This is a genomic window from Candidatus Eisenbacteria bacterium (genome assembly GCA_035577985.1).
Classification (GTDB): domain Bacteria; phylum Desulfobacterota; class Binatia; order DP-6; family DP-6; genus DATJZY01.
This window is the reverse complement of the sequence record DATJZY010000054.1, coordinates 1-43,909: the sequence shown is the minus strand read 5'-3', so window position 1 is coordinate 43,909 and position 43,909 is coordinate 1. Positions and strand designations below refer to the sequence as shown.

At 68.6% G+C, this 43,909-nt stretch carries 38 protein-coding genes and 1 pseudogene; 12 read left to right on the top strand and 27 right to left on the bottom strand.

The features are described from left to right. Window positions 1-307 precede the first annotated feature (307 nt). The 5 genes from VMS22_08755 to VMS22_08735 all read right to left on the bottom strand — a co-directional run bounded on the left by VMS22_08755 (window position 308) and on the right by VMS22_08735 (window position 5,112). The gene (locus tag VMS22_08755) at window positions 308-1,972 is read right to left on the bottom strand and encodes a hypothetical protein (protein ID HXJ34118.1); all 1,665 of its coding nucleotides are present in this window, start codon (window positions 1,970-1,972) and stop codon (window positions 308-310) included. Further along, entirely contained in the window at window positions 1,969-3,078 is a 1,110-nt protein-coding gene (locus tag VMS22_08750; GenBank protein ID HXJ34117.1) for a cytochrome b N-terminal domain-containing protein, read from the bottom strand. Before VMS22_08750 ends, VMS22_08755 begins: the two co-directional genes overlap by 4 nt. A 63-nt stretch (window positions 3,079-3,141) precedes the next feature. After that, window positions 3,142-3,621, bottom strand: a complete 480-nt coding sequence (locus VMS22_08745; protein ID HXJ34116.1) for a Rieske 2Fe-2S domain-containing protein — start codon at window positions 3,619-3,621, stop codon at window positions 3,142-3,144. A gap of 34 nt (window positions 3,622-3,655) precedes the next feature. Then, window positions 3,656-3,964 (bottom strand): c-type cytochrome, encoded by a 309-nt coding sequence (locus tag VMS22_08740; protein ID HXJ34115.1) that lies wholly within the window; start codon window positions 3,962-3,964, stop codon window positions 3,656-3,658. Window positions 3,965-4,215: 251 nt separating this feature from the next. Beyond that, a complete protein-coding gene (locus VMS22_08735) occupies window positions 4,216-5,112 on the bottom strand; it encodes a TauD/TfdA family dioxygenase (GenBank protein ID HXJ34114.1) in 897 nt (298 codons plus the stop codon). A 137-nt stretch (window positions 5,113-5,249) separates the two neighbouring features. On the opposite strand from VMS22_08735, the gene VMS22_08730 reads away from it, so the two are divergent. Then, window positions 5,250-5,765, top strand: coding sequence for a L,D-transpeptidase (locus VMS22_08730; protein ID HXJ34113.1), 516 nt, complete (start codon window positions 5,250-5,252; stop codon window positions 5,763-5,765). Between the two features lie 47 nt (window positions 5,766-5,812). Here the strand turns inward: VMS22_08730 and VMS22_08725 are convergent, their stop codons facing one another. Continuing rightward, a complete protein-coding gene (locus tag VMS22_08725) occupies window positions 5,813-6,430 on the bottom strand; it encodes a type VI secretion system tube protein Hcp (GenBank protein HXJ34112.1) in 618 nt (205 codons plus the stop codon). Between the two features lie 181 nt (window positions 6,431-6,611). On the opposite strand from VMS22_08725, the gene VMS22_08720 reads away from it, so the two are divergent. From VMS22_08720 to VMS22_08710, 3 genes are all read left to right on the top strand, one after another. Further along, on the top strand, window positions 6,612-7,964 hold the full coding sequence (locus VMS22_08720; GenBank protein HXJ34111.1) for an adenylate/guanylate cyclase domain-containing protein: 1,353 nt from the start codon (window positions 6,612-6,614) through the stop codon (window positions 7,962-7,964). Window positions 7,965-8,492: 528 nt separating this feature from the next. Then, window positions 8,493-9,122: a hypothetical protein gene (locus tag VMS22_08715; GenBank protein HXJ34110.1), complete on the top strand. Its 630-nt coding sequence runs from the start codon at window positions 8,493-8,495 to the stop codon at window positions 9,120-9,122. 25 nt (window positions 9,123-9,147) lie between these two features. Further along, complete coding sequence (locus tag VMS22_08710) at window positions 9,148-10,266, top strand: hypothetical protein (protein ID HXJ34109.1); 1,119 nt, start codon at window positions 9,148-9,150, stop codon at window positions 10,264-10,266. A 74-nt stretch (window positions 10,267-10,340) separates the two neighbouring features. On the opposite strand, the gene VMS22_08705 is transcribed toward VMS22_08710, so the two are convergent. From VMS22_08705 to VMS22_08695, 3 genes are all read right to left on the bottom strand, one after another. Further along, a complete protein-coding gene (locus VMS22_08705; protein HXJ34108.1) occupies window positions 10,341-11,114 on the bottom strand; it encodes a retropepsin-like aspartic protease in 774 nt (257 codons plus the stop codon). Further along, a complete protein-coding gene (locus VMS22_08700) occupies window positions 11,111-12,652 on the bottom strand; it encodes a tannase/feruloyl esterase family alpha/beta hydrolase (GenBank protein ID HXJ34107.1) in 1,542 nt (513 codons plus the stop codon). Before VMS22_08700 ends, VMS22_08705 begins: the two co-directional genes overlap by 4 nt. 154 nt (window positions 12,653-12,806) lie before the next feature. Further along, entirely contained in the window at window positions 12,807-14,639 is a 1,833-nt protein-coding gene (locus VMS22_08695; protein ID HXJ34106.1) for an NAD(P)/FAD-dependent oxidoreductase, read from the bottom strand. Between the two features lie 296 nt (window positions 14,640-14,935). Here VMS22_08695 and VMS22_08690 point away from each other — a divergent pair, with 296 nt between their 5' ends. Further along, entirely contained in the window at window positions 14,936-16,303 is a 1,368-nt protein-coding gene (locus VMS22_08690) for a serine hydrolase domain-containing protein (GenBank protein HXJ34105.1), read from the top strand. Window positions 16,304-16,472: 169 nt separating this feature from the next. Here VMS22_08690 and VMS22_08685 read toward each other — a convergent pair whose 3' ends face one another. The 3 genes from VMS22_08685 to VMS22_08675 form a co-directional block, all read right to left on the bottom strand. Continuing rightward, window positions 16,473-17,453 carry an HAD family hydrolase gene (locus tag VMS22_08685; protein HXJ34104.1) on the bottom strand — a complete coding sequence of 327 codons (981 nt, stop codon included), beginning with the start codon at window positions 17,451-17,453 and terminating at the stop codon, window positions 16,473-16,475. A 108-nt stretch (window positions 17,454-17,561) separates the two neighbouring features. Beyond that, complete coding sequence (locus VMS22_08680) at window positions 17,562-19,235, bottom strand: arylsulfatase (protein ID HXJ34103.1); 1,674 nt, start codon at window positions 19,233-19,235, stop codon at window positions 17,562-17,564. Window positions 19,236-19,631: 396 nt separating this feature from the next. After that, window positions 19,632-21,887, bottom strand: coding sequence for a hypothetical protein (locus VMS22_08675; protein HXJ34102.1), 2,256 nt, complete (start codon window positions 21,885-21,887; stop codon window positions 19,632-19,634). 279 nt (window positions 21,888-22,166) lie between these two features. On the opposite strand from VMS22_08675, the gene VMS22_08670 reads away from it, so the two are divergent. Next, window positions 22,167-23,378 (top strand): NADH:flavin oxidoreductase, encoded by a 1,212-nt coding sequence (locus tag VMS22_08670; GenBank protein HXJ34101.1) that lies wholly within the window; start codon window positions 22,167-22,169, stop codon window positions 23,376-23,378. Between the two features lie 28 nt (window positions 23,379-23,406). Here VMS22_08670 and VMS22_08665 read toward each other — a convergent pair whose 3' ends face one another. The 6 genes and pseudogenes from VMS22_08665 to VMS22_08640 form a co-directional block, all read right to left on the bottom strand. Further along, window positions 23,407-24,222, bottom strand: a complete 816-nt coding sequence (locus VMS22_08665; GenBank protein ID HXJ34100.1) for a DUF2182 domain-containing protein — start codon at window positions 24,220-24,222, stop codon at window positions 23,407-23,409. 7 nt (window positions 24,223-24,229) lie between these two features. Then, the gene (locus VMS22_08660; GenBank protein ID HXJ34099.1) at window positions 24,230-24,943 is read right to left on the bottom strand and encodes a DUF899 domain-containing protein; all 714 of its coding nucleotides are present in this window, start codon (window positions 24,941-24,943) and stop codon (window positions 24,230-24,232) included. Continuing rightward, a complete protein-coding gene (locus VMS22_08655; GenBank protein HXJ34098.1) occupies window positions 24,940-25,383 on the bottom strand; it encodes an SRPBCC domain-containing protein in 444 nt (147 codons plus the stop codon). Before VMS22_08655 ends, VMS22_08660 begins: the two co-directional genes overlap by 4 nt. 3 nt (window positions 25,384-25,386) lie before the next feature. After that, on the bottom strand, window positions 25,387-25,734 hold the full coding sequence (locus VMS22_08650; GenBank protein HXJ34097.1) for a metalloregulator ArsR/SmtB family transcription factor: 348 nt from the start codon (window positions 25,732-25,734) through the stop codon (window positions 25,387-25,389). 110 nt (window positions 25,735-25,844) lie between these two features. After that, a complete protein-coding gene (locus VMS22_08645) occupies window positions 25,845-25,982 on the bottom strand; it encodes a hypothetical protein (GenBank protein HXJ34096.1) in 138 nt (45 codons plus the stop codon). Between the two features lie 21 nt (window positions 25,983-26,003). Beyond that, a pseudogene (locus VMS22_08640) lies at window positions 26,004-26,807 on the bottom strand (crotonase/enoyl-CoA hydratase family protein). A 41-nt stretch (window positions 26,808-26,848) separates the two neighbouring features. Between VMS22_08640 and VMS22_08635 the strand changes: the two are divergent. The 3 genes from VMS22_08635 (at window position 26,849) to VMS22_08625 (ending at window position 30,800) form a co-directional block, all read left to right on the top strand. After that, entirely contained in the window at window positions 26,849-28,552 is a 1,704-nt protein-coding gene (locus VMS22_08635) for an amidohydrolase family protein (GenBank protein HXJ34095.1), read from the top strand. Then, window positions 28,549-29,772: a cytochrome P450 gene (locus VMS22_08630; protein ID HXJ34094.1), complete on the top strand. Its 1,224-nt coding sequence runs from the start codon at window positions 28,549-28,551 to the stop codon at window positions 29,770-29,772. The genes VMS22_08635 and VMS22_08630 overlap by 4 nt, the downstream gene beginning before the upstream one ends. Window positions 29,773-29,933: 161 nt before the next feature. After that, window positions 29,934-30,800 carry a hypothetical protein gene (locus VMS22_08625; protein ID HXJ34093.1) on the top strand — a complete coding sequence of 289 codons (867 nt, stop codon included), beginning with the start codon at window positions 29,934-29,936 and terminating at the stop codon, window positions 30,798-30,800. Window positions 30,801-30,826: 26 nt separating this feature from the next. Here VMS22_08625 and VMS22_08620 read toward each other — a convergent pair whose 3' ends face one another. After that, window positions 30,827-32,281: an NAD(P)/FAD-dependent oxidoreductase gene (locus VMS22_08620; GenBank protein HXJ34092.1), complete on the bottom strand. Its 1,455-nt coding sequence runs from the start codon at window positions 32,279-32,281 to the stop codon at window positions 30,827-30,829. Between the two features lie 167 nt (window positions 32,282-32,448). Here VMS22_08620 and VMS22_08615 point away from each other — a divergent pair, with 167 nt between their 5' ends. After that, complete coding sequence (locus VMS22_08615) at window positions 32,449-35,004, top strand: cation-translocating P-type ATPase (protein HXJ34091.1); 2,556 nt, start codon at window positions 32,449-32,451, stop codon at window positions 35,002-35,004. A gap of 4 nt (window positions 35,005-35,008) precedes the next feature. Here the strand turns inward: VMS22_08615 and VMS22_08610 are convergent, their stop codons facing one another. The 5 genes from VMS22_08610 to VMS22_08590 all read right to left on the bottom strand — a co-directional run bounded on the left by VMS22_08610 (window position 35,009) and on the right by VMS22_08590 (window position 40,781). Further along, window positions 35,009-35,593 carry a HupE/UreJ family protein gene (locus VMS22_08610; GenBank protein HXJ34090.1) on the bottom strand — a complete coding sequence of 195 codons (585 nt, stop codon included), beginning with the start codon at window positions 35,591-35,593 and terminating at the stop codon, window positions 35,009-35,011. Next, the gene (locus tag VMS22_08605; protein HXJ34089.1) at window positions 35,590-36,186 is read right to left on the bottom strand and encodes a HupE/UreJ family protein; all 597 of its coding nucleotides are present in this window, start codon (window positions 36,184-36,186) and stop codon (window positions 35,590-35,592) included. The genes VMS22_08610 and VMS22_08605 overlap by 4 nt, the downstream gene beginning before the upstream one ends. Next, window positions 36,183-37,202 carry a HupE/UreJ family protein gene (locus VMS22_08600; GenBank protein ID HXJ34088.1) on the bottom strand — a complete coding sequence of 340 codons (1,020 nt, stop codon included), beginning with the start codon at window positions 37,200-37,202 and terminating at the stop codon, window positions 36,183-36,185. Before VMS22_08600 ends, VMS22_08605 begins: the two co-directional genes overlap by 4 nt. Further along, a complete protein-coding gene (locus tag VMS22_08595) occupies window positions 37,199-38,116 on the bottom strand; it encodes a peptidylprolyl isomerase (GenBank protein ID HXJ34087.1) in 918 nt (305 codons plus the stop codon). Before VMS22_08595 ends, VMS22_08600 begins: the two co-directional genes overlap by 4 nt. An 82-nt stretch (window positions 38,117-38,198) precedes the next feature. Beyond that, on the bottom strand, window positions 38,199-40,781 hold the full coding sequence (locus VMS22_08590) for a DUF3604 domain-containing protein (protein ID HXJ34086.1): 2,583 nt from the start codon (window positions 40,779-40,781) through the stop codon (window positions 38,199-38,201). Window positions 40,782-41,094: 313 nt separating this feature from the next. Here VMS22_08590 and VMS22_08585 point away from each other — a divergent pair, with 313 nt between their 5' ends. Beyond that, window positions 41,095-41,610, top strand: coding sequence for a hypothetical protein (locus tag VMS22_08585; protein ID HXJ34085.1), 516 nt, complete (start codon window positions 41,095-41,097; stop codon window positions 41,608-41,610). A gap of 36 nt (window positions 41,611-41,646) precedes the next feature. After that, on the top strand, window positions 41,647-42,453 hold the full coding sequence (locus tag VMS22_08580; protein HXJ34084.1) for a DUF4239 domain-containing protein: 807 nt from the start codon (window positions 41,647-41,649) through the stop codon (window positions 42,451-42,453). Here VMS22_08580 and VMS22_08575 read toward each other — a convergent pair. The 3 genes from VMS22_08575 to VMS22_08565 all read right to left on the bottom strand — a co-directional run. Then, complete coding sequence (locus VMS22_08575) at window positions 42,450-43,163, bottom strand: hypothetical protein (protein HXJ34083.1); 714 nt, start codon at window positions 43,161-43,163, stop codon at window positions 42,450-42,452. The two genes, VMS22_08580 and VMS22_08575, sit on opposite strands and share 4 nt — an antisense overlap. A gap of 97 nt (window positions 43,164-43,260) precedes the next feature. Next, window positions 43,261-43,521, bottom strand: a complete 261-nt coding sequence (locus VMS22_08570) for a hypothetical protein (GenBank protein ID HXJ34082.1) — start codon at window positions 43,519-43,521, stop codon at window positions 43,261-43,263. A gap of 64 nt (window positions 43,522-43,585) precedes the next feature. Beyond that, on the bottom strand, window positions 43,586-43,909 hold a 324-nt coding region (locus tag VMS22_08565; protein HXJ34081.1), incomplete at its 5' end, for an adenylate/guanylate cyclase domain-containing protein.

The window sequence follows — 43,909 nt, the reverse complement described above, 5'->3', positions numbered from 1 at the left end:
GCACGGCGACGGGTGGGAGACGGGCATCCACGGGACGCCGCACCCGGAGCTGCTCGGCAAACCCGTCAGCGGCGGATGCGTCCGCATGCGGAACGCCGACGTCGTTCGCGTCTACGAGCACGTCCGGATCGGGACACCGGTCGTCATCGAGCCGTAGCGCGTCCGCGCGCTGGCCGATCGTCAGTCGTTCTTCTCGATGTCGCGGCTCGCGCATCGCCTTGCCGTCGAACGGCGACCCCGGGAGCACCGTCAGATCGATCAGCCGGGGAGCGTCGGCGCCGGCACGACGCGGCGGCGCGTGCGCAGCTCAGTCTCCCGACAGCTGGCGGATCTTCAAGATCAACGCGATCAGCGCGAGCGCCAGGATGCCCAGGAACACGAGCAGCCCGCGGCGGCGGGTGCCGAGCTCGTCGAGGCCTGCGCGCGCTCCGACGAGCGCGCTCTGCGCGTGCTTGATCCCATCATCGTACTTGGCGAGGAACGGACCGTCGGGGGCGCTCGAGAAGGTGTGGACCAGCACCTCGAGCTCGATCTGCGCGGCCACGGCCGCATCCACGTGCGGCTCGACCTGCCGCACCTCGACCCCCCCACGCCGGGCCACGAGCAGCAGGCGCTGGGCGCGTGCCGTCGCACTCGTGAGCAAGCGCATGTGATCCACGAATGCCTTGCCCGTCGCGACCGCAGCGCCCTCGTCGGGCGGATGGCAGCTCGCGCAGCTCAGCGCGGTGCTCGTGGCGGCCGCGGCGGTGTTCTCCGCCGTCCCGATGCGGAACTTCGTGAACAGGCGTTCGAACTCGGGGCGGAGGCTGGGGCTGGCCCCCGTCGCCGATGGTGCCGTCGTGTGGGTCGGGAGCGTGCGCGCCTGCGCGACCAGCCACTCGAAGAGCGCGGGTCCGCGGAGGCCCGTGGCGGCTGCCTGTTGGAGGAGAGCGCTGCGCAACGACTCATACCGGCTTTGCGCTCTCGCGCCCTCGTCGCCGGGCTCCTGCTCGTGACAGAACTCGCAGGGCGTCTCCGGCAGGGGCGACAGCATCTCGATCGTCGCGCGCGTGATGCCGTGGTTGCCGTGGCAGGTCGCGCACTGCGTGAACGAGACCGTCCGCCGGAGCGTGGCCTGCGGGGAGTCGTGGCAGTCCGCGCATCCGGCCTCGCCCGCGCCTGCCATCAGCGCCTCGTGCTGCTCGAAGGCGACGGCCTTCGGGCTGGCGCGGAAGAGCTCGGCCTCGCGCGCGTGACACTGGCCGCACACGAAGGCGACGGATTCGAGTCCCGGGGGCTGGGCGCCGTGATTCCCGTGGCAATCGTTGCAGGTGGGTGCCGACAGATCCTCGCGCACGAGCAGGAACTCGGCGTGGATGCTGCGCCGCCATCGCGCGTACTGGTCGGTCGGCAGCGGCCGGCCGTCAGGGAGCCGGTAGCGCGCCATCCGCGCGGCGTCGGAATGGCACGTGCTGCACGTCTCCGCCACGTGCCGCGGGTGGACCGGGGACGCGACGTCGGCGGGAGACAGGATGCCGTGCGTGCCGTGGCAGTCGACGCAGGTCGCGACGTTCGCGTCGCCCTGCTTCAGGAGCTCACCGTGGCGGCTCGTCCAGTACTCCCGCTCCTGATCGACCCGGGCCCCGGGCTTGAAGCGCTTCATGAACGCGGGATCCGAATGGCAGCGGCCGCAGAACGCCGGGACGTCGGCGCGCTTCGGCGCGCCGCGGAACGGGTTGGCCGCGTATGCCTCGTCCATCGCCTCGAGGGAGTCGGCGAGCGCGGGGTCGGGATTACCGCCGTGGCAGTCGTGGCACGACAGACCGGCGGCGGCATGCACGCCGCCCTTCTCGTGCTCCACGATCGCGGGCGACGCCTCGCCCGCCACGTCGGCGTTCGCGTGGCAGATCGTGCACGAGGTGGCTCGCGGCTCGGCCTGCGCAGCCACCCGAACCGCCATGAGCACCGCCACGACGAGTCCTGCGGTCCTCATCCACCTCCACCGTTCTCGTGCCGCTCGATCGCCCACGCGAAGAGCCACACCAGGATGCCGGCTCCGAGCACGGCGTAGACCGGGGCGAGCGAGCGATAGCCCCACGCCGTGAGCGCCACCATGTAGACGACCGCCACCACGCCGACGGCCGTGAACACGGGGCTCCGTCCGCGCCGCACGACCCCCCGGTCCAGGAAGGGGACGAGCAGCAGCAGCAGCGCGGCCAGGCCGAAGCCCAGAATCGGGATCGCCTCGTATTCGAGCCCGCCGATCGAGCCACCGGGCATGACCTTCAGCGTCTCGAACATGAACATGAAGTACCACTCGGGTCGGATGTCCGGGGGCGCGGGCGCGAAGGCGTCGGCCTTCTCGCCGAGCTCCCAGGGGAACAGCGCCGCGAGCGCGGCGAGCACGCCGAGCGCGACCAGCCAGCCGAGGAAGTCCCGCAGCGCGTAGTGCGGAAAGAACGGCATGGGCCGGCGTCGCCTCGCCTCGTCTGCCGCCGGCGGCGGTACGCTCATGCCGAGGAGCTGGACCAAGAGCAGGTGAAGCCCCAGCACGACGACCATGAGCGCCGGCAGGATCGCGACGTGCCAGCCGTAGAAGCGCGACACGGTGGCCGTCGTCACGCGCTCGCCGCCCCGGAGAAACCGCATGATCCACTCGCCGACGACCGGGATCGTGGACGGGATCTGCGTGCCGACGCGGGTCGCGAAGAAGGCGAGCTCGTTCCAGGGCAGCAGATAACCGGAGAAGCCGAAACCGAGCGCCAGGAAGAACGCGACGCAGCCGGTGACCCAGGTGAGCTCGCGGGGCGGGCGGTACGCCTTCGTGAAGTACACCGAGGCGAGGTGCAGGAAGGCGAAGAAGATCATGAGGTTCGCCGACCAGGAGTGCAGCGACCGGATGAGCCAGCCGAACGACACGTTGGTCATGATGAGCTCGACCGACTCGAACGCCTCGGTGGCGGTCGGGCGGTAGTACAGCATCAACAGGATGCCGGTCAGGACCTGGACGACGAAGAAGAAGAGCGTCATGCCGCCGAAGTAGTAGATGGCGGCGTAGCGGTGGACCGGTACCGTCTTGTGGCGCGCGAACTCGAGCAGCGCGCCCAGGGAGAGGCGCTCCTCGAACCATTCGTAGATCCTCGTGCGCGCGGGCTTCAGGGCTCAGCTCCGTGAGACGATTACGCGTGCCGAGCCTTCGGCCCCGGCCACGACGTGGACGCCGAAGGGCGGCAGCGGCTTCGGAGGCGGCCCACCCACGACCTGGCCCTGCAGATTGAACTGCGCGTTGTGGCAGTTGCAGTGGATGATCTGGTTGGCCTTCAGATACTCCACGATGCAGGCGAGGTGGGTGCAGACCGCGGAGAAGGCGCGGAAGTCCGTCTCGCCGACGCGCACGACGATGACGGGCTCGCTGCCGAAGCGGACGATCTTGTATCCCTTGGCGACGAACTCGGGGTCGTTGGCTGCGCCGGCGTCAACCTCGTTGGTCGCGGCCGTCTCGACCTCCGGTGGATTCAGGAAACGCGCAACCGGATACACGATGGAGGCGAGCAGCGCTCCGAACGACGTGCCGAGGAACCAGTTGAGCAGCCGGCGACGATCCGGATCGGGGATCGTGCCCGGGGTCACGTCCGCCGGCACCGCATCACCCGAACGCTCCTGCCGCCCGCTCGCCTCACTTCAGGCTGAGCAGGTAGTCGACTAGCGCCTTCAGCTCCTCGTCGGTGTACTTGAACTTCGGCATCTTCGTGTCCGGCTTCACCGCCTTGGGGTCCTGCAGGTACTTCTCGAACCAGGCGCGATCGTGCTTGCCGCCGACACCGTCGAGCGGGCCGCCCTTGTCGGCCTGCTTGCCGCCCTCGCCCTTGATGCTGTGACACAGCTTGCACTTCTTGTCGTAGGCCTCGGGCGCGCCGCTTTGGGCGTACGCGAGGGAGGTTCCGGCGAGCACGATGACACCGAGCCAGCGTAATCCGAGACCCATGAGCGATCTCCTTCTCGTCGTTGCGATCGGTTGGTCGAACGCGACGTCTTCGCGTCGTCGATCGAGCGCTGCTCGACACCTCGGCGGTGTCGTGCGGGCGCGCGGACCTGAAAAGCACTTCTCGCTTCCGGGGACAAGAGGAGACGCTCACAGCCTCCGCCGGTAGAGGCGACGCGCGGGTGATCAGGGCCCGACGTCGGCTCGAGGGCGTCGCGGTCGAATTGGCGTGGGTGGTACTCCTCCTCGCCCGCTCAGTAGGGCCGGTCGCCGACCACCGTCACGCGCTCCATCACGCGCACTTGGGGCCAGTAGTCCGAGCTCGCATAGTGCTGGGTCGAGCGGTTGTCCCAGAAGGCGATCGAGTTCTTCCGCCAGCGGAAGCGCACCTGGTACTCGGGATAGCTCGCCTGTTGATAGAGGTATGCGAGCAGGCGGCGGCTCTCATCGGGCTCGAATCCCTCGACGTGGCTCGTGAAGCCGCGATTCACGTACAGCATCTTCTCACCGGTCGCCGGATGCGTGCGCACGATCGGGTGCGACACCGCAGGATACTCCTTCTGCTTCGTGGCGAGCTCCTCGGGCGAGAGCATGCGCCCGAAGGTGATCGTGAAGTCGTGCACGGCGCGCAGGCCGTCGATCTGCTCGCGCACCTGCCCGGGCAGGCCCTGGTAGGCGGCGGCCATGTCGGCGAAGAGCGTGTCGCCTCCCACCGGCGGACATTCGCGGCAGCGCAGGATCGAGCCCAGCGACGGCGCGACCCGCCACGTGACGTCGGAGTGCCAGGCGTTCTCGTAGCCGCCGATGCTCTCGTTCTTCGCCAGCAGGACGACCTCGGGGCAGCCCTCGGGCGACGGCAGGAAGGGATGGATCTCGAGCTCGCCGAAGCGCCGTCCGAAGGCCGCATGCTCGGCGGGCGAGAGGTCCTGATCGCGGAAGAAGAGCACCTTGAAGGCGAGCAGCGCGCGCTCGACCTCGGCGAAGGTCTCGTCGTCGAGCGGCCGTCGCAGATCGACGCCCGAGATCTCGGCGCCCAGCGTCGCGCCGAGCTGCTCGACGCCGATGCGCCCGAAGCGCATGGCCGCCAGCTCGTCCCGCCGCGCGCGCAGGAACTTCTTCGGACCGACCGGAGCCGTGAAGTCGATCTTCATGGGCGCCAGCATGGCAAAGTCGGCCGGGTGCCGGAAAGTCCCGACCGGCCTCGTCACTTTGAAGAGGCCGAAAATTCTGGCAATGCGGGTCCATGCCGTGGAATGGACCCAGCCCTCGAGCGCACGGACACCGCAGGGTGCCGGCCCCGCATGGCCTAGTTGCCCTTCTCCTGGCGTTCGCCGCAGGCTGTGGGGTCGCCGGGCCGCGTCCCGAGCCGACGCCGACGACCGCGAAAAAGGACCTCTACCTTCTGCTGCGCCTCGACGAGCGGCGGCTCTACGTCGTGGAGAACGACGTCAAGAAGCCGCCGCAGGGGTATCCAGTCGCCATCGGGCAGCCGCGGTGGCCGACGCCAGCGGGACGGTTTCAGGTCACGGAACTGGTCGAGAATCCCGACTTCCTGGCGTTCGACTTCAACAACCCCAACTTGCCCGATCGCGGACGCGTTCCGCCGGGTCTCAACAACCCGCTCGGTCTTCGCTGGATAGGCTTCGCGAATGCGCACGGCTGGCAGGTCGGCTTCCACGGTACCACCAAGACCTCGGCGCTGGGACGAGCCGTGAGCCACGGCTGCGTGCGCATGTCGAACCACGATGTCGTCGAGGTCTACGACCGCGTCAAGCTCGGGACCGAAGTGGTCGTCGAGCAGTAGCGGCGATCGGCTCGCTCGTCCGCGCACCGCGATGGCGCGAGAACGCTCTACGAGATCACGATCGTCGCGAAGCTGAGCGACACGTTCTCGGTCGGAATCTCGATCGAGCACGAAGCCGGCGCACCCGATGCGAAGCTCGAGATCAAGACCGTTCCCAGGGTGTACGTCGTCGCGACCGTGACGCCGTCGGCGGCGAAGATCTCGAGCGTGCCGGTCGCAATCGGCGTTCCCAGCACCGCGTCCATGGCGATCGCGGGCGAGGCCTTGTCGACCGGTTTCGTCACCGTGAAGTCGATCACGTTCGGCGGCCCTCCGACGGGAGCCGGCTCGAGCGCAACGTGATAGGCGTCGACGACCATGCTGCCGCCGGCTCCGTCGCCGACGATTCCCGCGAGCGTGAGCCGACCGATCGCGTGACAGGGCGGCGGCCCGTTCGACCCGGGCGTCCCGGGCGGTCCTTGCGGCCCGGTCTCGCCGGGCGTGCCCGCCGCGGCCCACGAGAGCGACTGCTCCTTCTTCTTGCAGCCCCCCGCCCCATCCACGATGCGTACGCGGCCGGTCGCCGTCATGACGCAGGCGTTGATCTGCGACCCGGTCTGCGCGGCGGCCGAGCCGGCGAGCCCCAGGAGCATGGCGCTCGCGACCGTGCGGTGCAGGGCCCTCACTCCGCTCCTCGTCCGCTTCCGCATGCCTGCCTCCTCGTCGCGCCAATACGCCCGGGCGATCCGGCTGGCAACCACCCTCCGTAGGACTCAGAGCGCGTTCAGGCCTTCCGGCGGCTGGTCAGCTACATTGCCAGCGTGGCGCCGGTCCTTGTAGAAGCGTCTGGCGACACGCAGGGGTCCGATGGACATCTCCGACGTCAAATACGCGCGCAGCGGCGATCTCAACATCGCCTACCAGAGATGGGGCTCGGGTCCGGACCTGATCATCATTCCTGGGCTGCTCTGCAACGTCGAGCTCACCTGGGAGCACGAGACCTACCGCCGGAGCCGCGAGTACATGGGCAAGTACGTCCGGGTGATCGAGTTCGACAAGCGGGGCATGGGCAGCTCCGATCGCTTCGAGGCGACGCCGACCCTCGAGCAGCGGATCGACGACATCAAAGCCGTCATGGACGCCGAACAGATCGAGCGCGCGCACGTCCTCGGTCTCTCCGAAGGCGGGATCATGGCGCAGTTCTTCGCCGCCATGTTCCCGGAGCGAGTCGATCGCCTCGTTCTCGCGAACTCCATGGTCGGCCTCTCGGCGCGCGGCGACCTCCGGCGTCACGATGACGATCCGCCGATGCGCCAGCGGGAGGTGCTCGACCGCTTCAATCGTATGATCGACGGATGGGGGCGCGCGCCCGAGCACATGGTCGATCTCTTCGCCCCGAGCCGGAACGACGACCCGGACTTCATCCGGTGGGTCGGGCGCTTCCAGCGCCAGACGTGCAGCCGGGGGGACCTGCGACGTCAGTTCGACAGCATCCTCGGTCTCGACGCCAACGCCCGGCTCGGGGACATCCGGGCACCGACGCTGGTCTTGAACGTGGTCGGCGACCGGTGCATCCCCCCGGCGTTCGGCCGTTACCTGGCCGAGCACATCGCCGGGGCGCGGTATGTGCAGTGGCCGGGCGAGGATCACCTCTGCTGGATCATGCCGAGCTGGCGTGAGCTGAACGACGTCTGGCTCGAGTTCGTGACCGGCCGCGCCCCGGTGGCGCAGAGCGAGCGGCGGTTCGCGACCGTGCTCTTCACCGACATCGTGGACTCGACCGCGCGCTCGGCCGGGGTGGGCGACGCCGCCTGGCGCGAGATGCTCGACCGCCACGACCGCATCGCCTGGCAGATGGCGGGCCGTCACGCGGGGAAGCTGGTCAAGAACACGGGCGACGGGCTTCTCATGACCTTCACGACACCTTCGGACGCCGTGGCGTGCGCGACGGAGCTCGTGAGCGAGCTGAAGCGCATCGGCCTCGGGATACGAGCCGGCCTGCACGCGGGGGAGATCGTCGTGCGCGAGGACGGCGACGTGACCGGTCTCGCGGTGAACCTCGCGGCGCGCGTGCAGCAGACGGCCCCCGGTGGCGTGACCTGGGTCTCGTCGACCGTGCGCGATCTCCTCCTCGGCGGGAACTGGTCGTTCACCGAGCGGGGCGAGCACGCACTCAAGGGCATCGACGGTGCGTGGCGGCTCTACGAGCTGGCCGGGTAGCGCGACGGGCGCCTACGTCCTCGGCCCAGGCGGTCGAATGACGCCGACGGGCTAGTGGGTGGCAGCGCTGCGCGGGCGGGTCACCCAATACGCCGCCCCGGAACGCCCGGAGCGAGTCGCGGAGGCGCGGCTCACGGTGATCGGAACGGAGACGTCCGGGCCATCCGATCGTGATGGTGGACGACGAAGCCCCGGTTGAAGGCGGCTCGCGCTCCATTTCGTCGCGCAGCGAACACCGCTGCGCCCCGGCAGGTGTCCGTGGCGAGGAACTTGCTCAGCTCTCGCGACGCGGGGTCGTGATCTCCGACATCGAACCGGACACACGACACGACGTCGGCTCGATGCGGATGCGGCCCCGCCAGAAGGAGCCGGGTACCGCATGGTCACGCGGACAGGGACTGTTCGTCCTCTCGGGGATGGTGTCGGCGACGAGCGCTCGGGCGCACGCGCGCCGCCGCGCGCGCCGCGCGGACGGCGTCCACAACGATCGCATGTTCCATCGCCAAGCAACCAGGGAGAGAGCACATCATGACTTTTCTGAAGGGGATGCTGCGCGTCGCGCCTGCGCTCGCCGTCGCGCTCTTGTCCGCCACGAGCTGGGCGCAGCAGACCGACGTCTTCGCGATCAACTACTTCGACAACGCGTCCTGGGAGTCTTCCACCGACGGCACCGTGCGGATCACGAATCCCGGGACGACGGGCGCACCGACGCTCGCCGATCCGACCGCGGGCGACCTGTGCGCGATGGTCTACGTGTTCCGTCCCGATCAGCAGCTCGCCGAGTGCTGCGGCTGTCCCGTGTCGCCGAACGGCCTCGTCACGCTCTCGGTCCGCTCCGATCTCACCAACAACCCGCTGACGTCCGACAGCTTCCCCAGCGGTGTGATCAAGATCGTCTCGTCGACCGGAACCGTCGAGACGAGCGACCGGGGGCACTCGCGTCTCAAGTGCGACGCCACCGCGCCCGTTCCGACCCCGAGCCTCATCGCGTGGGGAACCCACGTGCAGGACTCGGGAGCGGTGACCGAGACCGCCTTCGAGAAGGCGCCGCTCGGCACCGACGAGCTGACGACGCTCACCGACAAATGCGGCGACATCCGCGACAACGGCAGCGGACATGGGGTCTGCTCATGTGGGGTCGACGGGGAGAAGCCATGAGCGCGCGTGAACGGAGGACATGGCCATGCTGCACATCCTACGAAGGCTGACGAACCTCTCGGTCGTCCCGGGTGCGATCGCGCTCGCGACCCTCGCGGGCGCGGGACACGTCCGCGCCCAGACCCTTCCCACCGACGTCTTCAAGATGGACCGCTTCACGCGCAGCACGACGTCCGCGGCGAAAGACCTCGACGGCTCGGTCCGGATCTCGAATCCGGGTAGCGCCGGCCTGCGGGCGTGGGCTGCGCATCCTGAAGGGTCCGACGGCGACGGCAAGGCGCTATTCACGACGGAGACCCCGTTCCAGGACGCCGCGCTCACGGCGGCGGAGCTCGATGATCTCACCGAGAAGTGCGGGGACATCCTCGACAACGGGAGCGGTGCCGGACAGTGTCGATGTGAAGAAGAGAAGGATTCAATCGGGGCCCGCCGACCCGGATCGCCGGAGCCGGGAACGCTCTGCGCAAACCTCTACGTGCTCGCCGCCGACCAGCAGCTGACCGAGTGCTGCGCGTGTCCGGTGACGCCGAACGGCTTGCTGAAGCTCTCGATCCGACGCGACCTGACGTCGAACCCGCTGACGGGCGATCTGCCCGACCGAGGTGTAGTCGCGCTCCTGTCGTCCGTTCCCGGGGCGACCGGCGACTGCGACCCGTCGGTGCCGACGCTCCCTACTTCGTCGACGACGACCACCGTACCGACCACGACGTCGACGACCACGACCAACCCCAACGAAACCACCACCACTGCGCCGACGACGACCACGCCGTCCTCGACGGTGACGTCGACGACGATTGTCGGCACGGGGCTGTCGGCCTGTGACACACTCGCCGGTGCGCAACGACTGGAATGCGCGCTCGGAACCATCGGTGTCGATCCGGCCTGCGACGGCAGCACCATCAAGCCTGCCGTCAGCCGGATGCTCGCGCGCCGGATGACTGCGGCGCAGAAGAAGGTTCAGGCCGCCGACCAGAGCGGAGACCGAGCCTTCGTCCACGCCCTCGATCGGGCGGACAAGACGCTGGCCGGCGTCGAGCGCAGCCTGATCAAGGCGGCCAAGCGGCGCCGCGTGACGGCGTCGTGTCTGGCGTTGCTCCAGGATCAGATCGGTGGGGCGCGCAGCGCCGTGACGGCGCTCCGGTAGCCCCATCCGGAGGAACAGGTGCAACGACGGGGTGGCTCGGGGACGACCCGGCCACCCCGTCCGACAAGTGAACCTCACGGAAGGCACCGGACGTCCGGACCGACCTCGCGCAGCCCCGGAGCGGCGACGACCCGCCATCCCGTGAACCGGTGGCGGAGATCGATGGGACCGCAGAGGCGCGCCGTTCTCCCGCGGCCGTCCCTGACGACATCCGCCAGCACCGATGCTTCCCAGCCGTCGCTGCGAAGGAGCTTCAGCGTCGTCACGTCGTGTCGCGGTCGTACGCCGCGAAGAAAGTCCCGCACGACGGCCACCTCGCAGTCGTCGGGCGCCGTCCGCCAGTCCGTGCACTCACTACCGGGTCGTCGGCTCGGACGCTCGCCGAGCACGAGCACGCTCCGCCGGCCGTCGATGCTCCACGTTCCCAGGCGGTCGAGCACGTTCTGCCCGAGCAGCAGCTGCGCGTACGGTCCACCGACGGAGGCCGTCACGTCGCGAAACTCATGATCGCCGATGCGCAGGCTGTGGATCAGGAATCGCCTGTTGCTGACCATGCGGCCGTCGGCGAGCCGATACGTGCCATCGGGAAGATACACCGGAGGCGCCGCGCCCCGAGGGAACAGCGCTCGCAGCACGTCGCTCGACACCTGCACCTCGCCGGCTCCGGTGTCGACGATGAACGGACGGACGAGCCGGCCGTTGAGCGTCACGGGTATCCGGTACATCGACCCGTCGCGCGTGAGCGCGATCTCGCGTCCGGCAGCGCCGGCTCGGCCGGCGAGGCTGGCCAGCAGGAGCGCCACCGCACATCCAGTCGCGCGGAAGGCGTGACGATGACGCCGTGTCATGGATGCGCCGTCATCACACGAGACGGCCCGCGGCAGGTGAAGCTCTCCGCCGCGAGGACGTCGCCCGCGCCCTTGTATGCCATCCGTTGCGGGTATGGGCAGAGCTTGCGCGTGAGCGTCCTGTTGCCCGTGGTCGTCCCCGCTCCGTCGAGCGTCGCCGGGGCCACGCCTTCCTCACGCCACTTCACGACGGCGCTCAACGGATCCACGGGATAGGGCCCCTCGCGCCCGGTGGAGCAATGCGGCGAGTTCGGCGGAAGGAACAGGCGCGCGAACTCCGCCGTGCGCCGAAGGCCACCGTTCCGCGCTACGACCCGCTTGTAGTAGTGGATCGTCCCGCGCGGAAAGATCAGCTGATCGGCGAGACCATGCCAGATGATGATCTTGCCGCCGCGCGCGCTGAACGCCGAGAGGTCGGGATCATCCGTCGCGAGCACGTCGCGCCACTCCCTCACCGAGGTGTCGAAATCATCGGCGAGCTGGTCCAGCGTCTCGCCGTGCCAGTCCCAGGTCGGATCCTCGTGGATGAAGAACCGCAGCCACTGCTCGGCGATCGCGAACGGCGTCGCATCGCCGGGCACCGTCGCCGCGAGCGTCAGGATGGGCACGGTGCCCAGGTCCGTTCCCGGCTCGAGGCCGTACCACAGAAGCTTCCCGTTCGCGCGACGCGGCCCTCGCCAGATCTGCTGCAGGACCGCCGCGTCGGCTTTGGTGAGCGCACCGCACGGCGTCGGCAACCCGACGAGCTTGCGCGCCGAAAAGCGGCAGAAGCGCGCGTCCATCAGCCCGTCCTTCGCACCGTCGGCCGTCCCGTCGCACGCGCGGCGCACCGCCGCGTTGGCCGCCACCTGCTTGCACAGTGGGAGGTAGTTCTTCCGAGCATGCATGACGAGGGGCGGCCACATCTCGGCGGGGACGAAGCGGGTCCAGTTGATCGCCGGCGACGCCGCCACGATTCCGTCGAAATCCTCGGGAAAGCGCGTCGCCTCCGTGATGCCCTCGCGGCCCCCGCTGGAGCAGCCGTTCCAGTACGAGAACGCCGGCGGCTGGCCGTAGAAGAGATTGATGAGCGCCTTCGTCTTGACGGCCATCTCGTGGTTGGCGCGGTACGCGAAGTCGTCGATCAGCGCGGTGTCGAGCCCCGTCGGCGACCATGCCCACTCGGCCGACAGCGGGCTGCCCATGTGCCCCGTATCGGTCGTCGATCCTGCGTAGCCGGCTATCACCGACCCGAGCGGCGCTGCCACGGTCCCGTTCATGCCTCCACCACCAAGAGCGAGGTAGCGTCCGTTCCAGGTCGTCGTGGGAAGCCCCACGATGACGTTGATCTGCTCGGGCACGACGAGCGTCACCTTGCAGTACTCGGGTGCGGGACCGGCCTTGGGAACGACGACGGCGCTCGTTATGCGGCTGCCGTCCGCGAAGCTCTCCGTGGCCAGGCTTTCGCAGCCTCGAACCGCTCTCGATCCACTGCCGCGAGCGCCGCCCGCCGTGGCGACGATCACGGCCATCGCGAGAGCGAAGTGGCGTCTTCTCACCAGGCGGATCCTCCGCACGACCATAGTCGGATCGGCGACGTCGGCGCCAGCGAGGTCAGTCACGGGTCGTGTCTCAATCAAACTGAGGCACTACCCAGTCACGCGAGGTGCCGGCGCGCTCGCGCGATCGGGTCGGCCTCGCTGTCCGGTGCCGTCAGCTCGCGGCGGCGGCCGCCGCCGGCTCGCTCCGGAAGGTGAGGCCCTCGAACGCGCCGGACCGCCGCCACTCGTCGATGTACTGGAAGTAGGCGACCGGCCCGAGCGGGTACCCGCCCACGTTCAGCCGCTCGCGGCGGCCGATCGGCCCGCCCTCGTTGTTGTAGTAGCCGGGCGTGCAGTCCGGATTGCCGAGGAAGCCCTGCGGGCTGCTCTCGATGAGGTCGACCCAGGCGTTCTCCGCGGCTTCGGTGACCTCCACCTCCGCGGCGCCGACGTCGAGCGCGTGGCGGAGGATCGCGGCGATCGTCTTGCCGGCGTCGTCCAGGTTCTGCGTGATGTTCGAGATGAGGTTGCCGTTCTGCCCCAGCCCGACGATGAAGAGGTTCGGGAAGCCGTGCACGTGCATGCCGTGCATCGTGCGCATGCCGTCGGCCCAGTCCGCCGACAGCGTACGGCCGCCGCGGCCGATCGTCTCGAAACCCGCGCGGCGGGAGTAGTCGGTCGCGAACTCGAAGCCCGACGCGAAGACGAGACAGTCGACGTCGTAGTGAACGCCGGCGACCCACACGCCGGTCGCGTCGATGCGCTCGACGCCCTTGCCGTCGGTGTCGACCAGGTGGACGTTCGGGCGGTTGTAGGTCTGCAGGTACTCGTCGTGGAAGCACGGGCGCTTGCAGAGCTGCCGGTACCACGGCTTGAGCGCGGCCGCCGTCTTCGGGTCTTTCACGATGGCGTCGACCCGCGCACGGATCTCGGTCATCTTTTCGTCGTCGCTGTCCTCGAACGCCTTCTGGATCGCCGCCATGTCGAGGATGCTGCCGCTGGCGCCCATGTCCTGGACGACGCGGTCGCGGACCCGGATGGCGATGTCGGTCCACCCGTCCTTCACGAGGTCCTCGTCGGCGAAGCCGCCGGTCTGCAGGGTGGCGAAGTTGGTGAGCCACTCCTGCTGCCACCCGGGCTTCAGCGCCTTGAACCATGCCGGATCGATCGGGTGGTTGTTGCGGACGTCGATCGACGACGGCGTGCGCTGGAAGACGAAGAGCTCCTTCGCGTCGCGCCCGAGCGGGGGGATGCACTGCACCGCCGTGGCGCCCGTGCCGATGATGGCGACGCGCTTGTCGGCGAGCTTCGTCATCGGCGCACCGGACGGATCGCCGCCGGTGTAGGGGTAGTCCCAGCGCGAGGTATGGAACCAGTGGCCGCCGTACGTCTCGATGCCGGGGATGCCGGGCAGCTTCGGCCGGTTGAGCGGCCCCGTGCCCATGGCGACGAAGCGCGCGCGGATCCGATCGCCGCGGTCCGTATGGACGACCCAGCGGGACGCGGCGTCGTCCCACTCGAGGCGCGTCACCGACGTCGAGAGGAGCGCATTCTCGTAGAGGCCGAACTGCTTCGCGATCCGCTGCGCGTGCGCGAAGATCTCGGGCGCGAACACGTACTTCATCGTGGGCGTGTGCCCGGTCTCTTCGAGGAGCGGCAGGTAGACCATCGCCGCCGTGTCGCACATGGCCCCCGGGTATCGGTTCCAGTACCAGACTCCGCCGACGTCGCCCGCGCCGTCGATGATGCGGACGTCGGTGATGCCGGCCTGCTTCAGCCGGGCGCCCGTGCACAGCGCCGCGAAGCCGCCGCCGATGAAGGCCACCGTGACCTCGTCGAAGCAGGGCTTCCGCTCGACTCTGGGCGTGAACGGATCGTCGACGAGGTGGGCGAAGGGGCCCGTCGGCTCGACGTACTGCGCGTTCCCGTCGGGCCGGAGGCGCTTGTCGCGCTCCTCACGGTACTTGGTGCGCAGGGCTTCGCGGTCGATCGGCTGGAGAGTCATCGGGTGTGACAAGCAGCGGGAATGCCAGGGCGACGGGCCCCGGACTCGTTGCCACATCTCGCAGGATCGGGAAAGCGGCGGTCCTCGATTCCCAAGTGCCGAAACAGGCCGGCGCGAAGGCCGACCGTCGCGGATTCCTTCGCGCCCCGGCCGCGTGGTGTGCATCGTGCTAGCGGGCATGAGGGGCGACATGGCGATGCTGCTCGTGTTCGACCGGATGCCCGAGCTCGCCGGCGCGGCCGCGGAGCGGCCGCCGCTTGCACCGGCGAAGTAGGCGGCAGGGGAACGGCGGGAGCATGACCGTCTCGCGAGTGGCGATCGCGCTCGGGCTCGCGCCCTCGCCGGCGCACGTCGACGGGATCGTGCATCCCGACTTCGTCGGCGTCGTCGAGGCGCTGCGGTGGCAGCTCGCGACCTACCCCGGTGGCGCGGCCGTATGCGTCTACCAGCGCGGCGAGTGCGTGGCCGACCTGTGGGGCGGCATGCGCGACGAGATCGGCCGTCCCTGGCTCCGCGAGACGATGGCGCCGAGCTTCTCCACCACCAAGGGCGTCGCCTCCACGCTCGTGCACGTGCTCGTCGACCGCGGGCTCATCGACTACGACGCGCCGGTCGCCGCGTACTGGCCGGAGTTCGCCCAGCACGGCAAGAGCGCGATCACCGTGCGCCACGTGCTCGCGCATCAATCGGGGCTGTACCACATCCGCCAGATGGTCGACCGCGCCGAGCGCATGCTCGACTGGCAGCACATGATCCGTGCGATCGAGAGCGCGACGCCTATTCACCCACCCGGCATGCGGACCGGATACCACGGGCTCACCTACGGCTTCCTCGTGGGCGAGCTGGCCCAGCGCGTCGGCGGCAAGCCGTTCCCCGACCTCGTGCGCCAGTACATCGCCAAGCCGCTCGGGTTGGATGGGCTCTACGTCGGTGCGCCGCGCGAGGAGCTGCCGCGCGCGGCCAAGCTCATCTGGCCGCAGCGCGGGCTCCAGCGGCTGCTCGAGACCGGTCTCGTGCGCATCGGCGGTCGCGAGCTCGGCGACTACATCGACGCACCGGCCCGGCTCCTCCAGCGCGGGCTCGACGCCGTGGGCGTGCAGCTCGATCTGCCGAGCATCCTCGACGCGCTCGCGCCGCGCGGCATCGCCGCCTTCGACTTCGGCGCGGACGCCACGCTCCAAGTCGCCATCCCGGCCGCGAACGGGCTCTTCACGGCGCGGGCCCTCGCCCGCATGTATGCCGCCCTCGCGGGCGGCGGCATGCTCGACGGCGTACGGCTGCTGTCGCCCGAGACGCTCGCGCGCGCCACCCAGGTGCAGGCGTCGACGTCGTCGCGCGTCGTCATTCCCTTCGACATGCGTTGGCGGCTCGGCTACCACGGCGTCTTCACGACGCGCGGCGTTCCGCGTCGCGCCTTCGGCCACTTCGGCTTCGGGGGCTCCGGCGGCTGGGCGGATCCGAGCCGCGAGCTCGCGGTGGCGCTCATCGTGAATAGCGGCATGGGGACACCCTTCGGCGACCTCCGCATCGCACGGATCGGTGCCGCCGCTCTTGCAGGCGCCGCCCGCCGTCGTGACGCGCCGGCCACGGCCGCGAGTGTACCGGTCGCCGACTGCCAGTCTGCGAGCGATGCGGGGCTCGCGCGTCTGCGAGCACGTTCCTAGCGAACAGTCGGAAGTCAGGCCGGTCCGGAGCCGCAAACCCGCCGGCCGCCACCTATTGAAGCGTCGCGCCTCGGCCGCGCCAGCGCGCAGCAAGGCGCTGCAGCCCGCCAGAAGGTCGCCGCCGGCCACGCGACGGGTGGCGAAGGCCGAGAGCGACGCGTGACCCGTCTTACTGCTCGAAGGCGAAGATGCGCTTCCAGTCGTTCTTCATGCTGATGACGACCCAGCCCTGCTTCTTCGCCTCGTCGTCGAGCGCCGGGGTGAACGTGCCGACCTTCGTCGCGGGCAGTCCGCGTGCCGGGCCGTAGGCGTACTCGCGTGCGGCGTCATCGTGCAGCACGAGCATCGCGAGCCGCGTGCCGGCGCCGGCCTTGGTGTACTCGAGCATCTGCCGATCGCCGGTCGAGTTGCCGAACGCCGCGTATGGCCGGCGTCCGATCATCAGATGGATCCCTTCGGGCTTGCCCGCGTCGTTGTCGTTCAGGAGCAGCTTCGGCTCCTTGGTGAGGAACGGCTCGCCGTCCTTGGCGTAGCCGTACTTGGTGCCGCCCGCGGTGCCGACCACCTGCTCGGGCGGAATGCCGTACACGTCCTCGGCATACACCCGCACGAAGTCCTGGCCGCCGCCGGTGACGATGTAGGTCTTGTAGCCGTTGGCGCGGAGATACTTCTGCACCTCGAGCATCGGCAGGTAGGTGAGCTCGGTGAAGGGTCGCTTCCAGCGCGGATCCTTCGCCGTGTCGAGCCAGTGCCTCGCCTCGGCCCGGAACTCGTCGACGCTCATGCCGGTCAGCGTCGCGGCGAGGATCTTCATGAGGTCGTCCATCGACAGCTTCGCCATCGCCTCCCGGTTCCCCGACAGCACGGTCTTGAAGGGCTCCACCTTCGCCAGCTCGGGCTTCGCCTTCACGACCGCCGGCACGCGGTCGAGACAGTAGAGCACCTGCGTGTACAGCGGGTGCTCGACCCAGAGCGTGCCGTCCTGGTCGAAGGTGGCGATGCGTTCGACCTCCGGTACGAAATTGGGGCTGCCCTGTGTCGTCGTCGTCCGCACGAATTCGACGATCGCCTTCTTGGAGTCGCCGTCGTTCCAGGAGGGGAGCGGGTCGGTCTGTGCCTGCACCGCCAGGCCTCCGAGGAGGAGCGGCATGAAGAGGACGGCGGCTGCGATACGCTTGCCCATGGACGGTCCCTCCGGGGTTCCGAGTCGTGCGAGGCGAGCGGCCCGCGACGGCGGGACGCTCGCCTCGCTGTTCGCTCACTGACCTTCGTGTCGCTTCATCATCGCCTCGATCTGCTTCTTCACCTCGTCGAGGTTGAAGGAGGCGGGGTCCTGCATCGGCGGATAGTCGATCGCCGTCATCGCCAGCTTGGTGACGTACTGCTGAACCATGACGAAGCGCCAGAACTCACGGGCGAAGAAGTCGAGCGTGTACCCGGGCGCGCTGTTGTTCCAGCTTTCACCGCGGAGGTTTGGCGTCCGCTCGAACGGATCCTGCCGGATGTTGACCATCGTGGGCATGTCGGTCGCCACCTTTTCGCCCGGCCATCCCCATGGCTGTTGGAAGAACTGGAACTTGAAGTCGTCGAGGCGGACCGCGCCCAGGTGCGGGCCGCCGAAGTACCAGAGCTCGTGACGCTTGGACGGGCCCTTCCCGGTGAGGAGATCGGTCTGGTCGTAGCCGTCGAGGTGGTTCTTGTAGGTCTGATCGCCGAGCTTGACGCCCTTCAGCAATTGATCGGTGATGTTCGGGTTGCCCGCCGCATTCATCAACGTGGGGAACCAATCGAGGCCGGAGAAGATGCCGTTCTCCACCGTGCCGGGCTTGATCTTGCCCGGCCAGCGAATGATGGCGGGCACGCGGAAGCCGCCCTCGAAGACGGTGCCCTTGGTGGCCCTGAACGGCGTCATGCCTCCGTCCGGCCACGTGAACACTTCCGCGCCGTTGTCGGTCGTGAAGATGACGATCGTGTTGTCGGCCTCGCCGATGTCGTCCAGGTGCTTCAACAGGGCGCCGATGGCGTCGTCCATCTGCGCCATGCCGGCTTCCTCGAGACCGTAGTTCGTCTCGCTGTTCTGCATCCCGCCGTACTTCTTGGAGAGGAAGGTCCACACGTGCATCCGCGTCGTGTTGTGCCACACGAAGAAGGGCTTGCCGTCCTTCTTGGCCTTGTCCATGAAGTCGCTCGACGCCTTCACCAGCACCTCGTCGAAGGTGGTCATGTCGTACTTCGCCTTGAGGAACGGCAGGTCGTGCATGTTCGGGACGTTCGACATGTCCGGGAACGGGGGCAGCGGCCCCTCGTCGACGACCTTCTGCTTACCGACCTTCCCCCAGCGGGGCATGTCGGTCGGGTCGTCCTTGTCGGTCGCGTAGCTGTGGATGAGGCTCCGCGGGCCGTAGGTGTTGTAGTACTTCTCGTCGACCGGGAACGAGTACCAGTACGGGTCCGACATCGCGTCGAGGTGGTACAGATAGCCGAAGAACTCGTCGAAGCCGTGCACCGTCGGCAGGAACTTGTTCAGGTCGCCGAGGTGGTTCTTGCCGAACTGGCCGGTGGCATAGCCCTGCGCCTTCAGCGCGGTCGCGAGCGTGCATGCCTGCGCCGGAATGCCGACGTCGGCGCCGGCCTGTCCGACGGTGGTGAGCCCCGTGCGCAACGGGATCTCGCCGGTGATGAAGTTCGCGCGACCGGCCGTGCAGCTCGCCTCGGCGTAATAGTCGGTGAAGCGCATGCCCTCGGCAGCGAGCTTGTCGAGGTTCGGCGTCTTCCCGCTCATGATGCCCTGATGGTAGGCGCCGATGTTGAACCACCCCACGTCGTCTCCCATGATGACGAGGATGTTGGGCTTGTCGGCCGCTGCGGCGGACCAGACCGTGCCCAGGATGGCGGCGGCAGCCAGGACGACTGCGAGCACCCTGCTCTTCATGTCTCCTCCTTTCGTCACGTCGCGTGCTCGCCGAGCTCGGCGAGCACGCCGTTCAGTGCACCCCTCGGCCTTCGTCGGCGGCGCGCACCGCGGCCGTGTCCCTGCAATCGCGATCGGGATCGGCGACGCGTGCAATCGGCTCAGGCGCTTCATCCCGCCCTCCTTAGCTAGTGAGACGCTGCGAGATCACGATCCGCCGTGTGCAGCCGGCGACGGACGCGTCAATGGATGCGCGAGTACTAGTGCCGTCTACCACCCAGAGCAAGGTCGGTGCTTCGATGGGTCCCATGCGGCAAAAAAGCCCGAGTGGCACGGCTGAAGCCGTTCGAAAACACCACCGCGCCGGCGGGTGTCCCGCCGGCGCGGTGGTGTGCGCGGGGTTGGTGGGTGGGGTGCCTACCTCGCCCGGAATTGCTGCTCGACGACGGCGCTTGCGCCGTTCGCGTCGGTCGCCGTCACACGAAGGGTCACTCTGCCCTTGATGCGTTTCAGCGAGATCTGCGCCGTGAAAGAGCCGGCGCCGCCCTGGTCGATCGTCACCTGGCGAAGGGACCTGCCCTTCTTGGTCAGGATCTCCAGCGTCACGCTCACGGGCTCGGACACGGTCATCTGCACGGTGAGCATGCGGCCCTTGCCGAGATCCCTTCCCCTCACCGTGTCCGGGAGACCGTCGATCGACGCGGTGGGCGACGCGTTCCCGACCACGAAGCTCCGGTCGGGACCCTCGACGGTGACGAAGTCCGTCTCGGCGACAGCCCTCACGTGCACCGTGTCGTTCTGAGCGAGCCCGCTCACGAGCGCGTCGAACGCAGTCACGACGCTCGCAACGTCGAGGGCAGCGTCCGCCGTGCTGCTGCCGTAGGCGGTCGTCGGGCCGAAATCGAAGTGGGTCCGAACGGCAGCGCCGCCCGGATTCGCCGACCCGTTGAGGGTCGCGTCGGTCGTCGTGACGTCGGTGGCGACGAGCGTCGACACGTCGGTCGGCGCGAAGGCCTGGGCGAACAGCTTCTGCGCGCCCGGGTCGCCGGCCGTGTAGAGGAGGAACGGCGTGCCGATCGCGCCGCCCTGGCACGCGGCACCGTCGGCGTTGAACGGGTTCGCCGTGCAGCCGGACGAAATCGGCGCACGCTGCGGGATCTTGGCGTTGCCGAATGCAGAATTGGGGACGCCGTCCGGCGTGTCGAGCTTGAAGACCGGCGCCGTGGCACCCCCTTCGAAGTGCCCGACGAAGGTCACCTGTGCACCGGAAATCTCTTCCTGCCAGGTGATGTAGGGAACGTTGCCGGAGAACGTGATGTCGGGTCGGGTCGCGTCGTTGTCCGTGTTCGACACCGGCTCTCCGCCATTGAACAGCTCGAAGTGGTCACCGCCCACCAGTCGCGAGACGAAGATGGCGTGCTTGCCGTCTCCCTGTCCCAGGTCCTCCTGCCACACCACCCAGGGCACGGTCGTGCCGCCCGGCTTGAGGGCGCCGGCGGCGACGCGCGGATTCTCGGCGTCGCGCCGAACGACGGCATTCAGCGAGCAGGCGCCCTCGGCGTCCAGGCTCTCGGCGCAGGGGCCGAAGCCGTGCTGGCCCGACGTGTCGAGGACGTTCGTCTGCCCGGCCGTTCCGTTCCCGACCGCGAGCCAGTGAAAACCGCCGTCGGCGCTGGCGTCGGCGACGATCTTTGCAGCGAAGACCATGTCGTTGTTACGCAGCCCGTCGATCTGGGTTTCGTCCTCCTCGTACCAGACGACCCACGCGACGGTGTCGTTCGGCCCGGTGAAGGCGATGTCAGGCTCCACGCCCGAGCGTGTCGGGTCGACGTTGAGGGTGGGATCGCCGCTCTCGGACGGGAGCGGCCCGGTCGGGTTCAGGCGGTCGATGCCGACCTGCTGCCAGCAGAATCCGTTCACGTTCAGCTGGCCCGCCGGCTTCGTCCCGACCGGACACTCCGTTCCAGGCATGGCCTGCTTCAGCGCCTTCGCGACGAAGATCTGGTGCAGCGTCGCCGTGTCGTCGTTCGGGACGCCGTCGTTCTCCTCCCAGGTGACCCAGGGCGCCGGGTCGTTGCCCGCGACGGCGGCGCCGGCGGCGACGGAGGGGTTCTCTGCCGTGCGGAGGGTGTGGATGTTGAGGGAGGGCAGGTGATGCGGGCCGCGCCCCTGGCCCGAGGCCAGCCACTGGTTGTTGGCCGCGTCGAAGCGGCTGGCGAAGATGTTCGTCGGCCAGCCCGAGACCGCGCTCGGCTCGTACCAGGCGACCCACGGAACGGTGCGCCCCGTACCTGCGAAGTCGATCGACGGCCCTTCGGCCTCCTCGGTCTGGTCGATGTTGAGTGACGCCGGGTTGCCCTGAGTGACCCAGGCCCCGTTCTTGAACGCGCGCACGAAGATCTCCTGCGCGTCGTCGAGCTTCTGCTCGAAAGTCGCCCAGGGGACGTTGACGTGCCCGGCGCCGACCGCTCCGCCGGCGACGTCGCAAATGCCCGCGTCCTGGGTCGGATCGATCGAGTTGACCGGATCGTCGTTCACCTGTGCACCGCTCGCCGGGAGCGGCAGGAATGCAGCGTCTGCTGCGGGAGTCGCCTGGAGCGCGCCGGCAATGGCGAACGCAGCGACCAATAGGGGGAGGCGGCGCGCGAGCGCGCCGATACGATGGAAATGCATGGAACGTACTCCTTCAGGTTGTGCGGCACGCGGTGAACGAGGCCGATCGCCTCGATCGCGCCGGGGGTCTCACCTCGGCGATCACAAGTCTCATCACCGTCGCATCCGATCTCACCCGACTTCGCGGCGGTCCTTGCATCGTCGACGGGGCTACGCGCGAGTCGCACGTGCGGATGCAGCCGACGTGCGAAACCGAGGCAGGCCGGGTTCGCCGCGCTCGCCCCGCGGTCGTTTCCGGTCTCGTTGACTTACGGGGCGATCATGGAGCCAGGTGGGTCGATGAGCCCCGGAACGCCCCCGCCCGATCCGTTCGCGCCCGCGACGCTGGGTCCGCTGCGGTTGAAGAACCGGTTCGTCAAGGCGGCGACGTTCGAAGGCGTCTCGCCGGGCGGCCTCGTCTCGCAGGAGCTGGTCGACTACCACCTGCGCCCGGTGCGCGGCGGCGTCGCGATGACGACCGTCGCCTATCTCGCCGTCGCCCCCGAGGGCCGCACCGACGCGGGGTGCATGTGGCTGCGCCCGGCGGCGGTACCCGGGCTTCGCCGTCTGGTCGACGCCGTCCATGCCGAAGGCGCGCTCGTCGCCGGACAGATCGGCCACGCCGGGCCGGTGGCGAACGCGAAGAGCAACGGCGTGCCGGCGCTCTCGCCGCGTCGCATGTTCAGCCCGCTCTCGATGCGCTTCTCGCGCGCCATCTCCGCGACGGAGATCGCGCGGGTGACGGAGGACTACGCCCGTGGCGCCGCGCTCATGGCGCAGGCCGGATTCGACTCGATCGAGATCCACCTGGCCCACAACTACCTCCTGTCGTCGTTCTTGAGCCCGCGGTTCAACACGCGGAGCGACGAGTGGGCGGGCACCCTCGAGAGCCGCGCCCGCTTCGCGCGCCAGGTGGTCGCCGCCGTGCGCGACGCGGCACCGAAGCGCATGGCCGTCACCGCGAAGATCTCGCTTCACGACGGCGTACCCGGCGGCTTCATGCCTCCGGAGAGCATCGCCTTCGCGCGCATGCTCGAGGTCGACGGACACCTCGACGCCCTCGAGATGACCGGCGGCTCGTCACTCGCGAACCCGATCTACCTGTTCAAGGGCGAGGCGCCCATCGCCGACTTCGCCAAGATCCTGCCACCGATCCCGCGCCTCGCGTTCCGGTTCCTCGGCAAGCGGTTCATGCCGTCCTATCCCTTCACCGAGGGTTATTTCCGCCCGATGGCGCTCGAAGTCCGCAAGGCCGTCGCGATGCCGCTCATCTTCCTCGGCGGCATCAACAAGCTCTCGACGGTGCGCCAGGCGATGACCGACGGCTTCGACTTCGTCGCGATGGGTCGTGCGGTGCTGCGCGAGCCGGATCTCGTCCGGCGCATGCAGGACGGCTCGCAGATCGAGGGGACCTGCATCCACTGCAACCGCTGTATGGTGTCGATCTACAGCGGAAGCCGCTGCGTGGTCGATCATCCGGAGCCGATCGTCGCGTCCGGTCCCGTGGCCTGAGCGCCCTGCGAAGATGCCCCCGTGCGCGTCAGCCGAATCCGGCGCGCGCGATCTCGAACACGCCCGTCGCGACGAGGAGAAGCCCCGTCGCGCGGGCGACTCGCTCCGGCTTCGGCGCGAGGCGCTCGGTGGTGATGGCGGCCGCGATGAGCCCCATGATGAAGACGTCCATCACATCGATGACGAGCATCGCCGCCATGAGACCGGAGCAGCACAGGCCGCAGTGCACGCCGAGACCGACGCCGTGCGACCAGGCGGTGCGGCCGTCCGGCGGAAGCGAGCGCCCGCACGCAACGTCGCGGCAGTGCGCGAGCGCGCGGGCCTTCCAGGACGTGCGCTGCGCGCAGCCCGCGAGAACGAGCACGACGCCCGTGGCGATGGGCACGCAGCGCGCCAGCGCCGGCGAGCCCATCTCGGCTGCCGCAAGGACGACGCCAACGGGATACACGGCCGCGCCGAACACGGCCCACGCGAAGAGGTAGCCCGCACCCGCGATGGCGGTGAGAGTCGCGAGATGGCGCTCGTTCTGCACCCGTACCGCGCGGCGGTAGCGCGAGAGCATGGGCACGAGCGACGGCAGCATCATGGCCACCATCATCAGGACCCACATCGCCATGAAGGATGCGGCGGCCGCCGGCCAGGTCTGCCCGGGCATGCGCATCCAGGCCATGGACATCGTCCACCCGCCGGGCATCGGCATCCCGCCGGACATCGAGCCGCACCACCAGACCGTTACCGCGGCGCTCGCGACGAAGAGGAGGGTGGCCGTCGCGCGAAACGTCGGCTCGCCGCCGGCGTCGCGACGCTCGGCGCCGAGCGTCATCGCTCGGAAGTCGCCGATCATGCGCGATTCAATCCTCGTATGCGTCGTGGTGGCGAACCCAGGCCTGGGTGAACTGCAGCGCGTCCTCGTCGCGGCCCTTGGGCGTCAGGTCGAGCCAGTTGTAGGCGCCGTTCAGGAGATCGATGCCGCGCGAGTAGCAGGAGTAGGTGTGGAACACGGTGCCGTCGGGCGCCTTGTAGAAGACGCTCGCTCCCGGCAGCTCGGTTTGGCTCGTGTTGCGCGACGTGTAGTTGTACGGCGCGCCCTCCCCCTGCAGCGCTTCGGGCGTCGACGACACGCCGTAGTCGTAGTTGAAGTCGCTGTGGAACGACGAGAGCCACTTGAAGCGCCATCCCATCCGCTTCTTGAAGGCCTCGAGCTTGGCGAGCGGGGCGTGCGAGATGGCGACGAAGCTCACGTCGCGATGCGCGAGGTGGACGTCGATGCCGTCGAAGTTGTCGGCCCAGAACGAGCAGCTCTTGCAGCCCGCCTCGTAGTCCGGCCCGAACATGAAGTGGTAGACGGCGAGCTGGCTCCGCCGGCCGAAGAGGTCGGCGAGCGATTCCTTGCCGTGCGGACCGTCGAACACGTACGCCTTGTCGACCTTCTCCCACGGGAGCTGGCGGCGCTGGCGGCTGAGCTCGTCGCGCAGCCGGCTGAACTCCTTCTCCTTGGCGAGGAATGCGACGCGCGCGGCGAGCCACGCCTCGTGCGAAACGACGGGATGATCTACGGTACTCATGCCTTCTCCTTCCTCTCGATGTAATGGGCGAGCTTCTCGACGATGCTGGTCCAGCCCTGGCGGTGGCGGCCGCGGATGTCGTCCGTCGCGAGGCCTTCGTGGACGAGCACTAGGCGGGTTCCGTCCTCGTGCGGCGACAGCTCGATCGTGACCAGCGTGGGCACCCATCCGGTGCTGGGCGAGGCCCACGTGAAGACGAGGCGCCGGCCGGGCTCGAGCACCCGGTACTCGCCGCGATGCTCCGTTTCGCGCTCGCCGCGCATGACGATGCGGAAATTGCCGCCCACGCGCACGTCGGCCTCGACGATGGGTGCGCTCATGTCGCCCGGACACATGAACATGCGGAGCGTCTCCGGCGTCGTCCAGGCGGCGTAGACCTCCGCGGGCGCTGCGGGCAGGACGCGTTCGACGACGAGGCGCTCGGGGGATGGGTTCGCCATGGGTCAGGCCTTTCGACGCGCCGCGCGGCGCTTCACGAGGACGGCTTCGAGGGCGTCGAGACGCCGTTCCCAGACGACGCGCTGCGCGGCGATCCACTCGGAGACGGGAAGGAGCGCGCTCGCGTCGAAGGTGAGCCGATGCTCGCGACCCGTGATCGTCCGCCGCACGAGACCGGCCTGCTCGAGGACGCGGATGTGCTTCGAGACGGCCGCCAGCGACATGTCGAACGGCGCCGACAGATCCGTCACGCGCGCGTCGTGGTCGGCGAGCCGGCGGAGGATCGCCCGCCGGGTGGGATCGGAGAGAGCGAGGAGGGTACGGTTCAGCGCTTCGTCGGCAGAACGCGGCATCGCGATGGTTCGTTTGTCGCACGCGCGCCGTACTATGTCAACCGATTGGTTGAATATTGTCCGCCCGACGACCCGTCGGATGGATGTCTCGACCGATGCACCGCCGCTCGCTACGCCAAGCGCACCGGATACACGTGGTGGGTTCCAGCGAGCCCCTTCAGCACCACCTCGCGACCCGCATCGAAGCGTATGGGCCGGGTCGAGTTCCAGCGCGATGGCGTGAGGCGAAACGTCTCGCGAGCCGGCACGTGTCAGAAGCGCAGCAGCCGCTACTTTCCCCGGAACACCGGCTCGCGCTTCTCGAGAAACGCGCGAGGGCCCTCCCTCGCGTCCTCGGATGCCATCACCGCCATCCCGTGCTGCTACTCGATCACGAACGCCTCGGCTTCGGGGAGCGTCTCGGTCGAGCGCAAGGTGGCGACGATGGCCTTCACGGCCAGCGGTCCGTTCTTCGCGATGCGCGCCGCGATCTCCCTCGCCTTCGCGAGCGCCTGTCCGTCCGGAACCACGTGGTTGATCAGCCCCAGCTCGTAGGCGCGCCTCGCCGGCAGGTCCTCGCCGCAGATGAGCATCTCGGCCGCGACCGCGTAGCCGATCTGGCGGCGCAACCGCACCGTCGAGCCCGCCATCGGGAAGAGGCCGCGCTGTACCTCGGTGACGCCGAACATGGCGCCCTCGCCTGCGACGCGGATGTCGGTGCCCTGGAGGATCTCCGTCCCGCCCGCGCGCGCGAAGCCTTCGGCGGCGAGGATCACGGGCTTGGTGGGCCGGTAGGTCTTGAGCCAGGCCCCGTAGATGATGGGAATGTCCTGCATCACTCGCTCCATCCATTCGTTGTCGGCCTTGCCGCTCGAGAGCTTTGCGATCTCCGACAGGTCCATGCCCGCGCAGAACGTGGTGCCCCTGCCGGTCAGGATGGCCACGCGCAGGTCGTCGTCCCGATCGAGCTGGTTCCAGGCGTCGTAGAGGCGGCACATCACCTCGCAGTTGACGGCGTTGCGCTTCTCGGGACGGTTCAGGGTGACGATGAGGACGTGTCCGTCCTTCTCGACGATGACGGCGGGTTCTGCCATTTGGGGGTCTCCTGTTCGCTCGGGGACTTCGGGAGGGTTAGATGCAGGATTTCGACGTCATCATCAAAGACGGAATCGTGATCGACGGGACCGGCGCGCAGCGATATCGCGCCGACGTCGGCATCCGTGGCGGGCGGATCGCGAAGATCGGGCGCCTGCCCTCGGCCGCCAGCCGGCGAACGCTCGACGCGGGCGGGATGGTCGTCGCGCCCGGCTTCGTGGATCTGCACACGCACTACGACGCGCAGCTCTTCTGGGATCCCTACCTGACGCTCTCGGGCTGGCACGGCGTCACGTCGGCCGTCATCGGCAACTGCGGCTTCGGATTCGCGCCCATTCGGCCCGAAATGCGCGAGCGCGCGATGCTGACCATGACGCGCGTCGAGGCGATCCCCTACGAGTCGATGCGAAGCGGGTTGCCGTGGGATTGGGTGACGTACCCGGAGTTCCTGGGCAGCGTCGATCGCGCGCCGAAAGCAGTCAACGTCCTCCCGTATGTGCCGGTCGCGCCGCTGCTGATATGGGTGATGGGTTTCGAGCGCGCCAAGGCGGGCGTGCTCCCGACCGAGGCCGAGCATCGGGAGCTCTGCCGCCTGCTCGGCGAAGCGATGGACGCGGGCGGCTGCGGCTGGTCGGCGCAGCGCCTCCATCCCGAGGGGCCGGGCTCCGTGCAGCGCGACTACGACGGCGGCCCGATGGTCACCGACGTCATGCACGACGAGACGGCGCTGCGATTCGCCGCGGTGCTCGCCGAGCGCAATCAGGGGTTCATGCAGATGGCGCTCGCGACGGCCGACGGCTCGCACGACTTCCAGCACATCGAGCAGCTCGCCGAGGTGAGCGGGCGGCCCATCCTGTACAACGTAGTCCAATCGTTCGTGCGCCACCCCGAGGCGCACCGCGTCCTGATCGCGTGGCTCGACTCGTGCCGCCAGCGAGGCGTCCGCGTATACGGACAGGGCGTCACGACCACGGCGGCCTTCACCTTCACGTTCGAGGACTGGAACCTCTTCGACGACGATCCGGCATGGATGGAGGCCACGGTCGGCTCCGTAGCCGAGCGCAAGCAAAAGCTGGCTGACCCCGCGCGGCGCCCGCGACTTCGCGACTACCAGTCGGGCATCGTGACGGTGCCGATCCCCGACATCACGATCGTCGACGCCTTCGCACCGGAAACGAAGCCTTTCGAGAATCTGACCATCGCGGAAGTTGCGGCCCGCACCGGCAAACACCCCGTCGACGCGATGCTCGACGTCGCGGTGGCCGACGATCTGCGCACCGTGTTCTACGCCGAGCCGGCGAACGTCAATCGCGAAGCCCTGCGCGAGATCGTCGGCTACGAATGGATCGTGCCCGGCGTTTCCGACGGCGGCGCGCACACGAAGTTCTTCACCGGCGGTCGCTATCCGACCGAGTTCCTCTCCCGCATCGTGCGCGAGGAGGCCATGTGCTCGCTCGAGCACGCCCACTGGCGGCTGTCGGCGCTGCCCGCCCACTGCGCCGGATTCCGCGATCGCGGCACGCTCGCCGAAGGCGCACCGGCCGACATCGTCGTCTACGATCTCGCGAAGCTCGAATGCCTGCCGTCCGAGGTGGTCCACGACTTCCCGGGCGGCGAATGGCGGCGGATCCAGCGCGCACGTGGCTACCGCTTCGTGCTCGTCAACGGCGAGGTCACGATCGAGGACGACTGCGAAACCGGCAGGCACTCGGGCCGGCTCCTCCGCCACGGAGCGATGCAATGACCCCGTCGCCCTTTCTCGATCCGACGTACATGGAGGATCCCTATCCCCGGCTGAAGGAGCTGCGGGACGAGGACCCGGTGCACTTCGTGGCGCCGCTCGGCCTGTGGGTGATCCTGCGTCACGACGACGTGAAGCGACTGTTCAGCGACGCGGAGATCGTCACCCCGGATCGTTCGTACTGGGAGCTTTTTCAGCCGTCGGCGAAGGGAAGCTACATGCGCTGGGTGGAGGAGCACAGTCTGTTCACCCTCCCTCCCGAAGAGCATTCGAGATTGCGACGGCTGTTCTCGGTTGCCCTCACGCCCCGCGCCGTGAAGCGCTACGATCGGCAAGTGCGCGAGACGGTCGAGCGTTTCGCCGCGCCGCTGCGCGGCAAGAGCGGAGTGATCGATCTGATGAGCACGTTCTCCGACCCGATCCCGTATGCCGTGATCAGTCGCATCTTCGGGATTCCGCCCGCGGGCGACGACGAGCGCCGATTCGGACGGCTCGCGCAGACGGCGATTCGCGGCATCCTCCCGCTGGCGGACGATACGGCGAAGCAGGCGGGCGAAGCGGCGTTTCTCGAAATCGCCATGTGGGTGGGCACGCTGAGCCAGGTCCGCCGGCTGACGCTCGAAGAGGACATGATCTCCGATCTCATTCGAGCCCAGGATCGTGACGACCGGCTCACCGACGACGAGATCATCATGATGGTCACCGGGCTCATCGCCGCGGGAAGCGAGACCACGGCGATCGGCGGCATGGTGGCGGCGAGGCAGTTGCTCGCACATCCCGATCAGATGGAGAAGCTGCGCCGCGAGCCGGAATGGATTCCGAACGCGGTGTCCGAGATCCTGCGTACGGGCTTCGGCATGGGCGGGATCGCCGGGCCGACACGGTATGCCATGCGCGATTTCGAGCTGCGCGGGAAGCAGATCCGCAAGGGGCAGATGCTGATCCTGTCGATCGATGGCGCGGGGCGCGATCCGGCGGTGTACGACGATCCCGATCGCTTCGACGTCACTCGTGACGTGTCCGACCTCATGACCTTCGGGCACGGCCTGCACTACTGCTTGGGCGCGCACCTGGCCCGCCAGGAGATCGGCGTCATGATCGAAGCATTGCTCGACATCCTGCCGCCCGCCTCGCGCTGCCGTGAGGACCTCGTCGAGTACCAGACCATCGGCCCCTTTCGGCGACCGACGACGCTGCCCGTCGAGATCGGCCCGGGTTGGTGAACACGGCCAACCAGCGACGGAGAGGGTGCGCGACGAGGACGGCGACCCCGGGGATGGCATAGTACAAGGCAGGTCGGATGCCGGAAGTAGACGCATACGGCCGGCCAAAAACCCGTAGCCGGGCTTCGAGCACGGTGGTAGCAGAGATACGGGAAGACTCGATGCTCGGAGCCTCGCGTTGCGTGCTGTTGTTCACGGTCGTCGCGGCAGCGATGACCGTCGGCGATGTGTCTGCGCGCACGATCCGCAGATCGTGTCGCGACGGCGCGACCGCCGACCGTGCCGAGCGCTCCGGCCAAGGGCTCGTCGCGTGCGACGTCGGCGCGACCTGTGACGACGCCTGCACGTTCGAGCTGCCGGTGTGCGGGCCCGAGTCGTGTCAGACGGAAGCGTTCACGGTTCCGGCGGGACGCACCCGACGCGAGCGCCTCGTGGTGTCTCCGGGCGCGGCGCCTGCGACGCTGGTGCTGCGCTGCCGGCCGGCTCTCCGCCGGGCCTCATGCATCGTCGTCACGACGACCACGGTCACCACCACCACGAGCACGACCGGCTTTCCTGGAGGCCCTTCCGGACCGATCACGACCACCAGCGTGCGTCTGGTCGGCCCGTCGACGACCTCCTCGACCACGGTCGCCAGCACGTCGAGCACCATTCCGATTCCGACCACGACGACGCTCCTCGTGATTCCCTCGCGCATCCCGTGCGGGGGCGACGTCGACTGTGACGGGCTGGCGACGGCCTGCGCCGTCGGCTTCTGCGCGGACGACGGCTTCTGCGCGCAGGCGTGCTTCTGCCTAACCACGAACCGCGGTCCCACGTGCTCGCCCGATGTCGCCAGGCCGTGCCTGACGCCGAACGACTGCCTCGATGCGGACCAGCCGGACCGGGCTTGCCGCGTGTGCTACCTGAATCGCTGCACGATCGCCCTCGCGCCGGAATGCTTCCCGGTGCTGCCGGCGCAGTCCCCCGGGTTCACGATCGGCTTCGGCGTGGGCACCGTGGGCGGTGTGCAAACGTCGATTCCCTAGCCCGCGCCGCCCGCCGGACCGGATCGTCAGACGCCGTCGTGGACGACCCAGTCCTCGAAGCGCGGTTGCGCCATCTCCGCGCGGAAGCGGTCGAAGGTGAACGGCCACGCGGTCGGGAGCCCGGAGGCGTCGAGGTACCAGCTCTTGCAGCCCGTGTTCCAGATGGTCGTCGTGGCGGCCTTCCGGCGCTCGGCGTCGAAGCGGGCCATCGCCTCGCGCGACGGGCTCGTCACGCGGAACGCGCCGGATCGAGCCCGCTCGATCATCTGGAGCACGTAGGTCATCTGCAGCTCGGCGACCTCGATCAGCGAGAAGTTCCCGACCGGGCCGTTGGGTCCGTTCAACATGAAGAGGTTCGGGAAATCCGGGACGGCCAGCGTCATGTACGCGAACGGCCCCTCGCACCAGACGTCGTCGAGCACCGCGCCGTGATCGCCGACGACCCGCATCGGGCGCACGAAGCGATCGACGCGAAAGCCGGTGGCCAGGACCAGCACGTCGAGCGGGTGCAGCACGCCGTCGCGCGTCCGGACGCCGGCAGGCTCGACGCGCTCGATGCCCTCGGTGACCAGCGTCGCGTTCGGACGCTGGATCGCCTCGTAGAACCGATCCGACACGATGAGACGCTTGCACGCAGCGCGGTAGCTCGGCCGCAGCCGCTCGCGCAGCCCGGGATCGCGCACGCTGCGCTCGAGATGCGCGACGCACATGTCGTGGATGCCTTGCAGCACCGGAGACGTCGCGTCCGAGAGCACGTTCGCGAACCCGTCGGTGAGCGCCCGGCTCACCGCCTCCCGGACCGCTTCCATCGCCGCCGGGCTCTGGCGGAACGTCGCTCTCTCCTCGTCGGTGTAGGCGGGGTTCTCCATCGGCGCGACCCACTGCGGCGTGCGCTGGAAGAGCTGCAGCTCGGCGACCTCGTCCACGATCGCCCCGACGATCTGGATCGCGCTCGACCCGGTGCCGAGGACGCCGACGCGCTTCCCGGCGATCGCGACGTCGTGGTCCCAGCGCGCACTGTGGAAACACGGTCCCGCAAAGTCGGCGACACCGGGAATGTCCGGATATGCCGGATGGTGCAGCACCCCGGTCGCAGCGATGACGAAGTCCGCCTCGTCGGTCGATCCGTCGGAGAGCCCGAGCCGCCATCGGCCGCGCTCGAATGCGCAGCGGGTCACCTCGCGGCCAAAGCGGATGAGAGCGTCCACTCCCGAGCGCCGCGCGACGTCCTCGAAGTACGCGAGGATCTCGGCCCCCGGCGAGAAGCGGTGCGTCCACTCGGGATTGAGCGCGAACGAGTAGCTGTAGAAGTGCGACGGCACGTCGCAGGAGAGACCGGGATACGTGTTCTCGCGCCAGGTCCCGCCGAGACGGTCGGCCTTCTCGTAGACGACGACGTCGTCGCAGCCCGCCTCGCGCAACTTGATGGCAGCGAGGATGCCGGCCATCCCGGCCCCGATGACGGCGAAGCGAATGGGCACCCGAAGCACCTCGGTTCGGTATCGAAGTTCTGCTTGCGAGTAAATCCAGGGTGGCAGCGTTGGGCGCTTGATCAGCTCGGACGACCGCAGCGGGCGGCGCCGCCCACGTTCGCGAGGAGCATTGCTCTAGGCGATGCTCGCGGGGTACGAGACGCGTCTTCGTGCAGATGCTCGGATCCCCGCCCGAACCCGTCGATCCTCAGACGCTTCGCGGTCTGAGCGACGCGGAGGCGAGCGCACGCCTCCAGGCGGACGGTCCCAACGAACTCCCTCGCAAGGAACGCCGATCCGCCCTCTCCATCCTGCTCGGCATACTCGTCGAGCCGATGATCGCCCTCCTGGTGGGAGTGGGCGTCGTATACTTGCTGATCGGCGAGCCACGCGAGGCGACGCTGCTTCTCGCGTCCATCGGGATCGTGATCGCGATCGACCTCGTGCAGGAAGGCAAGACGGAACGCACGCTCGCGGCGTTACGAGATCTGTCGAGCCCGCGGGCGCTCGTCATCCGCGACGGGCAGCACCGACGCATCGCCGGACGGGAGGTCGTGCTCGGCGATCTGGTCGTCATCGCGGAGGGCGATCGCGTGCCCGCAGACGGTGTGATCGTCTGGACGCAGCACCTGCTCGTCGACGAGTCGCTCCTCACCGGTGAAGCCGTGCCGGTTCGCAAGACGGCAGGCTCCCCCGATGTCGCACCGATGGAGCCCGGCGGCGACGGATCGCCGCACGTGTACTCCAGCACGCTGGTGGTGGCAGGGCAGGGGATCGCCCTCGTGCAGGCAACTGGACCACGCACCGTCGTGGGCCGCATCGGCCATTCGGTGGCGACACTCGCGCCCGAGCCGAGCCCGCTCCAGCGCGAGATGCATCTGCTCGTGCGCGTGGTCGGCAGCGTCGCGCTCTTCGTGTGCGTCGCAGCCGCGGTGGTCTACGCGCTTCGGCACGGGAGCTGGCTCGAAGGCGTCCTGGTCGGGCTCACATTCGCGATCTCCCTCGTGCCCGAAGAGTTTCCGGTGATCCTCACCGTGCTCCTCGCCCTGGGTGCATGGCGGATCGCGCAGCGTCATGTGCTGACGCGCCGGATGCCGGCGATCGAGGCGCTCGGCGCGACCACCGTGCTGTGCGTCGACAAGACGGGAACCCTCACCGAGAACCGGATGACCGTGCGCGAGCTTCGCGTCGGCGAGTCCGTGTGGACCGTGGACCGATCAGCGGCCGACGGCCTGCCCGAGACATTCCACGCGCTGGTCGAGTTCGCGGTGCTCGCGAGCCAGCGCAATCCCTTCGATCCGATGGAGCGCGCGTTCCACCATCTCGCGTACGAATGGCTTCGCGGGACCGAACATCTCCACGGCAACTGGGCGCTCGAGCGCGAGTATCCCTTGTCGCAGCGCCTGCTGGCGCTCTCGCACGTGTGGAGCGCGCCCGACGCGCGGCGCTACGTCATCGCGGCCAAGGGTGCACCCGAGGCGATCCTCGACCTCTGCCACGCCGAACCAGCGTGGATAGCGAACGTCCGCGCCGCTGCGGACGTGATGGGCGCGCGCGGCCTGCGGGTCCTGGCCGTCGCCAGAGCGTTCTTCGAGCGGCGGGCGTTGCCCGAAGATCAGCATGACTTCACGTTCGAGTTCCTGGGCCTCGTGGGACTGCACGACCCGGTCCGCGCCGGCGTTCCCGATGCGGTCGCCGAATGCCGGGGCGCGGGGATCCGTGTCGTGATGCTCACCGGCGATCACGCCATGACCGCGCGGACCATCGCCGGCGAAGTGGGGCTCGGTACGTCCCTCGACGTCGCGGTCGGCACGGACCTCGCCCGCACGTCCGCCGGCGAGCTCGCAGACGTCGCGTCGCGCACGAGCGTCTTCGCGCGCATTGCCCCGGATCAGAAGCTGCGGCTCGTCGAGGCGCTTGCCAGCCGGGGCGAGGTCGTCGCGATGACGGGCGATGGTGTCAACGATGCTCCCGCGCTCAAGGCGGCGCACGTCGGCATTGCGATGGGGGGCCGCGGCACGGACGTGGCCCGTGAGGCGGCGTCGCTCGTCCTGCTCGACGATGCATTCGGCTCCATCGTCGACGCCGTACGGCTCGGACGTCGGATCTACGACAACCTGCGGAAGGCGTCCACGTTCGTGCTGGTCGTCCACGTGGCGATCGCGGGTATCGCGCTCGTCCCGGTGCTGTTCGACTGGCCGCTGATCCTGTTCCCGGTGCACGTCGTCTTCCTGGAGCTCATCATCGATCCCGCGTGCTCGTTGGTGTTCGAGGCCGAGCCCGAGGAGCGTGGGATCATGACGCGGCCGCCGCGACGGCGGGACGCGCCCCTCCTCACGTCGGGCATATTGGTCATCGGGGTGCTCCAAGGGATCGGCCTGCTGAGCATCGTTCTGGCGATCTTCGCCACGGCGACGGCGTACGAGACGGGAGAGAAGGTGGCCCGGGCGTTGGCCTACACGGCGCTCGTCGTCGGGAACCTCGCCGTCATCGCGACCAACCAGAGCTGGACGCGCGCGGCGTGGCTGAAGTCGTTCTGGCGCAATCGCACCGCGCTCGCCGTCGCGACGGGCGCGAGCGCGACGTTGGCGCTGATCCTCGGGGTCCCGTGGCTGCGCGACGTGTTCGGATTCGGCGTTCCGTCGGCGGGGGCGCTCGTGGTCTCGGCGCTCTTGGCAGTGGCGAGCGTAGCGTGGGTCGATGTGCTGCGCATCGACCGTCGGCTGGTCTAGGCCGTCACCGACGGAACGCCCAGCCGAGCATCAGGAGCCCACTTGCGGTGATCCAGCTCCCGGCGACGCGCACGGCGATCCGCGCCCATTCGGCGCGCAGACTCACGACGACGGCGGAGACCAGAACGCTCAGGACGAACACGGCCGAAACCAGCCCCAGAACCGCAACCAACGCGGGCTCCGAATGCCCCATCCCGGTGCCGTTCATGTAGCCGTGGACCAGACCGAGCCCCGACGCCAGCACCGTAAGCATTGGCAGCGAGAGCTCGACGTTGGCGGCCACCATGCCGCCGAGCAGCAGGAACCAGAACGACGAGAGGACGGCGTTGCCCGCACTGGTGGTGGCGGTCATGCCGGCGATGCAGCCCGCGAGCCACGCGGCAGGCAGCGTGAACGCGGCACGTCGACCGTATGCGGCGCCGCGCAGTCCGGCCAGCAACGCCAGTGCGAGCGCGGGAACCGCGTCTTCCGGGCTCGTGAAGAAGTGCGCCACGCCGTCGTAGACCGGCCCCATGCCGGTCGAGTTGAGGTGCGCCTCGGCCGGCACGCAATGGATCAGAACGACGGCAACGACGACACCGGCTCTCATGCCAGCGCCTTCCACATGAAGAAGATGCCGCCGGTCGCCACCACCGCGCCGGCCGCACGCAGCAACGTCCGGCCCCACGTCCAGCGATGGACGGTGCCGATGCCGATGCCCAACGCATGCAGCGATCCGGTCGCCATCACGAACCCCATGCTGTAGAGGAGCGCGCTCTGGCCCGCCGGCAATTCGGTCCCGTGCGCGTGACCGTGAAAGACGGCGAAGACGCCGACCAGCGACGCCGCGACGACGAGCGGCGGGCGCACCTCGAACATCACCGCCGCCCCGAGCAGCACGGCCGATGCCGCGATGCCCACCTCGATCCCCGGGAGCGGCACGCCGATCAACGCCAGCATCCCACCCATCGCCATCACGAGGGGAAATGCGACGGGCAGCACCCAGATCGCGGGCGCTCCGAGCTGAGCGCCCCACAGTCCGACGGCGACCATGGCGAGCACGTGATCCCATCCGGAGATCGGATGGCGGAAGCCGGTGAGAAAGCCGGCGGCCTCGCCTCGCTGGACGTGCGCGAGCGCGGTCTGCGCGTTGAGGATCGCGAGGACCGTGATCGCCCGACGCAGTCGCCCGTGTCCCGTCATGTGATCCCGAACAGAATCGCGAGGCGCTGCCACGTCCAGAACGCCCCCAGCGTGCCGACCGCATAGCCCGGCAGCGCCTGTGCCCAGCGGGGCCAACGGATCTGCAGCACGTGGAACGACCGCTCGAGCGCCAGGACGAGCGCGATGAAACCGACCTGCCCGAACTCGACGCCGACGTTGAAGCTGACCAACGCCAGCGGCAGCTCGCTCCGAGGGAGACCGGCGCTGGTGAGCGCGGTCGCGAAGCCGAATCCGTGGAGCAGCCCGAAGGCGAACGCCACCACCCACGGATGGCGGATGGTGAAGCTCGTCTGGCCGCGCCACGTGCGAACGATCTCGGGCCCCAGGAACAAGATACTGAGGGCGATCGCTGCGTTCAGCGGCTCGGTGGGCGCCTCCGCGTAGCCGAGCGTTGCGACGGCGAGCGTGATGCTGTGCGCCGCCGTGAACGCCGTCACCGTCTTCAGCAGCATCCAGCGGTCGTGCACGATCAGCAGCAAGCCGAGCACGAACAGCATGTGGTCGGCCCCGAAGAGGATGTGTCGGATCCCCTGCACCACGTACGTCGTCGCGACTTCCATCCACGTCTGCGACGCGGCCATCTCGACCCACGGCTGCGACGGGCGCGCAATCGTCGTCCACGTCCTCCCGTCGGCCATCTCGACGTGGACCAGGACGTCGGTGATGGTGAGCTGCAGCCCGGGGAACTCGATGCGCTTGCCCGCCAGTCCATCCGGCCCGGCGTCGATCGAGCGGCGTTCGACGAGCGAATCCGCGAGCTCCTCGACGGTGGGCTCCTGTACGTTCTGCACGCCGGCGGGGATCTTGAGCGCGACGGGCAGGTGCATGCCGGCCAACACCGGCGTGCGCCACAGCACGGTGAAGCGACCCGGGGCCGTCTCCTTGATCTCGAGATAGGCGGGCCGGCTCTCGTGAGCCGACGCCGTGCCGGCAGCGACGGCCATCGCGAGGAGCAGGCACGCGCACCACCCAACCCGGCGCTGCAAGAGATTCACGAGGGCCCCTCACCCGACGGTGCGGGAATGTCCGTCGCGGGAGGAGAAGCAGGAGGAGCGGACTCGCCGGCCGGTGGCGCCGGCAACAGCACCGCATACTTGGCACGCATCGCGTCGTATGCCTTCTGCCACGCCTCGGCCTTCTGTTGGGAAAGCCAGGCGGTCTTCACGTCCGGCTCGACCTCCTCGAAGTCGGGCGAGCGGCCGGGAACGAACGAATCCACGAACACGAGGTGCCACCCGAAGCCGGACTCGACGGGCCCCTGCCACGAACCGGGCTTCAGCTGAAAGACGGCCTGCGCGAAAGCCGGTCCGAAGTCCTTGGCGAGCTGCGTGGACGTGCGATCGCCGTAGTAGTCCTGCAGCATGAACGAGTCGCCGAGCGAGCCCGCGATGGGCGCGTCGATGGGCTGGCGGGCGAGCTTTGCCAGCGTCGCCTCGGCATCCGCCCGCACATGCGCGCCGCGGCTGTCGGGCGAGAAGTAGAGCTGCCGGAACGTGATGCGGCCCGGTAGCGCGAACTCGTCGCGGTGCCGGTCGTACCAGGCCTTCAGCTCCGCCGAGTCCGGCTCGTGCGCGGCGGCGACGTCCTCGGCCAGGAACTGCAGCTTCTGCGCCAGCCGGCGCTTGACGATGGTATCGTCCTTGTCGAGACCCATCGCCAGCCCTTCGCGATACAGGACCTCCTCCCGGACCTTGTCCTCCACCAGATGGCCGAACTCCTCGGGGGTCGGAGGTCGACGCCACTGCGACTCGAAGTAGAGGGTCAGCTGCCGGAGATCGTCGAGCGTGAGCGCGATCTGCCTGGACGGCTCGACGCCGCTGCGGCCGCGATTCATGTAGCCGTTCACGACGAACAGCGCGAGCCCCAACACGAGGAAGTGGAGCAGCGGTTCGCGCAGCCAGCGCATCATCGCGGTGGGAAAGACGTGCGGCGGGATCGATTCGGACGCCCACCCCGATCGTCGTGCGAGTGGGCGCCCCTGCCGCTCACCTCTATAGCGCGCGCTTCAGCGCGCCTTCGACCTTCTCCGCCGCCTCGCCTGCCATCTGATCGATGATCCGCTTGCGCATCTGCTCGCGGAACGTCTGGAACTTCTTCTGCTGGTCCGGATTGAGCAGCGGCGAGATCTTCACGTCGAAGGATTCGCCGATCTTCCGCAGCTGCTCGACCTTCTGCACCGCGCTGAGAGAAGTGTTCTTCTTCAACGTTCCGAGCTGCGTGACCTCGTCCTTCAGGATCGGGACGATCTGCTGCTTCTGCTGCTCGGTCAGGCCCAGCTCGATCGAGAACTGGTTGCTCATCTCCGTCAGCGGGTTGATCGCGATCTGCGGCGTCGGAAGGATCTCGTAGTTGGCGTAGCCGAATTCGTTGCTGCGCGCGCCGTAGTAGGTGTTCCCGAGCTTGTAGAACGTGACCGCGTACGGGTCCTGCGAGACGAAGGTGACGAGCTTGCCGTCCGTGATCTTGTACGGAATGGTCGTCCCCTCGTAGCCGTCGCGCATCACGTTGCCGTAGCCACTGGGCACGTTGGCGTACCGGCCGACCCGGGACACGATCATGTGCCCCTCGTCGGTGAAGCTCTCGCTGAACTGCTCTCCGGTCACGTTGTTCTGCAGCCAGAAGGCCTTGCCGACGACGAGTGCCTTCAGCTGTGCGTCGCCCAAGACGGTCGCGCCCTTCTTCTTCAGGTCGGCGACGGTCATCCCCGCCGGTGCGTTCTTGCGCGCGTCGGCCGACGGCGTGTACCAGATCGGCGAGGTCCAGGCGCGCTCCTGCCCCGTCAGCGGCACCACGTCGGGCGGCGGAAGACCCGTCTTCACGGCCTGGATCAGGGTCCAGCGCGGCGTCGGGATCTCCAGGACCCGGACGTAGTAGAACGCGTGCAGGCTCGGGTCGAACTCCGGATCCGTCCAGACCGTCTTCAGCTCCGCCGACCCGGCGTCGTTCGTATAGGTCGCCTTCTCGACGTCCACCGTGCTCACGACGGCGGGGACCCTGCCCGTCCACTTGTCGGGCTTGCGGTCGCCGGACCAGGCGACGTCGAAGACCTTCTCGAAGCTCTGGCCGTTCTGGCTCCAGCCCTTGATGATCTGGACCCGGTCGAGATTGGCGGAGCTCGGGTCTTTGATGGCCCACACGACGAACGTCGGAGTCACACCCTTTCCCGACGGCGCCGGCGACAGGTCGGCGCCCATGGGGACGCCGCCGGCATAGGATTGCTTCACCCAGTCGGCGGCGTTCAGGATGTCCGCTTTGTAGCCCCAGCCACCGAAGAACCGCACCTTGATGTGCGGCCCACTGACGCCGAAGGTCTCCTTGCGGTACATCGCGTCCCACAGGGACGCCCGGGTATTCTCCTCGGCCCACACGCCCGTCAGACCACCCGGGTTCTCCAGGCGCACGTCCATGCTGCCGCCGATCAAGACCCCGGCAAAGCGGCGCTCCACCGACCCGTCGGCGTCGGCGTGGAGGCCGTAGAAATTGTCCTGCCGGTACGGGCTGCCGGTGTTGTGCGAATCCGAGCCGCCCGCCATTCCGAGCTTGTACGGGTTGTAGCCACGCACGTCCTGCATGGTGATGCCGTCCTTCAGCGCCTGCCGCCCGTAGCTGCCCGTGATGTGGTCGATGCGGCCGACGGTGCCCGGAAGGCCGAGGATGGCCTCATAGAGCTCGTAGCTGGCGAACTCGTCGTTGGGCGAGAGCAGTGGATGGGTCTCCGACTGCCCCTTGCCCTGCTTGATCTCGACCAGGCGCTCGTTGCGATCGCGCGCGGCCGCCCAGGCCGCATCGATCGGCCTCCCGGTCGTATTGTCGACGTCGACCGGGTACATCCAGCCGTCGCTGACGTTGGCGTTGTGCGAGATGGCGAGCAGCTCGTTACCGCTCTTGCGCTGCGCGTCCATCCAGTTCCACAGGTCCGTGGGGAGCTTCGAGTCGAGCGCGCTGAACGGGTAGTCCGGCACCTTGTCGCAGGCACGGAAAAAGACGTTCCGATGCAGGTTGCGATTACCGGGCATCGACGTCCACTCGTACGAGCAGAACGCGGTGAATTTGCCGGGATGGTTGTTCTCGTCGGCGATCTTGACGTTTTCCTTCCACACCGTGGCCGTGACCTTCGGGTCCATGAACGCCTTGACCGGCGCGCTCGAGCCCAGCTTGAGGAGGTACGAGAAGACCTTGTTCTGCTCTTCTGAACTGTTCGGATCCTTCATGATCATCGGCTGCGCCGCGGGTATCTTGCTCACATAGGACCCCGGGGTGTTGGCCTCGCGCGTGACCCCGACGTACTCCGAGTGATCGGTCACGCCCATGAAGTCCATTGGCGTGTCGATTTTGATGTCGTAGCCCATCGGGTGCTTGATGGTCTCGCCCTGGGCGTACTTCAGAGCCTCGGCCGGGCCGGTGAGGCGGTTCCCCATCACCCACGCGTCGACCGACCAGCTCGTGTGGATGTGCGTCTCGCCGAAGTAGGCGTTGCGCTCGGGGTTGGGTTGCGCGAGGGCCGATACCACGCTCGCGACCGACAACCCGAAGGCCAAGATCCAAACGGTTGCACCACGAATCACACAGCGCATCGCGTCGCTTTCCTTTCGAAGCCGTCTCCCAGTGGCGCTTCGTGCCACGAGAGCACCTGCAAGGGTCGTGCTCGTGCTGCGCCCGCTGTACTTCGCTTTGGATCGCCGTTCTTGCCATCCTGCGCCAACGCCCTTGAGATCCAGCGGCTTGCAAAGTCGGGCGCGAGCGCGTGGTGGGGGCCCAAACCCGGGGTAATCCGCCCGTTCGCCGGCGGACCTGCCAGAGCACCCCGCCCGACCGTCCGTGCGATCCGGTGCGCGCTCCAGCCGACGCGAGTTGTCGCGCGCCGACCGTGCATCGTAGAACGCGCCCATGCGAACGACGATCGTGCTGCTGACACTGATGATGGCGATGACGTCGGCGGAGGCCGTGGTCTGCAAGCGGAAGAATGGCTCCCTCGCGCTCCGCTCCGACACCTGCAAGAAGCGCGAGCAGGCCGTTTCCGCCGCGGACCTCGGCGTCGTCGGGACGGCGGGGATGCAGGGACCACCGGGCGCGCCGGGCCCGGGGGCGCGCTGGGCGCTCGTCTCGGGGACGGGCACGATCCTCGCCCAGTCCGGCGGCATCTCGGTCGTCTTCACCGACAGCGGTGCCCACGTGCTCGACTTCGGCGAGAGTCTCGCGGGCAAGGTACTTCAAGCGACCACGGCGTACACGGACGCGGAGAGCGCCGGTGACGGACGCGTCAACGTCGGACTGTGCGGGGGCGGTGCGGGGCGGGTGACGTGCGATCCGGGCATGAACGACGACCACCACGTCTTCGCCTACACGGTGAACGCGTCGGGCACCTTGAATGAACCGCATCCGTTCTTCCTGGCCGTGTTCTAACGCGACGCTCGCCGGAACGTCTTCGCGAGACTCCCGATGAACCACGCCGTGATCGTGTTCCTGCTCGCCCTCGGTCTGCTTCTCGGCATGCTGCTGCTTCTGCAGGTCGGTCGTCACCTGGGCCGCAAGCGCGCGCTGAAGGAAGCCGACGGCGACGCGGCGGGGATCGGTGCGGTCGACGGGGCGATCTTCGGCCTGCTCGGACTCCTCATCGCGTTCACCTTCTCGGGCGCGAGCGCGAGGTTCGACGCGCGACGGGAATTGATCGTGGAGGAGACCAACGACATCGGCACGGCCTACCTCCGACTCGACCTGCTGCCGGCCGACAGCCAACCAGTCCTCCGCGACCTTTTCCGGCGCTATCTCGACGCGCGGATCGAGATGTATCGGAAGCTCCCGGACGTCGCCGCCGCCAAGGAGCATTTCCTGCGCGCCAACGAGCTGCAGACCCGGATCTGGGGCGAAGCAGTGACGGCCAGCAGGGCAAAGGACGCCGCGCCGGCGGCGGCGATACTTCTGTTGCCGGCTCTCAACGCCATGATCGACATCACGACGACCCGATACATGGCGACGCAGATGCATCCGCCGGTCGTCGTGTTCGCGATGCTGTTCGCGCTGGCGCTCGCGGCCTCGCTGATGGCGGGCTACGGCATGGTCGGCGACACGTTGCGGACCCGCGTCCACATGCTGGGCTTCGCGCTCGTCGTGGCGATGGCCGTGTACGTGATCCTGGACATCGAGTACCCGCGTCTGGGGCTGATTCGCGTGGACGCCTTCGATCAGGCGCTGATCGATCTCCGCGAGAGCATGAATCACGACCTCCCGGCCGCGGGCCCGAACTAGATTCCGCCGTGCCGCGCCTGAACCCCGCCGCGCTCACGTTCGGCACGTTCACGTCGAGCTATCCGCCGGTCGAGCAGGTGATCCAGTCGGCGCAGGCGCTCGAGGCGGCTGGTTTCGATCACGTGTGGTCCGGCGATCAGCTCCAGTTCCAGCACCCGCATCGGCTGTGGACGCCCGAGTATTGCGACGGCGCGCGGACGAACCCGAAGCTCGCGGCGAAGTTCGCGCTCCAGCCGCTCATGAGCGTCCTCGGTCGGCACACGCGGCGGGTGTGCATCGGCCAGGGCGCGCTCGAAGCGATCCGCCGCGGCCCGGCGATCCTCGCGCAGGAGTTCCTGACGACGCAGCATTTCACGCAGGGGCGTGCGATCTTCGTGCTCGCCGCCGGCGAGTGGAAGAACATCGGTCCGTACGGCTACGACCACCGCTTCCGCGACTCGCGGCTCGCCGAGACGGCACGGCTCGTGCGCACCTTTTTCGATACGCAGGAGCCGATCTCGTACGACGGGCGGTTCTGGAAGCTCGAAGACGCCGTCGTGGAGCTGCCGCCCTTCGAGGGCGTCCCGCCGCCCCTCTGGCTCGCCGGGGGAGGCCCGAAGGTGTTGGAGGCGGTCGGCCGCTTCGCGGACGGCTGGCTCGTCTACACGCCGGGCGGCGTCATCGGGCGGCCGGAGCGCATCGCGGAGAAGCTCGCCGTCGCTCGCGATCACGCCGCGCGCGCCGGCCGTGATCGGCGCGCCGTCACGTGCGGGACGCTGCCGCTCCCTCGTGCAGGACTCGGCCCGTGTCCTACAGGCTCGGGACCGTTCAGGGCTGCGCGTTCTCGCAGTCGCTCTTGCAGCTGGCGTATGCGTTGTGGCAGCTCGCGTCGCAGCCCGCGTATCGGGACGTCTCCTGGTCGGTCCCGGAATCCCGCTCGTTGCGACAGTCGCTCTTGCAGCTCTGGAGCGCGTCCTCGCAGCCTTGCTTGCAGTACGCCTTCGCCTCGTCGCGTGCCTGCGCACCGCCGCAGACGGCGAGCAGCGCGACGGCGAAGACCAGCGTACCGGTGCGCGATCGAACGGCCATGCGCCGCCGATAGGCGCGGGCGGCAGCGCCGTCAATGGCCTCGCCCGAGGTCTCGCCGGAATCGTCACCGCGCCGCATACACGTGCCAGCGCCCGGGCACACCGCGGAGCTCGTGCTCGCCACGGTCGTCGAACTCGAAGCCGGCGCCGGCGACGAGGTCGTGGACGGTCCGGGTGAGGAGCACCTCGCCGGGCCCCGCGATGGCCGCGGTTCGCGCTCCGATGTGCACCGCGAGGCCGGTCAGATCGTCGCCGCGCACCTCGCACTCGCCGGTGTGGAGCCCCGCGCGCACGTCGAGGCCGAGCCGGCGTGCGCCGGCAGTGATGTCCTTGGCGCAGCGGATGGCCCGCGCCGGGCCGTCGAACGCTGCGAGGAACCCGTCGCCGGT

Bases quoted from the DNA above. Each gene is read 5' to 3' on its own strand.
- VMS22_08755 (HXJ34118.1), bottom strand. From the start codon at position 1,972: ATGAGGACCGCAGGACTCGTCGTGGCGGTGCTCATGGCGGTTCGGGTG.
- VMS22_08740 (HXJ34115.1), bottom strand. From the start codon at position 3,964: ATGGGTCTCGGATTACGCTGGCTCGGTGTCATCGTGCTCGCCGGAACC.
- VMS22_08735 (HXJ34114.1), bottom strand. From the start codon at position 5,112: ATGAAGATCGACTTCACGGCTCCGGTCGGTCCGAAGAAGTTCCTGCGC.
- VMS22_08720 (HXJ34111.1), top strand. From the start codon at position 6,612: ATGGACATCTCCGACGTCAAATACGCGCGCAGCGGCGATCTCAACATC.
- VMS22_08715 (HXJ34110.1), top strand. From the start codon at position 8,493: ATGACTTTTCTGAAGGGGATGCTGCGCGTCGCGCCTGCGCTCGCCGTC.
- VMS22_08710 (HXJ34109.1), top strand. From the start codon at position 9,148: ATGCTGCACATCCTACGAAGGCTGACGAACCTCTCGGTCGTCCCGGGT.
- VMS22_08705 (HXJ34108.1), bottom strand. From the start codon at position 11,114: ATGACACGGCGTCATCGTCACGCCTTCCGCGCGACTGGATGTGCGGTG.
- VMS22_08695 (HXJ34106.1), bottom strand. From the start codon at position 14,639: ATGACTCTCCAGCCGATCGACCGCGAAGCCCTGCGCACCAAGTACCGT.
- VMS22_08690 (HXJ34105.1), top strand. From the start codon at position 14,936: ATGACCGTCTCGCGAGTGGCGATCGCGCTCGGGCTCGCGCCCTCGCCG.
- VMS22_08685 (HXJ34104.1), bottom strand. From the start codon at position 17,453: ATGCCGCTCCTCCTCGGAGGCCTGGCGGTGCAGGCACAGACCGACCCG.
- VMS22_08680 (HXJ34103.1), bottom strand. From the start codon at position 19,235: ATGAAGAGCAGGGTGCTCGCAGTCGTCCTGGCTGCCGCCGCCATCCTG.
- VMS22_08675 (HXJ34102.1), bottom strand. From the start codon at position 21,887: ATGCATTTCCATCGTATCGGCGCGCTCGCGCGCCGCCTCCCCCTATTG.
- VMS22_08670 (HXJ34101.1), top strand. From the start codon at position 22,167: ATGAGCCCCGGAACGCCCCCGCCCGATCCGTTCGCGCCCGCGACGCTG.
- VMS22_08665 (HXJ34100.1), bottom strand. From the start codon at position 24,222: ATGATCGGCGACTTCCGAGCGATGACGCTCGGCGCCGAGCGTCGCGAC.
- VMS22_08660 (HXJ34099.1), bottom strand. From the start codon at position 24,943: ATGAGTACCGTAGATCATCCCGTCGTTTCGCACGAGGCGTGGCTCGCC.
- VMS22_08655 (HXJ34098.1), bottom strand. From the start codon at position 25,383: ATGGCGAACCCATCCCCCGAGCGCCTCGTCGTCGAACGCGTCCTGCCC.
- VMS22_08650 (HXJ34097.1), bottom strand. From the start codon at position 25,734: ATGCCGCGTTCTGCCGACGAAGCGCTGAACCGTACCCTCCTCGCTCTC.
- VMS22_08635 (HXJ34095.1), top strand. From the start codon at position 26,849: ATGCAGGATTTCGACGTCATCATCAAAGACGGAATCGTGATCGACGGG.
- VMS22_08630 (HXJ34094.1), top strand. From the start codon at position 28,549: ATGACCCCGTCGCCCTTTCTCGATCCGACGTACATGGAGGATCCCTAT.
- VMS22_08625 (HXJ34093.1), top strand. From the start codon at position 29,934: ATGCTCGGAGCCTCGCGTTGCGTGCTGTTGTTCACGGTCGTCGCGGCA.
- VMS22_08615 (HXJ34091.1), top strand. From the start codon at position 32,449: ATGCTCGGATCCCCGCCCGAACCCGTCGATCCTCAGACGCTTCGCGGT.
- VMS22_08610 (HXJ34090.1), bottom strand. From the start codon at position 35,593: ATGAGAGCCGGTGTCGTCGTTGCCGTCGTTCTGATCCATTGCGTGCCG.
- VMS22_08605 (HXJ34089.1), bottom strand. From the start codon at position 36,186: ATGACGGGACACGGGCGACTGCGTCGGGCGATCACGGTCCTCGCGATC.
- VMS22_08595 (HXJ34087.1), bottom strand. From the start codon at position 38,116: ATGATGCGCTGGCTGCGCGAACCGCTGCTCCACTTCCTCGTGTTGGGG.
- VMS22_08590 (HXJ34086.1), bottom strand. From the start codon at position 40,781: ATGCGCTGTGTGATTCGTGGTGCAACCGTTTGGATCTTGGCCTTCGGG.
- VMS22_08585 (HXJ34085.1), top strand. From the start codon at position 41,095: ATGCGAACGACGATCGTGCTGCTGACACTGATGATGGCGATGACGTCG.
- VMS22_08580 (HXJ34084.1), top strand. From the start codon at position 41,647: ATGAACCACGCCGTGATCGTGTTCCTGCTCGCCCTCGGTCTGCTTCTC.
- VMS22_08570 (HXJ34082.1), bottom strand. From the start codon at position 43,521: ATGGCCGTTCGATCGCGCACCGGTACGCTGGTCTTCGCCGTCGCGCTG.